At 63.4% G+C, this 53,886-nt stretch carries 67 protein-coding genes and 1 tRNA gene (1 of these 68 only partly in view); 57 read left to right on the forward strand and 11 right to left on the reverse strand.

The features are described 5' to 3' along the window. From ACXYMR_RS12530 to ACXYMR_RS12680, 31 genes are all read left to right on the forward strand, one after another. The coding region (locus ACXYMR_RS12530; protein WP_458943457.1) for an EF-Tu C-terminal domain-related protein at positions 1–122 on the forward strand (122 nt) is incomplete at its 5' end. Positions 123–206: 84 nt separating this feature from the next. Further along, complete coding sequence (gene rpsJ, locus ACXYMR_RS12535) at positions 207–521, forward strand: 30S ribosomal protein S10 (RefSeq protein WP_011643734.1); 315 nt, start codon at positions 207–209, stop codon at positions 519–521. 4 nt (positions 522–525) lie between these two features. Further along, the gene (gene rplC, locus ACXYMR_RS12540; RefSeq protein WP_458943224.1) at positions 526–1,290 is read left to right on the forward strand and encodes a 50S ribosomal protein L3; all 765 of its coding nucleotides are present in this window, start codon (positions 526–528) and stop codon (positions 1,288–1,290) included. Then, positions 1,287–1,922: a 50S ribosomal protein L4 gene (gene rplD, locus ACXYMR_RS12545; protein WP_458943225.1), complete on the forward strand. Its 636-nt coding sequence runs from the start codon at positions 1,287–1,289 to the stop codon at positions 1,920–1,922. Before rplC ends, rplD begins: the two co-directional genes overlap by 4 nt. 1 nt (position 1,923) lies before the next feature. Then, entirely contained in the window at positions 1,924–2,220 is a 297-nt protein-coding gene (locus tag ACXYMR_RS12550) for a 50S ribosomal protein L23 (RefSeq protein ID WP_458943226.1), read from the forward strand. Between the two features lies 1 nt (position 2,221). Further along, complete coding sequence (gene rplB / locus ACXYMR_RS12555) at positions 2,222–3,058, forward strand: 50S ribosomal protein L2 (protein WP_458943227.1); 837 nt, start codon at positions 2,222–2,224, stop codon at positions 3,056–3,058. Positions 3,059–3,068: 10 nt separating this feature from the next. Continuing rightward, a complete protein-coding gene (rpsS, locus tag ACXYMR_RS12560) occupies positions 3,069–3,347 on the forward strand; it encodes a 30S ribosomal protein S19 (protein ID WP_458943228.1) in 279 nt (92 codons plus the stop codon). 3 nt (positions 3,348–3,350) lie between these two features. Then, complete coding sequence (gene rplV, locus ACXYMR_RS12565) at positions 3,351–3,731, forward strand: 50S ribosomal protein L22 (RefSeq protein WP_458943229.1); 381 nt, start codon at positions 3,351–3,353, stop codon at positions 3,729–3,731. Beyond that, positions 3,731–4,435, forward strand: coding sequence for a 30S ribosomal protein S3 (gene rpsC / locus ACXYMR_RS12570; RefSeq protein ID WP_458943230.1), 705 nt, complete (start codon positions 3,731–3,733; stop codon positions 4,433–4,435). The genes rplV and rpsC overlap by 1 nt, the downstream gene beginning before the upstream one ends. Before the next feature lie 11 nt (positions 4,436–4,446). After that, complete coding sequence (gene rplP, locus ACXYMR_RS12575) at positions 4,447–4,860, forward strand: 50S ribosomal protein L16 (protein WP_458943231.1); 414 nt, start codon at positions 4,447–4,449, stop codon at positions 4,858–4,860. Between the two features lie 13 nt (positions 4,861–4,873). Then, positions 4,874–5,074 (forward strand): 50S ribosomal protein L29, encoded by a 201-nt coding sequence (rpmC, locus tag ACXYMR_RS12580; protein WP_458943232.1) that lies wholly within the window; start codon positions 4,874–4,876, stop codon positions 5,072–5,074. 2 nt (positions 5,075–5,076) lie between these two features. Then, on the forward strand, positions 5,077–5,313 hold the full coding sequence (gene rpsQ / locus ACXYMR_RS12585) for a 30S ribosomal protein S17 (protein WP_458943233.1): 237 nt from the start codon (positions 5,077–5,079) through the stop codon (positions 5,311–5,313). Between the two features lie 40 nt (positions 5,314–5,353). Further along, on the forward strand, positions 5,354–5,722 hold the full coding sequence (gene rplN / locus ACXYMR_RS12590) for a 50S ribosomal protein L14 (protein ID WP_458943234.1): 369 nt from the start codon (positions 5,354–5,356) through the stop codon (positions 5,720–5,722). 1 nt (position 5,723) lies between these two features. Next, entirely contained in the window at positions 5,724–6,041 is a 318-nt protein-coding gene (gene rplX, locus ACXYMR_RS12595) for a 50S ribosomal protein L24 (protein WP_458943235.1), read from the forward strand. Then, positions 6,034–6,594, forward strand: a complete 561-nt coding sequence (gene rplE, locus ACXYMR_RS12600) for a 50S ribosomal protein L5 (protein WP_458943236.1) — start codon at positions 6,034–6,036, stop codon at positions 6,592–6,594. The genes rplX and rplE overlap by 8 nt, the downstream gene beginning before the upstream one ends. Positions 6,595–6,643: 49 nt before the next feature. Continuing rightward, positions 6,644–6,949 carry a 30S ribosomal protein S14 gene (rpsN, locus tag ACXYMR_RS12605; RefSeq protein WP_458943237.1) on the forward strand — a complete coding sequence of 102 codons (306 nt, stop codon included), beginning with the start codon at positions 6,644–6,646 and terminating at the stop codon, positions 6,947–6,949. A gap of 16 nt (positions 6,950–6,965) precedes the next feature. Further along, positions 6,966–7,364 (forward strand): 30S ribosomal protein S8, encoded by a 399-nt coding sequence (gene rpsH / locus ACXYMR_RS12610; RefSeq protein ID WP_458943238.1) that lies wholly within the window; start codon positions 6,966–6,968, stop codon positions 7,362–7,364. A 12-nt stretch (positions 7,365–7,376) separates the two neighbouring features. Beyond that, a complete protein-coding gene (gene rplF / locus ACXYMR_RS12615) occupies positions 7,377–7,910 on the forward strand; it encodes a 50S ribosomal protein L6 (RefSeq protein ID WP_458943239.1) in 534 nt (177 codons plus the stop codon). A gap of 8 nt (positions 7,911–7,918) precedes the next feature. Further along, complete coding sequence (gene rplR, locus ACXYMR_RS12620) at positions 7,919–8,281, forward strand: 50S ribosomal protein L18 (RefSeq protein ID WP_458943240.1); 363 nt, start codon at positions 7,919–7,921, stop codon at positions 8,279–8,281. A 12-nt stretch (positions 8,282–8,293) separates the two neighbouring features. Next, the gene (gene rpsE, locus ACXYMR_RS12625) at positions 8,294–8,899 is read left to right on the forward strand and encodes a 30S ribosomal protein S5 (RefSeq protein WP_458943241.1); all 606 of its coding nucleotides are present in this window, start codon (positions 8,294–8,296) and stop codon (positions 8,897–8,899) included. 12 nt (positions 8,900–8,911) lie between these two features. Then, positions 8,912–9,097 (forward strand): 50S ribosomal protein L30, encoded by a 186-nt coding sequence (gene rpmD / locus ACXYMR_RS12630; protein ID WP_458943242.1) that lies wholly within the window; start codon positions 8,912–8,914, stop codon positions 9,095–9,097. 41 nt (positions 9,098–9,138) lie between these two features. Then, on the forward strand, positions 9,139–9,618 hold the full coding sequence (rplO, locus tag ACXYMR_RS12635; protein WP_458943243.1) for a 50S ribosomal protein L15: 480 nt from the start codon (positions 9,139–9,141) through the stop codon (positions 9,616–9,618). 33 nt (positions 9,619–9,651) lie between these two features. Beyond that, on the forward strand, positions 9,652–10,995 hold the full coding sequence (gene secY, locus ACXYMR_RS12640) for a preprotein translocase subunit SecY (protein WP_458943244.1): 1,344 nt from the start codon (positions 9,652–9,654) through the stop codon (positions 10,993–10,995). After that, entirely contained in the window at positions 10,992–11,558 is a 567-nt protein-coding gene (locus ACXYMR_RS12645) for an adenylate kinase (RefSeq protein WP_458943245.1), read from the forward strand. Before secY ends, ACXYMR_RS12645 begins: the two co-directional genes overlap by 4 nt. A 143-nt stretch (positions 11,559–11,701) precedes the next feature. Then, positions 11,702–12,070 carry a 30S ribosomal protein S13 gene (rpsM, locus tag ACXYMR_RS12650; RefSeq protein WP_458943246.1) on the forward strand — a complete coding sequence of 123 codons (369 nt, stop codon included), beginning with the start codon at positions 11,702–11,704 and terminating at the stop codon, positions 12,068–12,070. Between the two features lie 11 nt (positions 12,071–12,081). Then, complete coding sequence (gene rpsK, locus ACXYMR_RS12655) at positions 12,082–12,471, forward strand: 30S ribosomal protein S11 (protein WP_458943247.1); 390 nt, start codon at positions 12,082–12,084, stop codon at positions 12,469–12,471. A 77-nt stretch (positions 12,472–12,548) separates the two neighbouring features. Then, positions 12,549–13,568, forward strand: coding sequence for a DNA-directed RNA polymerase subunit alpha (locus tag ACXYMR_RS12660; protein WP_458943248.1), 1,020 nt, complete (start codon positions 12,549–12,551; stop codon positions 13,566–13,568). 45 nt (positions 13,569–13,613) lie between these two features. Beyond that, a complete protein-coding gene (gene rplQ / locus ACXYMR_RS12665; RefSeq protein WP_458943249.1) occupies positions 13,614–14,036 on the forward strand; it encodes a 50S ribosomal protein L17 in 423 nt (140 codons plus the stop codon). Positions 14,037–14,115: 79 nt separating this feature from the next. Beyond that, positions 14,116–15,570, forward strand: coding sequence for a Do family serine endopeptidase (locus tag ACXYMR_RS12670; RefSeq protein ID WP_458943250.1), 1,455 nt, complete (start codon positions 14,116–14,118; stop codon positions 15,568–15,570). Positions 15,571–15,740: 170 nt separating this feature from the next. Then, entirely contained in the window at positions 15,741–17,069 is a 1,329-nt protein-coding gene (locus ACXYMR_RS12675) for a replication-associated recombination protein A (protein WP_458943251.1), read from the forward strand. Positions 17,070–17,132: 63 nt separating this feature from the next. Continuing rightward, positions 17,133–17,504, forward strand: a complete 372-nt coding sequence (locus tag ACXYMR_RS12680; RefSeq protein WP_458943252.1) for a TonB-dependent receptor — start codon at positions 17,133–17,135, stop codon at positions 17,502–17,504. Here the strand turns inward: ACXYMR_RS12680 and ACXYMR_RS12685 are convergent, their stop codons facing one another. Continuing rightward, positions 17,505–18,227: a hypothetical protein gene (locus ACXYMR_RS12685; protein WP_458943253.1), complete on the reverse strand. Its 723-nt coding sequence runs from the start codon at positions 18,225–18,227 to the stop codon at positions 17,505–17,507. A gap of 537 nt (positions 18,228–18,764) precedes the next feature. Between ACXYMR_RS12685 and crcB the strand changes: the two genes are divergently transcribed. The 3 genes from crcB (at position 18,765) to ACXYMR_RS12700 (ending at position 20,984) form a co-directional block, all read left to right on the forward strand. After that, on the forward strand, positions 18,765–19,148 hold the full coding sequence (gene crcB / locus ACXYMR_RS12690; protein WP_458943254.1) for a fluoride efflux transporter CrcB: 384 nt from the start codon (positions 18,765–18,767) through the stop codon (positions 19,146–19,148). Continuing rightward, positions 19,145–20,137 (forward strand): RluA family pseudouridine synthase, encoded by a 993-nt coding sequence (locus ACXYMR_RS12695; protein ID WP_458943255.1) that lies wholly within the window; start codon positions 19,145–19,147, stop codon positions 20,135–20,137. The genes crcB and ACXYMR_RS12695 overlap by 4 nt, the downstream gene beginning before the upstream one ends. A gap of 103 nt (positions 20,138–20,240) precedes the next feature. After that, positions 20,241–20,984 carry a DUF3108 domain-containing protein gene (locus tag ACXYMR_RS12700; protein WP_458943256.1) on the forward strand — a complete coding sequence of 248 codons (744 nt, stop codon included), beginning with the start codon at positions 20,241–20,243 and terminating at the stop codon, positions 20,982–20,984. Here ACXYMR_RS12700 and ACXYMR_RS12705 read toward each other — a convergent pair. Beyond that, positions 20,981–21,310: a DUF1244 domain-containing protein gene (locus ACXYMR_RS12705; protein WP_458943257.1), complete on the reverse strand. Its 330-nt coding sequence runs from the start codon at positions 21,308–21,310 to the stop codon at positions 20,981–20,983. The two genes, ACXYMR_RS12700 and ACXYMR_RS12705, sit on opposite strands and share 4 nt — an antisense overlap. Positions 21,311–21,419: 109 nt before the next feature. Here ACXYMR_RS12705 and ACXYMR_RS12710 point away from each other — a divergent pair, with 109 nt between their 5' ends. The 5 genes from ACXYMR_RS12710 (at position 21,420) to ACXYMR_RS12730 (ending at position 26,296) form a co-directional block, all read left to right on the forward strand. After that, positions 21,420–22,139: an HAD-IA family hydrolase gene (locus ACXYMR_RS12710; protein ID WP_458943258.1), complete on the forward strand. Its 720-nt coding sequence runs from the start codon at positions 21,420–21,422 to the stop codon at positions 22,137–22,139. A 68-nt stretch (positions 22,140–22,207) separates the two neighbouring features. After that, entirely contained in the window at positions 22,208–23,533 is a 1,326-nt protein-coding gene (locus ACXYMR_RS12715; protein WP_458943260.1) for a hypothetical protein, read from the forward strand. A 14-nt stretch (positions 23,534–23,547) separates the two neighbouring features. After that, positions 23,548–24,312, forward strand: coding sequence for an ATP12 family chaperone protein (locus ACXYMR_RS12720; protein WP_458943261.1), 765 nt, complete (start codon positions 23,548–23,550; stop codon positions 24,310–24,312). Positions 24,313–24,364: 52 nt separating this feature from the next. Next, a complete protein-coding gene (locus ACXYMR_RS12725) occupies positions 24,365–25,033 on the forward strand; it encodes a 2OG-Fe(II) oxygenase (protein ID WP_458943262.1) in 669 nt (222 codons plus the stop codon). A gap of 27 nt (positions 25,034–25,060) precedes the next feature. Then, complete coding sequence (locus ACXYMR_RS12730; protein WP_458943263.1) at positions 25,061–26,296, forward strand: DUF445 domain-containing protein; 1,236 nt, start codon at positions 25,061–25,063, stop codon at positions 26,294–26,296. Positions 26,297–26,312: 16 nt separating this feature from the next. Here ACXYMR_RS12730 and ACXYMR_RS12735 read toward each other — a convergent pair whose 3' ends face one another. After that, the gene (locus tag ACXYMR_RS12735; protein WP_458943264.1) at positions 26,313–27,398 is read right to left on the reverse strand and encodes a GNAT family N-acetyltransferase; all 1,086 of its coding nucleotides are present in this window, start codon (positions 27,396–27,398) and stop codon (positions 26,313–26,315) included. 141 nt (positions 27,399–27,539) lie between these two features. On the opposite strand from ACXYMR_RS12735, the gene ACXYMR_RS12740 reads away from it, so the two are divergent. From ACXYMR_RS12740 to ACXYMR_RS12755, 4 genes are all read left to right on the forward strand, one after another. After that, positions 27,540–29,072 (forward strand): acyl-CoA carboxylase subunit beta, encoded by a 1,533-nt coding sequence (locus ACXYMR_RS12740; RefSeq protein WP_458943265.1) that lies wholly within the window; start codon positions 27,540–27,542, stop codon positions 29,070–29,072. 124 nt (positions 29,073–29,196) lie between these two features. Continuing rightward, positions 29,197–30,330, forward strand: a complete 1,134-nt coding sequence (locus tag ACXYMR_RS12745) for an efflux RND transporter periplasmic adaptor subunit (RefSeq protein ID WP_458943266.1) — start codon at positions 29,197–29,199, stop codon at positions 30,328–30,330. Further along, positions 30,327–33,449, forward strand: coding sequence for an efflux RND transporter permease subunit (locus tag ACXYMR_RS12750; protein WP_458943267.1), 3,123 nt, complete (start codon positions 30,327–30,329; stop codon positions 33,447–33,449). The genes ACXYMR_RS12745 and ACXYMR_RS12750 overlap by 4 nt, the downstream gene beginning before the upstream one ends. 57 nt (positions 33,450–33,506) lie before the next feature. After that, entirely contained in the window at positions 33,507–33,935 is a 429-nt protein-coding gene (locus ACXYMR_RS12755; protein ID WP_458943268.1) for a hypothetical protein, read from the forward strand. Between the two features lie 63 nt (positions 33,936–33,998). Here the strand turns inward: ACXYMR_RS12755 and ACXYMR_RS12760 are convergent, their stop codons facing one another. The 3 genes from ACXYMR_RS12760 to ACXYMR_RS12770 form a co-directional block, all read right to left on the reverse strand. Further along, positions 33,999–35,270: a mechanosensitive ion channel gene (locus ACXYMR_RS12760; RefSeq protein ID WP_458943269.1), complete on the reverse strand. Its 1,272-nt coding sequence runs from the start codon at positions 35,268–35,270 to the stop codon at positions 33,999–34,001. A gap of 218 nt (positions 35,271–35,488) precedes the next feature. Continuing rightward, positions 35,489–35,965, reverse strand: coding sequence for a DUF302 domain-containing protein (locus ACXYMR_RS12765; protein WP_458943270.1), 477 nt, complete (start codon positions 35,963–35,965; stop codon positions 35,489–35,491). A 113-nt stretch (positions 35,966–36,078) separates the two neighbouring features. Continuing rightward, positions 36,079–36,951, reverse strand: a complete 873-nt coding sequence (locus tag ACXYMR_RS12770) for a hypothetical protein (protein WP_458943271.1) — start codon at positions 36,949–36,951, stop codon at positions 36,079–36,081. Positions 36,952–37,015: 64 nt separating this feature from the next. Here ACXYMR_RS12770 and ACXYMR_RS12775 point away from each other — a divergent pair, with 64 nt between their 5' ends. From ACXYMR_RS12775 to ACXYMR_RS12790, 4 genes are all read left to right on the forward strand, one after another. After that, entirely contained in the window at positions 37,016–37,465 is a 450-nt protein-coding gene (locus ACXYMR_RS12775; RefSeq protein ID WP_458943272.1) for an ion channel, read from the forward strand. Between the two features lie 104 nt (positions 37,466–37,569). Continuing rightward, a complete protein-coding gene (locus tag ACXYMR_RS12780) occupies positions 37,570–39,579 on the forward strand; it encodes an acetyl-CoA carboxylase biotin carboxylase subunit (protein WP_458943273.1) in 2,010 nt (669 codons plus the stop codon). A gap of 30 nt (positions 39,580–39,609) precedes the next feature. Beyond that, on the forward strand, positions 39,610–40,143 hold the full coding sequence (locus tag ACXYMR_RS12785; RefSeq protein ID WP_458943274.1) for a DUF805 domain-containing protein: 534 nt from the start codon (positions 39,610–39,612) through the stop codon (positions 40,141–40,143). A 32-nt stretch (positions 40,144–40,175) separates the two neighbouring features. Further along, positions 40,176–40,646, forward strand: a complete 471-nt coding sequence (locus tag ACXYMR_RS12790) for a DUF805 domain-containing protein (RefSeq protein WP_458943275.1) — start codon at positions 40,176–40,178, stop codon at positions 40,644–40,646. Here ACXYMR_RS12790 and lipB read toward each other — a convergent pair. Continuing rightward, positions 40,643–41,323, reverse strand: coding sequence for a lipoyl(octanoyl) transferase LipB (gene lipB / locus ACXYMR_RS12795; RefSeq protein ID WP_458943276.1), 681 nt, complete (start codon positions 41,321–41,323; stop codon positions 40,643–40,645). The two genes, ACXYMR_RS12790 and lipB, sit on opposite strands and share 4 nt — an antisense overlap. Before the next feature lie 82 nt (positions 41,324–41,405). On the opposite strand from lipB, the gene ACXYMR_RS12800 reads away from it, so the two are divergent. From ACXYMR_RS12800 to ACXYMR_RS12825, 6 genes are all read left to right on the forward strand, one after another. After that, complete coding sequence (locus ACXYMR_RS12800) at positions 41,406–41,654, forward strand: FliM/FliN family flagellar motor switch protein (protein WP_458943277.1); 249 nt, start codon at positions 41,406–41,408, stop codon at positions 41,652–41,654. A 76-nt stretch (positions 41,655–41,730) separates the two neighbouring features. Beyond that, positions 41,731–41,817, forward strand: a tRNA-Leu gene (locus tag ACXYMR_RS12805). 163 nt (positions 41,818–41,980) lie between these two features. Continuing rightward, positions 41,981–43,372 carry a magnesium transporter gene (mgtE, locus tag ACXYMR_RS12810; protein ID WP_458943278.1) on the forward strand — a complete coding sequence of 464 codons (1,392 nt, stop codon included), beginning with the start codon at positions 41,981–41,983 and terminating at the stop codon, positions 43,370–43,372. 46 nt (positions 43,373–43,418) lie between these two features. After that, positions 43,419–44,399, forward strand: a complete 981-nt coding sequence (locus ACXYMR_RS12815; RefSeq protein ID WP_458943279.1) for a Kelch repeat-containing protein — start codon at positions 43,419–43,421, stop codon at positions 44,397–44,399. 77 nt (positions 44,400–44,476) lie between these two features. Further along, positions 44,477–46,108, forward strand: a complete 1,632-nt coding sequence (locus ACXYMR_RS12820; protein WP_458943280.1) for a lysozyme — start codon at positions 44,477–44,479, stop codon at positions 46,106–46,108. A gap of 72 nt (positions 46,109–46,180) precedes the next feature. Next, positions 46,181–47,353 carry an isovaleryl-CoA dehydrogenase gene (locus ACXYMR_RS12825; RefSeq protein WP_458943281.1) on the forward strand — a complete coding sequence of 391 codons (1,173 nt, stop codon included), beginning with the start codon at positions 46,181–46,183 and terminating at the stop codon, positions 47,351–47,353. Here the strand turns inward: ACXYMR_RS12825 and ACXYMR_RS12830 are convergent. Beyond that, entirely contained in the window at positions 47,350–47,739 is a 390-nt protein-coding gene (locus ACXYMR_RS12830; RefSeq protein WP_458943282.1) for a hypothetical protein, read from the reverse strand. The genes ACXYMR_RS12825 and ACXYMR_RS12830 overlap by 4 nt on opposite strands. 89 nt (positions 47,740–47,828) lie before the next feature. Between ACXYMR_RS12830 and ACXYMR_RS12835 the strand changes: the two genes are divergently transcribed. Genes ACXYMR_RS12835 through ACXYMR_RS12845 form a run of 3 tightly spaced genes read left to right on the forward strand, consistent with a single transcriptional unit; the run spans position 47,829 to position 49,508 of the window. Then, positions 47,829–48,290 carry a hypothetical protein gene (locus tag ACXYMR_RS12835; RefSeq protein WP_458943283.1) on the forward strand — a complete coding sequence of 154 codons (462 nt, stop codon included), beginning with the start codon at positions 47,829–47,831 and terminating at the stop codon, positions 48,288–48,290. Next, complete coding sequence (locus ACXYMR_RS12840; protein ID WP_458943284.1) at positions 48,287–48,991, forward strand: flavodoxin family protein; 705 nt, start codon at positions 48,287–48,289, stop codon at positions 48,989–48,991. Before ACXYMR_RS12835 ends, ACXYMR_RS12840 begins: the two co-directional genes overlap by 4 nt. 13 nt (positions 48,992–49,004) lie before the next feature. Continuing rightward, positions 49,005–49,508 carry a lysozyme inhibitor LprI family protein gene (locus ACXYMR_RS12845; protein WP_458943285.1) on the forward strand — a complete coding sequence of 168 codons (504 nt, stop codon included), beginning with the start codon at positions 49,005–49,007 and terminating at the stop codon, positions 49,506–49,508. Here the strand turns inward: ACXYMR_RS12845 and ACXYMR_RS12850 are convergent. From ACXYMR_RS12850 to ACXYMR_RS12860, 3 genes are all read right to left on the reverse strand, one after another. Next, positions 49,505–51,262, reverse strand: a complete 1,758-nt coding sequence (locus tag ACXYMR_RS12850) for a patatin-like phospholipase family protein (protein WP_458943286.1) — start codon at positions 51,260–51,262, stop codon at positions 49,505–49,507. The two genes, ACXYMR_RS12845 and ACXYMR_RS12850, sit on opposite strands and share 4 nt — an antisense overlap. A 123-nt stretch (positions 51,263–51,385) precedes the next feature. Continuing rightward, positions 51,386–51,856: a hypothetical protein gene (locus ACXYMR_RS12855; RefSeq protein ID WP_458943287.1), complete on the reverse strand. Its 471-nt coding sequence runs from the start codon at positions 51,854–51,856 to the stop codon at positions 51,386–51,388. Between the two features lie 430 nt (positions 51,857–52,286). Further along, a complete protein-coding gene (locus ACXYMR_RS12860) occupies positions 52,287–53,111 on the reverse strand; it encodes a DUF5694 domain-containing protein (RefSeq protein WP_458943288.1) in 825 nt (274 codons plus the stop codon). Positions 53,112–53,247: 136 nt separating this feature from the next. Here ACXYMR_RS12860 and ACXYMR_RS12865 point away from each other — a divergent pair, with 136 nt between their 5' ends. Beyond that, positions 53,248–53,886, forward strand: the start of a protein-coding gene (locus ACXYMR_RS12865; protein WP_458943289.1) for a carboxyl transferase domain-containing protein. 969 nt of this gene lie beyond the right edge of the window; 639 of the gene's 1,608 nt are visible here — the first part of the coding sequence; it begins with the start codon at positions 53,248–53,250; its stop codon lies beyond the right edge, outside the window.

A 53,886-nucleotide genomic window follows, 5' to 3' on the forward strand; every position in this document is an offset into this window, starting at 1 on the left:
ACAATGTGGAAATGAATGTCGAGCTGATCGTGCCGATCGCCATGGAAGAGAAGCTGCGCTTCGCTATCCGTGAAGGTGGCCGCACCGTCGGCGCCGGCGTCGTCTCCAAGATCGTCGAGTAAAAGTACAAACCAGGTCGGGGCGGCGCCTCATGGGTTGTCGCCCCGACCTTGCTCTTTTTGAAAGTTAAGAACGGGATCGGTTTGATGGAACGTCAAAACATCCGCATTCGCCTGAAGGCGTTCGATCACCGGGTTCTGGATAATTCCACCCGGGAGATTGTCTCCACGGCCAAGCGCACGGGCGCGAACGTTCGCGGTCCGATTCCGCTGCCGACGCGTATCGAGAAATTCACTGTGCTGCGTTCGCCGCACATCGACAAGAAGTCGCGCGAACAGTTCGAAATTCGGACTCACAAGCGTCTTCTCGACATTGTAGACCCCACCCCGCAGACGGTTGACGCGCTGATGAAGCTCGACCTGTCGGCCGGTGTGGACGTCGAGATCAAGCTGGGAGCGTAGGACTATGCGCCAGGAAGATCGTAGAACCGGCGTGATCGCCCGCAAGCTGGGCATGACGCGCGTGTTTGCCGAAGACGGTACCCACGTGCCGTGCACGGTGCTGCACATGGACAATGTCCAGGTGGTGGCTCACAAGACCGCTGACCGTGATGGTTATGTGGCGCTGCAGCTGGGTGCTGGCGAGGCGAAAGCCAAGCGTACGCCGAAAGCCATGCGCGGCCACTTCGCCAAGGCCAATGTGGCCCCGAAGCGCAAGCTGGTCGAATTCCGCGTCTCGGACGACGCCCTGATCGAGGTTGGCTCCGAGCTGACCGCCGATCACTTCGTCCCCGGCCAGAAGGTCGATGTGGCGGGTACGTCCATCGGTAAGGGTTTCGCCGGTGCCATGAAGCGGCACAATTTCGGCGGCCTGCGCGCCACGCACGGCGTGTCCATCTCGCACCGTTCGCACGGTTCGACCGGTCAGTGCCAGGACCCCGGCAAGGTGTTCAAGGGCAAGAAAATGGCCGGCCACATGGGCGCTGCCCGCGTGACCACGCAGAACATCGAAGTGGTCCGTGTCGACGCTGATCGCGGCCTCGTGCTGGTCAAGGGCGCCGTGCCCGGATCGGCCGGCGGCTGGGTTGAGCTGCGCGACGCGGTCAAGGGACACGGCGATGCTGATCTGCCGCGTCCGGGCAAGTTTCGTTCGCTCGACGAGCTGAACGCCCCGGCGACCGAGGCTGCGGCCCCGGAAGCGGCCGGCGGTGAAGAAGGAACGCAAGCATGAAGATCGAGGTCAAAACCCTCGCGGCGAAGGACGCCGGTGCCATCGATCTCGACGATGCCGTCTTCGGCATTGAAGAGGTGCGCTCCGACCTCCTGCAGCGCGTCGTGAAGTGGCAGCTGGCAGCCCGCCAGCAAGGCACTCACAAGACGCTCGGCCGTTCGGAAATCAATCTGACGAAGAAGAAGTTCGGTCGCCAGAAGGGCGGCGGTGGCGCTCGCCACGGCGCCCGTTCGGCTCCGATCTTCGTCGGCGGCGGCAAGGCCCACGGACCGCGCGTCCGCAGCCACGCCCACGACCTTCCCAAGAAGGTTCGCGCGCTTGGCCTGCGTCACGCCCTGTCGGCCAAGGCCGGGTCCAACTCGCTGATCATCCTGGATGATGCGGCCATGGATGCGCCGAAGACCAAGGAGCTTCGCAGCTCGTTCGAGGGTCTGGGCATTTCCAATGCCCTGGTCATCTCCGGCGAGGACGTGAACGAGAATTTCGCCAAGGCGGCTCGCAACCTGCCGGCCATCGACGTGCTGCCCGCCCAGGGCCTCAACGTCTATGACGTGCTGCGTCGCGACACCCTGGTGCTGACCAAATCCGCCGTGGACAAGATCCACGAGCGTCTCAGCGCGAAGGAGGCTTGAGATGTCAACTGCTGCGCGCCATTACGATACGATCCTGGGCCCGGTGATCACGGAAAAGTCCACCCTGCTGTCTGAAGACGGCAAGGTAGTCTTCTTCGTGCCCCTGACCGCCAACAAGAAGGACATCGCGCAAGCGGTCGAGTCCCTCTTCAAGGTCGAGGTCACCGCGGTGAACACCATCAAGGTGCACGGGAAAACGAAGCGCTTCCGCGGTATCGCGGGTCGGCGCAATGACCAGAAGAAAGCGGTCGTGACTCTCGCAGAGGGTCACTCGATCGACGTGACGACGGGTCTGTAAGATGGCTTTGAAAACATTCAAACCGACTTCTCCGGGCCGCCGTGCCCTGGTGCTCGTGGATCGCTCCGCGCTGCACAAGGGACGCCCCGAGAAGACGCTGGTCGAAGGCCTCACCAAGTCGGGTGGCCGCAACAATACCGGCCGGATCACCGCTCGTCGTCGTGGCGGCGGTGCCAAGCGCCTGTATCGCCTGATCGACTTCAAGCGTCGCAAGTGGGACGTGCCGGCGACCGTAGAGCGCCTGGAATACGACCCGAACCGGACGGCGTTCATCGCGCTCCTCAACTATGAGGATGGCGAGAAGGCCTACATCCTGGCCCCGCAGCGTCTCGCCGTTGGCGATACGGTGATCGCGTCGGCCAAGACCGATGTGAAGCCGGGCAATGCGATGCCGCTGAAGGGCGTCCCGGTCGGCACCATCCTCCACAATGTGGAGATGAAGCCGGAGAAGGGTGGCCAGATCGCGCGTTCCGCCGGTGCCTATGTCCAACTGGTTGGCCGTGATGCCGGCTACGCCCAGATCCGTCTGGCTTCGGGCGAGCTGCGCATGGTTCCCGATACCTGCATGGCCACGGTCGGTGCGGTATCGAACCCGGACCACCTCAACATCAATCTCGGCAAGGCCGGTCGCAATCGCCATCTCGGCAAGCGCCCGTCGGTCCGCGGTGTCGTCATGAACCCGGTTGATCACCCGCATGGTGGTGGTGAAGGCCGGACTTCGGGTGGTCGCCACCCGGTGACCCCGTGGGGCAAGCCGACCAAGGGTGCGAAGACCCGGAAGAACAAGTCGACCGACAAGTTCATCATCCGCTCGCGCCACGAGCGCAAGAAGCGATAGGGAGCCGGAGATGCCGCGTTCTGTATGGAAGGGTCCGTTCGTCGACGGTTATCTGCTGAAGAAGGCAGAAAAATCGCACGAGGGTGGCCGCAAGCAAGCGATCAAGACCTGGTCGCGCCGTTCAACCATCATGCCGCAATTCGTGGGCCTGACTTTCCAGGTGCACAACGGCAACAAGTTTGTGCCTGTGCTGATCAGTGAAGACATGGTCGGTCACAAGCTCGGTGAATTCTCTCCGTCCCGGACCTATTACGGTCACGCGGCGGACAAGAAATCCAAGCGGAGATAAGCGATGGGCCAGTCTGCCAATCCCCGTCGCGTCGCTGACAACGAAGCGCGCGCCAAGCTGCGGATGATCCGCACCAGCCCGCAGAAGCTCAATCTTGTGGCCGCGCTGATCCGCGGCAAGAAGGTCGAGCGGGCGCTGGCGGATCTCGAGTTTTCGCGCAAGCGCATCGCCAAAGAGGTCAAGAAGACCCTCGAGTCCGCGATCGCGAATGCCGAGAACAATCACGGCCTCGACATTGACAGCCTTGTCGTGTCGGAAGCCTTCGTCGGCAAAAATCTTGTGATGAAGCGCTTTCGGGCTCGTGCACGCGGTCGCGGCGCGAAGATCCTGAAGCCGTTTTCCGAGCTCACCATTGTGGTGCGTGAAGTCGAGGAGGCCGCCTGATGGGTCAGAAAGTCAATCCGATCGGTCTGCGCCTCGGCGTCAACCGCACCTGGGAGTCCCGCTGGTATGCCGGCGCTGGCGAGTACGCCAAGCTGCTCCACGAGGACATCAAGATCCGCAAGATGCTCAAAGAGCGTCTCAAGAATGCCAGCGTCTCGAAGATCGTCATCGAGCGTCCGCACAAGAAGTGCCGCGTCACCATCCACACGGCTCGTCCGGGTGTGGTGATCGGCAAGAAGGGTTCGGACATCGAGACGCTCCGCAAGGAGCTGTCGAAGATGGTCGACGGCGAAGTCTTCCTGAACCTGGTCGAAGTGCGCAAGCCGGAAGTCGACGCTACCCTGGTGGCGGAATCGATTGCCCAGCAGCTCGAGCGTCGTGTGGCTTTCCGCCGCGCCATGAAGCGCTCCCTGCAATCGGCCATGCGCATGGGTGCCAAGGGCTGCAAGATCCTTTGCGGCGGCCGCCTCGGCGGTGCCGAGATTGCCCGTAGCGAGCAGTACCAGGAGGGCTCCGTGCCGCTCCACACGCTGCGCGCCAACATCGATTATGGGACCGCCGAAGCCAAGACCGCGATGGGAATCATCGGTATCAAGGTCTGGATCTACAAAGGCGAGATCATGGAACACGACCCGACCGCCCAGGAGCGCACGCTCCAGGAGTCGGGTGAGCAGCGCGCCCGCTCGGGCCGCCAAGCCGCGTAAGGATATCAGCCATGCTGCAACCGAAACGCACGAAATTCCGCAAGGCGCACAAAGGCCGTATCAAGGGTGCTGCGAAGGGGGGCTTCACGCTCAACTTCGGGTCCTATGGTCTCAAGGCGCTTCAGCCGGAACGCGTGACGGCGCGTCAGATCGAAGCGACGCGTCGTGCCATTACCCGCCACATGAAGCGTGCGGGCCGTGTCTGGATCCGTATCTACCCGGACGTGCCGGTTTCCAAGAAGCCGACCGAAGTTCGTATGGGTAAGGGCAAGGGCTCGGTCGAGTACTGGGCCTGCAAGGTCAAGCCCGGCCGTATCATGTTCGAGATCGACGGTGTCCCGGAGAATGTTGCTCGCGAAGCTCTTGAGCTCGGCGCGGCAAAGCTTCCGGTGAAGACCAAGATCGTCGCCCGCCTCGGCGAATAGGGAGAACACAACGATGAAATCCGTTGACGTTCGCGCGATGACCGAAGACCAGCTGAAGGACGAGCTCCTGAAGCTGAAGAAAGAACAGTTTAATCTGCGCTTCCAGCAGGCTTCCGGCCAGCTGGAGAACACCGCCCGCTACACCCAGCTGCGCCGCGACATCGCGCGCATCAAGACGGTGCAGGGCGAGCGCAAGCAACAGCAAGGGAGCTGACGATGCCGAAGCGTATCCTGCAAGGCGTCGTGGTGAGTGACAAAGGTGCCAAGACCGTCGTGGTGCGTGTGGAACGGACTTTCCTCCACCCGCTGCTGCGCAAGACCGTCCGTCGCACCAAGCGTTATCACGCGCATGACGAACAAGAGACGTTCAAAGTCGGTGAACAGGTCCAGATCCAGGAATGTGCACCCAAGTCGAAACTGAAGCGGTGGGAGGTTGTTCGCGCCGAGGCCTAGGCCTGGTGAGAGCAAGCCTTTCTCTTAAGGAGGATCTGCGATGATCCAGATGCAAACCAATCTGGACGTGGCCGACAATTCTGGCGCCCGCCGTGTGCAGTGCATCAAGGTGCTCGGCGGTGCCAAGCGTCGCTACGCCCACGTCGGAGACATCATTGTCGTCTCCGTCAAGGAAGCCATTCCGCGCGGTCGCGTGAAGAAGGGTGACGTCCGCAAGGCCGTCGTCGTTCGTGTCGCCAAGGACATCAAGCGCAAGGACGGTTCCGTCATTCGCTTTGACGGAAATGCCGCCGTCATCATCAACAACAACAACGAGCCGCTCGGCACGCGTATCTTCGGCCCGGTTCCGCGCGAACTGCGCAACAAGAACCACATGAAGATCGTCTCGCTGGCTCCGGAGGTGCTGTAAAATGGCCGCCAAGATCAAGAAGGGCGACAAAGTCGTCGTTCTCGCCGGCCGTGACAAGGGCAAGACCGGCGAAGTCATGCAGGTGATCCCGACCGAGGACCGCGTCATCGTGGCCGGCGTGAATGTGGTCAAGCGCCACACCCGCGCCACCCAGACCGACCAGGGCGGAATCAAGGAAAAGGAAGCCTCGCTGCACATTTCGAATGTGGCGCTGGCGGACCCCAAAACCGGCGAGGCAACCCGTGTTGGCTTCAAGACGCTTGAAGACGGCAAGAAGGTTCGCATCGCCAAGAGCTCGGGCGAGGTTATCGATGTCTGATACCGCCACCTATACCCCGCGCCTCCGTGCGAAGTATCACGCTGAGATTCGTGATCGCATGAAGGAAAAGTTCGGTTATACGAACCCCATGCAGATCCCGCGTCTGGACAAGATCGTGATCAACATGGGTGTCGGCGAGGCTTCCCAGGATTCCAAGAAGATCAAGGGTGCCCTGGCTGACCTCGAAGCCATTGCCGGCCAGAAGCCGGTACAGACTGTCGCCAAGAAGTCCATCGCGGGCTTCAAGCTCCGCGAGGAGCAGGTGATCGGTGCGAAAGTGACGCTGCGCCAGGATCGTATGTACGAATTCCTGGACCGCCTCATCACGGTCGCCCTGCCGCGTGTGCGTGACTTCCGCGGGCTCAACGGAAAGAGCTTCGACGGTCGTGGCAATTACGCGATGGGTCTGAAAGAACATATCGTTTTCCCGGAAATCGACTATGACAAGGTCGAGAAGATCCGGGGCATGGATATCGTTGTCTGCACCACCGCGGACAATGATGAAGAAGCGAAGGCCCTGTTGGCCGAGTTCGATTTTCCGTTTTCGAACTGACGCAACAGGAGAGCGGGTCCATTCGGGGCTCGCACGCAGGAGAACTTAAATGGCGAAAACATCCGCAGTTGAACGCAATCGCAAACGCGAGCGTATGGCCAAGCGTTATGCTGCCAAACGTGCCTCGCTGAAAGCGACCGCGCGTGACCAGGAGCTGCCGGTCGAGGAGCGTTTTGCTGCTCAGCTGAAGCTCGCGGCTCTGCCGCGCAATTCCGCACCGTCGCGTGTGCGTAACCGGTGCGAGATCACCGGTCGTCCGCGCGCTTTCTACCGCAAGCTTCGCATGTCGCGTATCGCGCTGCGTGATCTGGCCAGCCAGGGTTTGGTCCCGGGCATGGTCAAGTCGAGCTGGTAAGAGAGGGAGACGAAACATGTCTGTGAATGATCCTCTCGGCGATATGCTGACCCGCATCCGCAACGCGCTGATGCGCAACAAGCGGACGGTGTCCACGCCGGCCTCGGCGCTGCGTCGCCGTGTTCTCGAAGTGCTGAAGAGCGAAGGCTACATCCGCGATTTCGCGGAAGTCGAGCATGGCTCCGGCATGAAGGAGCTCGAGATCGAGCTCAAGTATTTCGAAGGTGACTCGGTCATTTCGGAGATCAAGCGTATCTCCAAGCCCGGTCGCCGCGTCTATTCCGGCGTCAAGGATCTTCCGCTCGTCCAGAACGGCCTCGGCATCGCAATCCTCTCCACGCCGCGCGGCGTGATGTCGGATTCGACTGCTCGTGAAGCCAATGTGGGCGGCGAGATCCTCTGCCACGTCAGCTAAGGGAGCGAACCCATGTCACGTATCGGTAAACTCCCGGTCGCCCTTCCGTCTGGCGTCACTGCCAATCTCGGCGACTCTTCACTCACCGTGAAGGGCCCGAAAGGCGAGCTGTCGATGGCGATCGTCGACGATGTCACCATCACCCAGGGCGAAGACGGTCTGACCGTCAAGCCGACCAACGAGACCAAGCGGGCTCGGGCCATGTGGGGCATGCAACGTGCCATCCTGGCCAATCTGGTCCAGGGTGTTTCGGCCGGCTTCGAGAAAGACCTCGAACTGGTCGGCGTTGGTTACCGCGCACAGATGCAGGGTTCCGCCCTGAAACTGTCGCTGGGCCTGTCGCACGACGTCGTCTATGACGCGCCGCAGGGCATCACCATTGCTGTTGCCAAGCCGACCGAGGTGAAAATCTCGGGCGCTGACAAGCAGCAGGTCGGCCAGGTCGCCGCGGAAATCCGCCGCTTCCGTCCGCCGGAGCCCTACAAGGGCAAGGGCATCAAATATGCGGGCGAGTACATTCGCCGCAAAGAAGGCAAGAAGAAGTAGGGCGAGCGATGAAGACTCAACGCGAAAAATCCGTCCGCCGCGCTCAGCGCACGCGGATCCGCCTGCGGAAACTGGCCAATGGCCGTCCGCGGCTCTCGGTCTACCGTTCTTCGAAGAACATCTACGCCCAGATCATCGACGATGTGGCGGGCAAGACGCTGGTGGCTGCTTCCTCGCTCGAGGAAGCCGCGACCAAGCAACACGCCAAGGGCACGGACGTGAAAGCGGCCGAAGTCGTTGGCAAGTTGCTGGCCGAGCGCGCCGTCAAGGAAGGCGTCAAGGAAGTCGTCTTCGATCGTGGCGGTTACATCTATCACGGGCGCGTCAAAGCGCTCGCAGAGGCGGCCCGCGAGGGCGGTCTGAGCTTTTAAGGGAGCGGACGTATGGCTCATGAGCAACAGCGCGACCGGGGTGACCGGGGCGGACGTGGCCGCGGCCGCGGACGGGACCGTGACCAGGAGCGTGACGACGAGCTCGTAGACAAGCTCGTCCACATCAACCGCGTCGCCAAGACGGTGAAGGGTGGCCGGAACTTCCAGTTCGCCGCACTCGTCGTGGTCGGCGACCAGAAGGGCCGTGTCGGCTTTGGCCAGGGCAAGGCACGTGAAGTGCCGGAAGCCATTCGCAAGGCCACCGACGAAGCCAAGAAGACCATGGTTCGCGTGCCGCTGCGCGAAGGCCGGACCCTGCATCACGACGGCAAGGGCCGTCACGGTGCCGGCAAGGTCGTGCTGCGGGCAGCGCCTCCGGGTACCGGTGTTATCGCCGGTGGTCCGATGCGTGCCGTGCTGGAGACCCTCGGTGTCCAGGACGTCGTCGCCAAGTCGGTCGGCACTTCGAACCCGTACAACATGATCCGCGCCACCATCGACGCGCTGAAGTCCCAGTCGAGCCCGCGCTCGGTTGCGGCGAAGCGCGGCCTGAAGGTTGGCGATGTGGTGAACCGTCGTGCCGATGGCGCGTCGTCGCCGGAAGCGATCGAAGCGTAAGGACGCCGGATAATGGCCAAGAAAACTCTTCGTGTGCGCCAGACGGGTAGCCCCATCCGCCGCCCCAAGGACCAGCACCAGACGCTCGTGGGCCTCGGCCTCGGCCGCATCGGCCGCGTGCGTGAACTTGAAGACACCCCGTCTGTCCGCGGCATGATTGCCAAGGTCAGCCATATGGTGGAAATCGTCGAGGAGTAGGTCCCGTTTTCGGGAAACCGCTCCATCGAATGGAGAACGACATGCGTCTCAATGAATTGCGCGACAAAGAGGGTGCCACCAAAGAGCGCACCCGCGTCGGCCGTGGTATCGGCTCGGGCAAGGGCAAGACCGGTGGCCGGGGTGTCAAAGGTCAGAAATCCCGCTCGGGTGTGGCCATCAAGGGCTTTGAGGGCGGCCAGATGCCGCTCCACATGCGTCTGCCCAAGCGCGGCTTCAACAAGCCGAACCGGAAGCAGTGGGCCGAGGTCAATCTCGGGCGCCTGGAAAAGGCCATTGCGGCCGGCACGATCGACGCCAAGAAGCCGATCGACGGTGACGTGCTCGTCGCGGCGGGCCTGGTCCGTCGTCAGCTTGACGGTGTGCGCCTCCTTGCGAAGGGCGAACTGAAGTCCAAAGTGGAAGTGACCGTTGCCGGTGCCTCCAAGGCGGCCATCGAGGCTGTCGAGAAGGCCGGTGGCAAGGTGACCCTGACCGCTGCGTCGAACGACGCGTCGGAATAAGCGACTTACCTCGACCTTCCAAAGGACGTTTAGATGGCTTCAGCTGCTGAACAGCTCGCTGCGAACATGAACTTCAGCTCCTTCGCCAAGGCGAAGGAGCTGCAGCAACGAATCCTGTTCACGATCGGTGTTCTGATCGTGTACCGGATTGGTACCTTCGTTCCGGTCCCGGGTATCGACCCGGAACAGTATGCCCGTGTTTTCGAACAGAATTCCGGCGGCATCCTGCAGATGTTCAACGTGCTGGGCGGCGGCGCCGTCGAACGCATGGCGATCTTTGCCCTGAACGTCATGCCGTACATTTCCGCCTCGATCATCATGCAGTTGATGTCGGCCACCGTTCCCAGCCTTGAAAAGCTGAAGAAGGAAGGTGGCGAGCAGGGGCGGCAGCAGATCAACCAGTATTCGCGGTATCTGACTGTGCTGCTGGCGACTGGCCAGGCGCTGGCCATCGCGATTGGCATGAACACGCCGAATGCGGACGGCCTGACCATGGCCGTCAACCCGGGCCCGTTCTTCATAGCCTCGACCGTCATCACCCTGGTCGGCGGAACCATGTTCCTGCTGTGGCTGGGTGAGCAGATCACTGCCCGCGGCGTCGGCAACGGTGTCTCGCTGATCATTTTCGCCGGTATCATCGCGGCCGTTCCCGGCCTGCTTGGCGGCGCCCTTGCCGCCAGTGCCGCAGGCAGTCTGAGCCCGGCCACCTTCTTCGGTGGGGCCCTGCTCATCCTGGCCGGCCTGGTGCTGGTGGTCTTCGTCGAGCGCTCGCAGCGTCGGCTTCTGGTCCAGTATCCCAAGCGCCAGCAGGGCAACCGGATGGTTGGGGGCGATACCTCCTTCCTTCCGCTCAAGCTCAACACGGCCGGTGTCATCCCGCCGATCTTCGCCTCGGCTCTGCTCCTGCTTCCGGCCACCGCCGCCGGTTTCCAGTCGCAATCCGGCCCGCAGTGGCTGCAAACCATGGTCGCCTATCTGGGCGCCGGTTCGCCGCTCTTCCTGGTGCTGTACTCGGCGATGATCATCTTCTTCTGCTTCTTCTACACCTCCGTGGTGTTCAACCCGGAAGATACCGCTGACAATCTGCGCAAGTATGGTGGCTTCCTGCCGGGCATCCGCCCGGGCAAGCGGACCGCCGAGTACATCGACTATGTGCTCTCGCGTCTGACCCTGATCGGGGCCATCTACCTGACCATCATCTGCGTCACGCCGATGATCCTGAGTGGCGGCGCCGGTGGTATCGCTCTTGGTGGCACGTCCATCCTCATCGTTGTCTCTGTGACCATGGACACGATTTCGCAGATCCAGTCGCACTTGCTGGCCCATCAGTACGAGGGGTTGATCAAGAAGTCGAAGCTGCGGGGGCGGAAGCGATGAATGTAATTTTGTTCGGGCCTCCGGGCTGCGGCAAGGGAACCCAAGCGAAGCGGCTTGTTGCCGATCGCGGCTGGGTTCAGTTGTCGACCGGAGACATGCTGCGCGAGGCGAAAGCTGCCGGCACCGAGCTTGGCCAACGTGTGGCCGCAATCATGGATGCCGGTAACCTGGTGTCCGACGAGATCGTCATCGAGCTGATCGAAGAACGTCTGCCGGAGGCGGAAGCCGCCGGTGGCGCCATCTTTGACGGCTTTCCGCGGACCGTCGCCCAGGCCGAGGCGCTCGATGCTGCCCTGGCCAAGCGCGGGTCGAAGGTCGATGCCGTCGTCCAGCTGATGGTCGACGAAGACGAATTGGTGGCGCGCATGGAAAAGCGCGCTGCCGAAGAAGGACGCGCCGATGACAATATCGAAGCGTTCAAAGTGCGTTTGAAAGCCTACCAGGACCAGACCGCTCCGCTCATCCCGTTCTATGCCCAGCAGGGCAAGTTGCGGGAGGTCGAGGGCATGGGGTCCATGGACAAGGTCTCGGCGGAAATCGCTGCGGCCCTGGACAAGAAGTGACTTGCACCTGTTGCAACCCCATTGACGGGGTGGCAACGCTGACTGTAGATAGCGCCCTTCGCGAAACGGGCGAGCTCACGCGGCGACCGAAAGGTTGTCCGTTGGGTCGTCCGCGAACGGCGTTCTGAATTGGGAGATGGATTGTGGCCCGTATTGCCGGCGTCAATATTCCGACGAACAAGCGCGTAGAGATCGCGCTGAGTTACATCCACGGCATTGGCCCGGCCAAGGCGAAGGAGATCTGCGAGCAGGTTTCCATCTCGCCCGAGCGCCGCGTCAGCGACCTCAACGATGCAGAGATCCTGCAGATCCGCGAAGTGATCGATCGTGATCACATCGTGGAAGGCGATCTGCGCCGTGAGGTGGCCGTCAACATCAAGCGTCTCATGGACCTCGGTAACTATCGTGGCCTACGGCATCGCCGTGGTCTGCCGGTCCGTGGGCAGCGCACTCACACCAATGCGCGCACGCGCAAAGGTCCGGCCAAACCGATCGCCGGTAAGAAGAAGTAGGGGCCAGAATCATGGCTAAGGATACCGGCCGCGTTAAGCGGCGTGAGCGTAAGAACATCACGGCGGGCGTTGCCCACGTGAATGCCAGCTTCAACAACACCATGGTGACCATCACCGACGCTCAGGGCAACGCGATTTCCTGGTCGTCTTCCGGTCACATGGGCTTCAAGGGTTCGCGCAAATCGACCCCTTACGCAGCCCAGATGGCGGCAGAGGATGCCGGCAAGAAAGCCATGGAACACGGAATGAAGACCATTGAAGTCAAGGTCTCCGGTCCGGGTTCGGGACGTGAAAGTGCCCTGCGGGCGCTTCAGTCGGTGGGTTTCACCATCACCACCATCCAGGACGTCACGCCGATTCCGCATAACGGTTGTCGTCCGCCGAAGCGCCGCCGCGTTTAATCCAACGCAGCAGCGGATTTCGCCTGTTGAACGCGCCGCCGGCATGGCCGTGCGGCTGATGAAGGGGCAGTAAGAACGTGATCGAAAAGAACTGGCAAGAACTCATCCGCCCGATGAAGCCGGAAATCGAGCCGGGGCACAGCCCCGAGCGCCAGGCGAAGATCGTCGCCGAACCGCTGGAGCGTGGCTTCGGCATGACTCTCGGCAATGCGCTTCGCCGTGTGCTGCTGTCCTCTCTGCAGGGCGCTGCGGTGACCAATGTGCACATTGATGGCGTCGTCCACGAGTTCTCGTCGATCGACGGCGTTCGTGAAGACGTCACCGACATCGTGCTCAACATCAAGCAGATCGCCCTGCGCATGCATGGCGAGGGGCCCAAGCGCGTCGTCCTCAAGAAAACCGGTCCGGGTGTTGTCACCGCCGGCGATATTGAAGAGTCTGCCGACGTCGAGATCGTCAACAAGGATCTGGTCCTGTGCACCCTCGATGAGGGCGCCGAGATCCGGATGGAGTTCACGATCAACACCGGCAAGGGCTATGTGCCGTCCGAGCGTAACCGCCCGGAAGATGCCCCGATCGGCCTGATCGGCGTTGATGCACTGTACAGCCCGGTCAAGCGTGTGTCCTACCGCGTCGAGAATACGCGCGAAGGTCAGGTGCTGGACTATGACAAGCTGATCCTCGAGATCGAGACCGACGGGACCGTGACCCCGGAAGATTCCGTGGCCTATGCCGCGCGCATCCTCCAGGACCAGTTCCAGATCTTCATCAACTTCGAGGAAGCCGTCGAGGCCCGTCCGGCCGAGGACGACAAGCCCGAGCTCGATTTCAACCCGGCGCTGCTGCGCAAGGTCGACGAGCTGGAGCTGTCCGTGCGTTCGGCGAACTGCCTGAAGAACGACAACATCGTCTACATCGGCGACCTGATCCAGAAGTCCGAGGCGGAGATGCTCCGTACCCCGAACTTCGGCCGCAAGTCGCTCAATGAGATCAAGGAAGTTCTCGCCCAGATGGGTCTCCATCTCGGCATGGAAGCGCCGAACTGGCCGCCGGAGAACATCGAAGATCTCGCCAAACGTTTCGAGGATCACGTCTAGGCAGCTGCCGGGAGGCACCTGAACCGGACTTGAGGAGATAAAGCCATGCGCCACGGCATCGCACACCGCAAGCTCAACCGTACCCACTCGCACCGCAAGGCGATGCTGGCCAACATGGCCGCCTCGCTGATCGAGCACGAGCAGATCGTCACCACCTTGCCGAAAGCCAAGGAACTGGCGCCTTTCATGGACAAGCTCATCACGCTGGCCAAGCGCGGTGACGTGCATGGCCGCCGTCTGGCCATGTCCAAGGTCCGCAATGAGGGCCAGGTGAAGAAGCTGTTCGACACGCTCGGCGGCCGCTACTCCGAGCGCGACGGTGGTTACACCCGCGTGCTCAAGGCCGGGTTCCGTCATGGCGACAACGCCCCGATGGCGGTCATCGAGCTGGTCGATCGCGACCCGGCTGCCAAGGGCGCTGCCGACCGCGCCCGGCTGGAAGCCGAAGAGGGCATGACCGAGGAGTAAGCCTCGCGTCATGACAGGTTCAGGAAAAGGCGGCTTTGCTTCAGCAAGCCGCCTTTTTCGTGCCCGGGAGTCCGACTATATGAGCCTCATGATGAAGCCAGTTCTTATTGCCAGCCTCCTGTTTGCCGCCGCCTGCAGCCAGGCCGCGGATGTCGATGCCCAGCCGGACGATCTCCAGGTCCCGCCTGCGAACCCGAGCCCGCCGGTCAGTGATCTCACGCAAGCCGATGATCGCGTGCTGCCCGAAAGCCGGGCGGACATGCAGATGTCATTTGCGCCGATTGTACGGGAAGCCGCGCCGGCGGTGGTCAATGTCTATACCCGCCGACAAGTGCAGGCCGTTGATCCGTTCTTCTCGCGCTTTTTCGGCAATCAGCCGCGTCAGCAAAATTCCCTCGGCTCCGGAGTCATCGTCGACCCGTCCGGGGTCATCGTGACCAATAATCATGTCGTGGCCGGGGCGACCGAATTGCGTGTCGTGCTGGCGGACCGGCGCGAGTACGAGGCGGAGATCCTGCTGACCGACGAAGCGTCGGACCTGGCAGTGCTGCGTGTCGCTACGGATGAGCCGCTGCCCGTGATGAATTTCGACATGTCCGGCGATATCGAGGTCGGTGATCTGGTGCTCGCCATCGGCAATCCCTTTGGCGTCGGTCAGACGGTGACTTCGGGAATAGTCTCGGCCTTGGCCCGCACCGATGTCGGACGGTCGGACTATGCATCCTTCATCCAGACCGATGCGGCCATCAATCCGGGCAATTCCGGTGGAGCGCTGGTCGACATGCAGGGCGAGCTGGTCGGGGTCAACACCATGATCTTCTCGCGCTCGGGCGGCTCGAACGGCATCGGTTTCGCCATCCCGGCCGAACTGGTGCGGCGGGTCGTCGACACCGCGCTGTCGGAAGGCGAGCTGATCCGGCCCTGGCTGGGCGCCCGCCTGCAGACAGTCAGCAATGACATCGCCCAGAGCCTGGGGCTGGACCGACCGCAGGGCGCGCTGATCGGCGAGGTCTATCCCGACAGTGCGGCGGACCGGGCCGGGCTGGAGCAAGGCGATATCATTCTCGCCATTGACGGGCGTGAGGTGAACAATGACGCCGGTGCCCGCTTCCGGCTGGCCACCCGCGCTGCCGGCGAGGAAGCGGTATTCACCGTGCTCCGGGACGGCCAGGAAGCCAGGCTGGGTGTTGTGGTCGAGGCTGCGCCGGGTCTTCCCGAACCCGCCCCTCTGGTGGTCAACGGACGTAATCCGCTGAGCGGGGCCTCGGTGGTGGAAATGAGCCCGGCCTTCAATGAACGCGTCGGATTGGACCCGTTCGAGGGCGGGGTGATCGTCACGGGCATCGCAAGACGCTCGATCGCGCAGGGGTTCGGAATCCGGCCCGGCGACCGGTTGCTCGCGGTTGCGAATGAGCGCATCCGCACGCTGGATCAGCTTGAGGACGTGCTGGAGCGGCGCGACGGCGATCAGCTATGGCCAGTGGTCATTGAGCGTCGTGGACGCCGTCACGAGGCCACCTTGCGGCTTTATTGAGGTTTGCTGGCCTGTAGTCGTCTAGAGAGGGGCGCGGCGACGGCCCGAGGGCTGGTCCGCTATCTCCAGATCGACTTTCACGCGGTTGCCGGCGGGCAATCTGCACGCCTCGCAACCGAAAATCTGTGCCCCGGTCTTTCCTCGCTGTGGCTGTCAGGCAGACTAGCGTCATGAGCAATCTCTTCGAAGCCGCCGGTCTGGAAACCGGCACGCCCCGGCCAATGGCCGACCGGCTGCGACCCAAGTCCCTGGATGAGGTGGTGGGCCAGGATCACTTGTTGGCGGGATCGGGTCCGATAGCGCGCATGCGAAGTCAGAACCGGCTCGCCTCGATGATCCTGTGGGGGCCCCCCGGGGTTGGCAAGACGACCATTGCCCGCTTGCTGGCCGAGGACAGCGCGCTGGAGTTCGAACCGCTGTCCGCCGTGTTCTCCGGCGTTGCCGACCTGAAGAAGGCCTTCGAACGGGCGCGGGCACGGCGACAGGCCGGGCGTGGCACACTGCTTTTCGTCGACGAGATACACCGTTTCAACAGGGCCCAGCAGGACGGTTTCTTGCCGGTGGTCGAAGAGGGCGTCATTACCCTAGTGGGAGCGACGACCGAGAATCCCTCCTTCGAGCTCAACGCGGCGCTGCTGTCGCGGTGCCAGGTGCTGGTGCTCAAGCGCCTTGATGATGACGGGCTGGAGCAACTGATCGCGCGGGCGGAAGCGGAGATGGGGCGGACCCTGCCGCTGGATGCGGAGGCGCGCCGCCTGCTGCGCAACATGGCCGATGGCGATGGGCGCTATCTCCTGAACCTCGTTGAGGAGACCTTCACGCTGGAGACCGAGGCGCCAATCGGGCCGGACCGGCTGGGTGAGCTCCTGAACAAGCGGGCGACGGCCTACGACAAGGACCGGGAGGAGCATTACAATCTCATCTCGGCTTTGCACAAGGCGGTGCGAGGTTCCGATCCGGATGCCGCGCTATACTGGTTTGCTCGCATGCTGGAAGGCGGCGAAGACCCGCTTTTTCTGGCCCGGCGGCTGGTGCGGATGGCGTCGGAAGAAATCGCCATTGCCGACCCGACGGCGCTCATGGTCACCGCCGAGGCGGCCCGGACCTATGAACGCCTTGGCTCGCCGGAAGGGGAACTGGCGCTGGCCCATGCCGTTGTGCACCTGGCCACGGCACCCAAATCGAACGCCGTTTATATCGCCTACAAACGGGCCCGCCGCATGGCCAAGGAGACCGGGTCGCTGATGCCGCCGGCGCATATCCTCAATGCCCCGACCAAGCTGATGAAGTCGCAGGGCTATGGCGCCGGCTACGAGTACGACCACGATGCCGAGGACGGGTTTTCCGGGCAGGATTACTTCCCCGAGGGCCTGTCGGAGCGGCCGGTATTCTACCAACCCAAGCCGGTTGGACGCGAGGCGGTTCTGGTCGAGCGACTGGCCGAATGGCGTCGCCGCCGAGACGCGCGCCGCACGACCGGTTCCGACGACGACGCATAAAATCGCACTTGTCGACTCGTCCCTGAAACGAGAGTCTCCCTCCGTTCAACCATGGGGGGAAACATGCAGAAACTTTCCGTAGTGCTGGGTCTGGCCTGGCTGCTGATCGGCATGACGCTGGGTCAGGTCATGGGCGCCAGCGGGGACCATTCGCAAATGCCGACACACGCCCACATCATGCTAGTCGGCGGCGCCTTGTCGATATTCTGGGGCATCCTGTTCCGATTGTTCGCGCCGGAGGCGGGACTGCTGGGGTGGATCCAGCTGATCCTGCACCAGGCCGGGACGGTGGTCCTCGTCGGCTTTCTCTACATGCTCTACGGCGGACAGATGCCGGAAGCGGAGGCCGGGCCGATCCTGGGCATTGCCGGCTTTGGCATCATGCTGGCGGCAGCGCTGATGCTCTGGGTAGTGGCCCGCAGCCGCACCAGCTGATCAATCCTCGGCCGGGTCCGGACAGGGGCCGGCCGCGGCAATTACCTGATCGACGTCGAAGGGTAGGAGGCCGAGCGCCTCGCGACGCGTATCGAGAGCATCCGGCGCTTCGACCTGCCAGATCTGTGCCGTTCCGTCGCTGCAATCGGTGGCGGTTCCATAAGGCTGTGGCCGGTTTTCCTGCCTGGCTAGGGCATCGGCCCGTTCAGCGTAGGCCTGGCCGTCAATCAACCCGGCACGGGCCACGGGGCCGAGGGCCGTGACCACAGCGCCAGCGTTGTCCTGGTCCCGCTCGGCCAGCGAGATGAGCTGCGAGCCGGCGCGGGCATCGACGGTCCAGAGTCCGACCAGGTCGATTTCTGTCAATTGCTCGACGGCCCAGCCGGTATTGCTGGTCTCGACGCGCTCGATCAGGGGATGCAGGGCGGACAGAACCTCGCTGCGGCTTTCGGCGTCAATAGCGGGGCTGGAAATGGCGGGCAGGGTAAGCTCGGCGAGATAGCGTTCCTGGGCGCGCCGGGCCGCGAGCTGGGCGATCACCACGTGCCAGTCCTGCCAGTTTCGACGGGCTTCGGCGATCAGGTCAGCGGCGGTGACTGGCGTCTCGACCGGCTCCGCGTTCTCGACCCGGGTTTCGACGCCGGTATTCTGGACGGGGGTCTGGTCGCGCCTCAGGTCGGCCTCCTGCAGGAAGAGGGCGGCGGACAGCAAGACGATGGACATGAAACACGCTCCGACTGGTGACGCGGCCAGTCTAGCGGTTCTGCGGCCCGGTAAAAGCCGGAGTGTGGGGTGTGACGGGGTTTACGTCACATCTGGCGGCGCGCAAACAAAAACGGGACCGGCTGGGCCGCGTCCCGTTTCTGGTATCGGTCGAGGTGTCCGGGCGGGGCCGGGATGCCGGATCAGAGTGTGCTTCCGAGCGCAATCATCACGCCACCGGCGACGCCGGCCATGAAGAGCACATTAATCAGGGTGGTCAGGGTCGAGGAGAAACGAGTCATTGAAGTGTCCATTCATTGTTGTTTTCCGGGCTGATCCCGGTTTGTGGCTTGGTAAATAGGGAGTTAGCGTCCTGGCGACCACGTCCTTTACCGGCCGGCCGCTATGCAAAAACAGATGGCTAAACATAAATTAGTTGCAATGTTGAGGGGGTGTGCCGGACAGGCCCACGCCACAGCGCAATTCGTGCGGCCGCCGGCCGGGCCGACCAAGAGTCGCGGCCTTGCCAGCCGCCTCCTGCCAGCCTATCGAGCGGGGATGTTGAATTATCTGCTGATTGCGGCCGGCGGTGCGCTGGGTGCCATGGCGCGCTATGCCGTCAGCCGGACGGCCGAGCGAGCCTGGGGCCCGGACCAGGTCTGGGGAACCCTCGCGATCAATATCGTCGGCGGCATTCTGATGGGTTTTCTGGTTGGCTGGCTGGTCAGTCAGGGCCGGGATGGAAGTCAGGCGGTTCGGCTGTTTGCCGCGGTGGGCGTGCTGGGTGGTTTCACGACCTTCTCTGCCTTCTCGCTTGAACTGGTTCAATTACTCCAGCGCAAGCTTTATCTGGGTGCGTTCGGTTATGGAGCCGGATCAGTTGTGCTGGCGGCGGGTGGACTGATGATCGGCCTGGTGATCATGCGAAAGGTGAGTTCATGAGCGGCGTTCAGACAATTACCGTGGAGGCTAGCGAAGACGGTTCGCGCGTCGACCGTTGGTTCAAGCGGCGCTTCCCGCATGTTTCCCAGGGCATGGTCCAGAAACTGTGTCGCAAGGGGCAGGTGCGTGTGGACGGCGGCCGGGTCAAGGCCGACAGCCGGGTCAGCGAGGGCCAGCAGGTGCGGGTGCCGCCGTTGCCGGAGCCCGGCGAAAAGCCACCGGGCAACCGCCTGTCCCGGGAGGATGAAGATTTCATCCGCTCCCTGGTCATCTATGAGGACAAGGAGCTCATCGCCTTCAACAAGCCGGCGGGGCTGGCCGTACAGGGCGGTTCCAAGACAACCCGGCACATTGACGGCATGCTCGACGCCTTCGGCGAGGGGCTTGAGCGACCGCGCCTGGTGCACCGGCTCGACAAGGACACCTCGGGTATCCTGATCGTCGGCAAGGGCCCGAAGGCGACGGCGCGTCTGGCCAAGGCCTTCCAGTCGCATCGCACGAAGAAGACCTACTGGGCCATCGCCATCGGCGTGCCCAAGCCTAAGAAGGGCGAAATCAAGGGCTTCATACGCAAGGACGCGATCGCCGGCACCGATAGCGAGCGTGAGGTCATGGTGGCAGCATCGCACGGTGATGCCGGGGCCCAGCACGCGCTGACGCGCTATGTCGTGGTGGGCGAGGCGGGCCAGAAGGCCAGCTGGGTAGCGCTGCGACCGGTGACCGGGCGAACGCACCAGTTGCGGGTGCACCTGGCAGCCATGGGCACGGCCATCCTCGGCGACAAGAAATACACTTGCCACCGACCGGCGCCGGAGGACCTGGGGCGGCGACTCTGCCTGCACGCCCGCCGCCTGGAAATCCCGCGCGATGGCCAGAAGCCGCTGGTTCTGACAGCCGAACTGCCCAAGCCGCTGAAGAAAATCTACGACACGCTGGGCTTCGTGGAGAACGAGATCGACGAGGCGATGGTCGAGGAGGACCTGGCTTAAGCTCCCTGCAGCGCTCACACGGAGTCACGTTCGCGTCACTTGCGCGCGAGCCCGTCGACACCGCCCCGACGGGGTGGTTTCGTGGGGTTTTCGGAGGGGACACATGATCAAGTCGCTTGTCCAATTGTCGATAGCCGGACTGCTCGGCTTCGGCACGGCCTGGGCCCAGTCAGAGGATTGGATTGATAACGTCAATCGCGAGGCGTTGGAATCCGGCGGATTTCACCTTGGCCTGTTCGTTGACGGGGAACCGGACGGGTTCATGCGGTTCGGCTGGTACAGTGATGACGAAGGTGTGCATCTCTGGGATCGGTCGATGATTCATTCGCGCGGCGATTACGAGGTGTTCGAGGCGCTGCTGGACGCCGCAACCCTGTCACCGATCTCGATCGACCTGCGCTACCATTCCGGCATTCGTTACGCGGTCGTGGACAGCGATCTGGTGGCTGGCAAGACGACAGGCTCGGTGGATATCCACGCTCCCCAGCAAGAGGTCATCCGGTCGCCCATCGACCGACAGCTCGAGCCGGGCACGCTCGTGCGAGCCACCTTCTTCATGCTTGCGTCCGTGCTCGAGCTTGAGCCCGGGGATGTTGTTGAATTCGACTGGTGGGTTCCGATGCGCGACGCAGTCGAGACAGTGACCCTGACGGCCAGGGCTTACGAGCAGGTCGACACGCCGGCCGGGCAGTTTGACGCGCTGCGGATCGAGCAGCGGGGCGGCACCCCGCCCAACGACATCTTTGTTGACAGGGCGAGCGGGCAAGTTGTTAGGCTCGACGTGCCGGAGGCTCCCTTCCGATATCTCGCCATGCCACTCGAGACCGCCGGTGGCGACCCGTCCTAGGCCTCGGCCTTGGCGGCCTGCCGTGCCTTGAATGCAGCCAGCTTTTCTGGTGCCGTTTCGGTCTGGTAGCGCTCTTTCCAGAGGGATGGCGACATGCCGTAGATCCGCGCGCGGGCTTCGTCGCGGCTGACGTTTATGCCCCGGTCCTCGGCGGCTTCCTGCCACCAGTCGCCCAGGCAGTTGCGGCAGAAGTCGGCGAGCAACATCAGGTCGATGTTCTGGACCTCGTGGTGCTCCTGCAAATGGCTGATCAGGCGACGAAAGGCCGCTGCATCTAGCGCTTCGCGGTCGCGGTCGGTCAGCGGGGCGTTAGGGGGCTGGGCCATCGGGCTGCTCCTGAAAAGGTTATGGCGCGAGTTAGGCACGGCGCGCGCGCCTTGTCACCCGGCGCTGTGGTGCCTATGTCCGCCGCTCAGCGGAACAGGCCGGATTTCGATGGATACTCCTCTCAAGCTTGCCATCTGGGACATTGATGGAACGCTGGTCGACAGTCGGCAGGTGATCCAGGCGGCGATGGATGCAGCGTTCCGACGGGCCGGCCTCGGCGGCATCGAGTACGAACGCACGCGCACCATTGTCGGACTCGAGCTGGGCGAAGCGGTGCGCCGGCTGGCGCCGCCGGACTATCCTTCCGCGCGGTTGGCCGAGCTGACCGGCTGGTACAAGCAGGCCTTTGTCGAGCAGCGCGCCGAGAAGGGCTTCTCCGAACCGCTCTATGCGGGGGCAAGGGAGACGCTCGAACGCCTTGTTGACGACGGGTGGCTTATGGGCGTGGCCACAGGCAAGGCGCGGCGCGGGCTCGATATCGTGTTCGAGCATCACGACCTGCATCGCTATTTCGATACCTTCCAGACGGTCGATCACGGTCCCGGCAAGCCGCATCCGCGCATGGTGCTGGATGCTCTCAGAGAAACCGGAACACGGCCGGGCCAGGCGCTCATGATCGGTGATACCCGGTTCGATATGGAGATGGGACGCAATGCGGGGGTGCGAACACTTGGCGTGAGCTGGGGGTTTCACACCCAAAGCGAAATCGAGGCGGGCGGTGCGGACGAGATGCACCATGATTTCGATAGCCTGAACGCGGCCTTCGACCGTTTCGAACCGGTGCTGCCCAACCCTTCCCAACCTGCTGCCGGGGCAGTTAGACCCTAAAAGTCTTTCAGGTTTTCGGTTGCCGCGGGTTATAGTGCACGCTGTCCAGGCGATGGCGGAGACGGTGCGTGAACGACAAGGCTCAGCCCGACAATTCCCGGTTTCGGGAGTTCCAGAGCCAGCTGCGCCAGGCCGCCGATGCCCGGCGGGACGGGTATTGGGAAACCCGACAGCTGGAATCCTCCGTGGAACCGGATTGCCTGACCGTGTCGTGGACCGGAAGCCAGGAATACTGGATCGCGTGCGAATTCGCCGCCTGCCTCAAGGCCGCTGAAAGGCCGTCCGATGACCGGGACACCGTCGGTCGACTGCCGCAGCGGCGCTTGCACCCGCGCGAGCGCCTGCGACTGGCAGAGCAGGTGAGGCGCGGCTACGACCGTCGCAACCGGCATCTCGGTTTCGGTGAGGCCTTTGTATTCTACAAGGCGTCGAGCCGGCTGCCGGCCAGTCTGGAAGACCTGGCGCCGGAAGCGGCCCATGTCTATCGCCAGGCGCCATTGCATCATTGGGTCATCCTGACCCGGTCCTGCCGGCCGGCGGCCGGGAAAGAGCGCAACTACACAGCCTATGAAGCCCCTTTCGAACCGCAACGCGACAGTGGCGAGGCGATCGAAAGATTGCTGGACCACGTGTTTCCCGCGCGCTGCCCGGCGGCCTATGGGAGAGGCTGGGCGCGCGGCGATGACGGGGCGGACCCGAGCCGCCAAGACGAAGGCCCGGAAGCACGCACGGCGTTGGCGCTGATGGTGATCGTGGTGGTTCTGACCAGCGTGATCGCCTTGTTCCTGTTCGCGCCCACACGGCAGTTGATCCGCGCCGGCTGGCACCAGATCGTCGAGGTCCTGCAACCCGATCCGCTGGTGTTGGCCCAGCGGCGTTATGAGCGGCTGGAGCGCCGTCGGGACGCGGTGCTGGCAGCGCTCCCGGTAGACAGGGTGGCGCTGCAGGAAATCGAGCAGGAGATGCGCTGGCTGGCGACAGAGATCCGCCAGCTTGGCGGTTGGGTGGAGACGCCGTGGGATCGCGTCGGTCCGCCGCCGCAAACCGGACTGCAGCCGGCCGCCTGCCTGCCGACGCGCTGGACCGCCGCCGGCCAGGCTGAGGGTTATGTCTACGAGATCCACCTGCGAAGTGAGGGATTGTCCGTGACCGCCCCAGATAATCCTGTAGTCATCCAGGATCCGCGCTTCGAGGGCTTTCGGGCGGTCAGCCGCGGCGGCATGGACGTGGCTGCCTTCGAACGTCATGTCCGACCGGTAGTGGAGCAGGCTTACCGGGCGGGGTGCCGCCACCACGTACTGCTGACAGCGGATGAGTGGATCGACCCGGCGCTTTATAGGATGCAGCTCGAAGCGGTGCACCGGAACTTTCACGTGCTGACACCGCGGCAATAGGGACGGAGCCTAGCGTGAGCTACGAAACCAAGCCGGGCGTGCGCCTGCCCGAGGCCGAGGATGCCCGGCCGAAACGCTTCTACGAGACGGTCGAGATTTCCGGCAGTGATGACGATGGCTGGTCGGTCCTGCTGGACGGGCGCAAGGTCAAGACGCCGGCGCGGCAAGCGCTCAATGTACCGAGCGAGGCGCTGGCGGACCATGTCGCCCGGGAATGGCGCGAGCAGGGGGAGCGTATAGATGCGGCAGGCATGCCGGTCACGCGCCTCGTTTTCGTGGCGCTGGACCGAATGGGCGAGGCGCGTGAGGCCACCGAGGCAGAGATCACTCGCTATGCGTCGACCGACCTGCTGTGTTTCCGCGCGCCGGAACCCACCGAGCTCGTGAGCGCGCAGGCGGCCGCTTGGGATCCGATGCTGGCCTGGATCGACGAGGCGCTCGGCTGTCACCTGGTTCCGGCCACCGGGCTGTTGCCGGTCGACCAGGACCCGATCGCCCTGCAGCGCGTGCATGAGCGGGTGGGCCAGCTCAGCGACCTGGCGCTGACCGCCACGGCCCATGCGACTGCGGTCTGTGGTTCCGCCGTGCTCGGTCTGGCCTTGCTCGAAGGCCGTATCGATGGTGCGCAGGCGTTCGCGCTGTCCACCGTGGACGAGCACTTCCAGATGTCTCACTGGGGCGAGGATGCCGAGGCCGCCGAGCGTCTCGCCGGGCTCAAGGCCGAGCTGATTGCCTGCGAGCAGGTGCTGCGGGCCCTTGGCGACGGATTGTCGGCTTGAAGCGCCCGGTCGTCCCGGTAGATTGAGTGTGCGGATACAGGAGAGCGTGGCCATGGCCGACACAGCGCAGACGAGCAGTGGCAAGACCGGGCCGGGCGGCCTGCTCGACTTCGGCGCCCTGCGCGAGGCGCCCGTCAAGCGAGAGCCGTACAGCTATTTCGTGGCGGGCGGCGCCCTGAGCACGGACGAAGCGGCGCAGGTGAGGGCGGATTATCCGGAGATCAACAAGCCGGGTTACCTGCCGCTGTCCAAGCTGGCGGCCGAGGGCGCGTTCGCGCGGCTGATGCAGGACCTCAATTCTGCAGAACTGGCGCAGGTGCTGACGGACAAGTTCGGCCTCGACCTGACCGACAAGCCGCGCATGATCACGGTGCGACGCCTGTCACAGCTTTCCGACGGCCCCATCCACAATGACTCCAAATCCAAGATCCTGACCATGCTGACCTATCTCAACGCTGAATGGGACGGCTCGGGGGCTGGCTGTATCCGCGTGCTCAATGGGCCGAAGGACTTCGACGATTTCACCGAGGAGGTTCCGCCGCTGGCAGGCTATGTTTTCGCCTTCCTGCGGTCGGACAATTCCTGGCACGGGCACCTGCCGTTTGAAGGCGAGCGTTTTGTCGTGCAGACCACATTCCTGACCTCGCAGGAGGAGCTCGACCGCAAGGAAAACCGCGGCGGGCTGCAGTATATCCTCAAGAAGTTGAACCCGTTCCAGTAGGCAGCCGTCTGGAGGACCGACACCGGCATGCTCAGCTCGATGTCTGCGACGATGCGCATGCGGGTGGCCGCCACGGCGTCGCTGGTGGTGATGGCGCTGGTTTTCCTGTCGACCCATGTCTGGGGCGAGGACCGGGGGCTGTGGGGTTATGTGCGGGCGTTCGCTGAAGCCGGGCTGGTGGGCGGACTGGCCGACTGGTTTGCCGTGACGGCGATCTTCCGTCGCCCCCTTGGACTGCCGATTCCGCATACCGCCGTTATCCCCAACAACAAACAGCGGATTGCCGATGCCGTGGGGCGTTTCATCGGTGACAATTTCCTTGACCCTGAACTGGTGGAGGCGCGCCTCGCCGGGTCTGACATGGGCCTTCAGATCGGCCGTCTCATGGCCGATCCGGTGCAGGCGAGACAGACGGCAAGCGGGTTGGTTGCCGCGCTGCCGGACCTGATGGCGTTCCTGGATGACGAGGCGGTGGCCCGCTTCTGGCGCGAACGGCTCGAGGAACAGGGCCGCGGGACCCGCCTGGCACCGGCCTTTGGATCCGTGATCGAGGCCCTGACGGCCCAGGGCAAGCACCAGGTCCTGCTCGATGCCGCCCTCGGCGAGGCGTTCTCGGCTTTGGAGCAGAACGAGGAGCGAATCCGCGACGCCGTCCGCGCTCAGGCGCCCAGGCTGGTGCGCTTTGCCCGTATGGACCGACGAATCGCGGACGGGGTCATCCGCGCCGTCGAAGAATTGTTGCACGAAATGGTGCGGGAGCCAGAGCATCCGCTCCGCGTGCGCCTGGGTGAGCTGGTCAGCGAGTTCGCCGGCGCTCTGCAGGACGACCCGGTCATGCAGGCGCGCATCGAGCGCATCGTCGCCGAGACCCTGCGGCATCCGGCAGTCGCCGAATTCGCCGAGGCGGGCTGGCGCGATCTCAAGGCCGCCCTGCTGGACGATGCTGCACTGGGGGAAGGGTCGCGTCTGACCGGCTATGTGAGCGAAGCCCTGGTCACGCTGGGGCGGGCCATCGTCGATGATGCAGAAGCCCGAGCGGCCTTCAACGCCCGGCTGACCCCGGTCCTGGTACACCTGGCCGAGCGGCACGGACCTGACGTGGCCCGCATCGTGTCGGATACCATTGCCTCCTGGGACGCTCAGACTGTCGTGGAGAAGCTGGAGGCCAATGTCGGACGCGACCTGCAGTACATCCGCCTCAACGGGACCCTGATCGGCGGCCTGATCGGCATAAGCCTGCACGCTCTCACGGGTTGGATGTGATGCCCCGTCGGCAGTGTCAGAACGCGTGCAGGGCCGACCAGGTGTCGATCCGCCGCCACGCCTTGCCCGGCCAATCAGACAATCGTCCGAGGGGCAGCGAGCGGGCCAGCTGATCGGCTGCTTGCAGACCGAGAACGCCCGCGCCGACGAGAGACGGCCGTGCGAACTGACCGCGTACGACGTCGAACCGGTCATTGGCGAGATTGCGCTTGTAATCGAAATCGCCGGGCCCGAAGTGGATGGCCTCGATACCAAGCGCCTGGGCGTTCTCGGCAATCCGGAGAATGAGCTGGAGCCCGGGGCCGTAGCGTGAGAACTCCGGATTGTAGACGGGAAACCAGTAGTGCAGGTCGGTCTGGGACTTGATCCCGAAGTGGGCAGCAACCAGCTTGTCGTCGATCTCGAGGGTCGACAATACACCCCGCAAGCTCCCCTCGGTCTGGGCGTGCAGGTTCTCGAGCAGACGGTTGGACCAATCCACGCGGAACACGTCATTGGCACCGGTCGCCGCATATTGCTCACGTTTCATGCGGATCAGGCGGTGCAGCATGTCGGGGCGCCGGTCATTGGCCCGGAACCGGACCCGCTCACCCAGCGCCTCCAGCCGGCGTTCCCGGCTGGCGAGGCTGCGGGCCTGGTTGGCGTGGTTCTTTCGGATCTGGGCCCTGTACGCCGTGTAGCCAACGCTCAAGTCGACCACCCACGAAGGTTCTCTGGCGCCCGTGACGAGGCTCGTGAATGCGCTCTGGCTGGCCAAAGCGCCGTGGAACTTGAATACCGAAACGGGGCTGGGCAGGAGGGATGCAAGGTCGATATCGACGTCATCGCAGATCAGGCCGTGATGGTCCCCCATTGGTCCGCCGAGCGGACGAGCCAACCCGGAAGCGGGCAAGTGCAGCGGCAGGAAGCCCCGTGTCGTACCGTTGCGGGACAGCACGACAACCGCTGTATCGGACCGCACACGGCTCATGTGCTGGGCGAAATCGAGGGTGAAATACGGCGAGGAGAGCGTGCGGTCTTGCGCCTGCAGGGCCCGCCACAGGCCCTGCTGCGCGGCAGTCAGCTCATCTATCCTGATTATCTGGCTGTTCCAGCCTGACATGGCCGATCACCTCTGCTTGCCTGCTGCCACCGTTTGGTGCAATCGACGGGCCGGAATCCACTTCTCCGCTTGATTGCGCACACCGGCAGGGGTCTGCTATCCCCGCGCAACGGAATCTGACTGCTTGAAGGGCTGGATGCGATGAAAGACGTGATCGAACAACTCGATGCCAAGCGGGCCGCGGCACGGCTCGGCGGCGGTGAAAAGCGCATCGAGGCCCAGCACGGCAAGGGCAAGCTGTCGGCTCGGGAGCGTATCGAACTCCTGCTCGACCCCGGCTCCTTTGAGGAGTGGGACATGTTCGTCGAGCATCGCTGCAATGATTTCGGCATGGCGGAGAAGAAGATCCAGGGCGATGGCGTGGTCACCGGCCATGGCACCATCAATGGCCGTCTGGTCTATCTGTTCTCCAAGGATTTCACGGTGTTCGGCGGATCGTTGTCCGAGACCCACGCCCAGAAGATCGTCAAGGTACAGAAGGCGGCGGTGCAGAATGGCGCGCCGGTGATCGGGATTTTCGACGCCGGGGGGGCGCGCATCCAGGAAGGCGTTGCATCGCTGGCCGGGTATGCCGATATCTTCCTCCAGAACACGCTGGCTTCCGGTGTAATTCCCCAGATCTCGATGATCATGGGCCCGTGCGCCGGCGGTGATGTCTATTCGCCGGCCATCACCGACTTCATCTTCATGGTCAAGGACACGTCCTACATGTACGTGACCGGACCTGACGTGGTGAAAACGGTGACCAATGAAGAGGTCACCCATGAAGAGCTCGGCGGGGCATCGATCCACGCCAGGAAATCCGGTGTCGCCGACGGCGCCTTCGAGAATGATATCGAGGCTCTGGTGCAGCTGCGGCGGCTGATCGATTTCCTGCCCCTGTCCAATCGCGAGAACGCGCCCAAACGCCCGACCTATGACACGCCGGACCGTCAGGAGGACAGCCTCGACACGCTGGTCCCCGGCAATCCGAACAAGCCCTATGACATGAAGGAACTGATCGAGAAGGTCGCCGATGAGGGGGATTTCTTCGAGATCGCACCGGATTTCGGGGCCAATATCGTCACCGGCTTCGGCCGTCTGGACGGTGCGCCGGTGGGCTTTGTTGCCAACCAGCCGATGAGCCTGGCCGGAGTGCTCGACATCGACGCCTCGCGCAAGGCGGCGCGCTTCGTGCGCTTCTGCGACGCCTTCAACATCCCGCTGGTCACCTTCGTCGACGTGCCGGGCTTCCTGCCGGGCACGAAGCAGGAGTATGGCGGGCTGATCAAGCACGGCGCCAAATTGCTGTTTGCCTATGCAGAGGCAACCGTACCCAAGCTGACCGTGATCACCCGTAAGGCTTATGGCGGTGCCTATGACGTGATGAGCTCCAAGCATCTGCGCGGCGACGTCAACTATGCCTGGCCGACCGCCGAGATCGCGGTCATGGGCGCCAAGGGCGCGGCGGAGATCATCCACCGCAAGGATTTGGGAGATGCCGAAAAGATGGCGGCCCACGCCAAGGAGTACGAAGACCGGTTCGCCAACCCCTTCGTGGCGGCCGCACGGGGCTATATCGATGACGTGATCATGCCGCACGGCACCCGAAAGCGACTGATTTCCGCGCTGCGCACGTTGAAAAACAAGAAAGCCGAAAACCCCTGGAAGAAACACGACAACATCCCGCTGTGACCGGTCAGTCATCCAAAGTGTCGCAGGTGACGTAGAGGACAGGAAGGCCTTCGGGTCTTCCAGACCAACCCATGCAAGTCCCGCTGCGCGGCTGAGCCGGTCCCGGGGCGCTAGGAGCTCACTGATGCGCCGTGCCGGTTTCCTGATTGCCGCACTGACGGTCCTGGTCGCCATGACCGTGATCGTCACTTACCGTACTCTCTCCACGCCGGAAGCCGACGGACGCGGCTGGGGCGGCGGTGCCACGCCGATCGCGGCCTACACGGTCGACACTCTGGAATTCGCCGACATTGTCGAAGCACTGGGGACGGCCCGGGCCAACGAGACCGTGACCATCACGGCGCGCGTGTCCGACACAATTTCCCGCATCAATTTCGAGTCCGGTCAGCAGGTCGAGACCGGGGATATCCTGGTCGAGCTGACCGATAATGAAGAGGCGGCCGGCCTTGCCGAGGCCCGGGCCACTCTGAGGGAGGCGGACCGGGAGCTAAGCCGGACCAGCGACCTGATCGCGCGCGGCGTGGTGCCTCAACAGCGCCTCGACGAAGCGCGCTCGGTCCGGGATCGGGCCCGTGCCCGGGTTACCTCCATCGAGGCCCAACTGGCCGACCGTATCGTGCGGGCGCCGTTTGCCGGGGTGGTCGGCTTGCGTGAAGTGAGTTCCGGCGGCCTGGTCCGCCCGGGTGATGCCATCGCCACCCTTGATGATACGTCCGTCATCAAGCTGGATTTCACGATCCCGGAGCGCTTTCTGTCCAACCTGGAGCCGGGATTGCGGGTGGACGCACAGACATCGGCTTGGCCGGGCGAAGTGTTTAGCGGTGAAATCGCGCAAATCGACAGCCGCATCGACCGGGTTACCCGCGCCGTCACGGTGCGGGCCGAGATAGATAATTCGGACGGCCGATTGCGACCCGGTCAGCTTATGACGGTAGAGGTCAGGCGCGATATTCGCGATAATCCGGCAATCCCGGGCTCGGCCATCACCCGCTACCTCGAGCAAAGCTTCGTTTATGTGGTCGAAGACGGTGAATCCGGCCACGTTGTGCGCCAGCAAGTGGTTGAGCTGGGGCGGCGCCAGGGAAGCCTGGTTGAAGTGACTCGCGGACTGGAGGCCGGTCAGCAGATTGTCGGGCAAGGCGTTCACCGTGTCCGCGACGGCGCGCCGGTCACAATTGCCGAAGACATGTCCCGGCCCGCCAGCGATGGCGGCGGCAGTGGCGCCCCGGCCGGTATCGCCGCCTCGAGGCAGCCATGACGCTCTCTGACATTGCCGTCCGCAGACCGGTCCTGGCTTTTGTGGCCAGCGCCCTGATCGTGGTCTTCGGGGTTCTGGGGCTGCGGGGATTGCCGCTCCGCGAGCTGCCAGATGTCGACCAACCGGTGGTGTCCGTGTCGGCCGGTTATCCGGGAGCCAATGCGGAAGTCGTCGAGAACCGCGTCACCCAGATCATCGAGGACCAGTTGTCCGGCATTGATGGCGTCGAGACGATCACCTCGTCCTCGCGCGACGGCAATGCGCGCATCTCCATCACCTTCTCGCTGAGCCGCAACATCGAAGCCGCGGCCAATGATGTGCGTGACAGCGTCTCTCGCATCATCGACCGCCTGCCGCCGGACGTGGAAAATGTCGAAGTCCGCAAGCAGGACAGCGATGCGCGCCCGTTCATGTGGTACTCGCTGATGTCCGACCGCATGACGTCGGAGGAGCTGTCGGACTATGCCGAGCGGGCTTTGCTTGACCGGTTCTCGGTCATTGACGGGGTGGCACAGGTCCGGATCGGTGGCCAGCGCCGTTATGCGATGCGGATCTGGCTCGACCCGCAGGCCATGGCGGCACGCGGCATCACGGTGAGCGATATTGACCAGGCCCTGCGGCGCCAAAATGTCGAAGTGCCGGGTGGGTCGGTGGAGACCCAGGACACCCAGATTGTGGTCCGGGTCGAGCGTCTGTTTTCCGATCCGGAAAGCTTCGCGCGCCTGCCGGTAACCAGCGGCGCGCTGGGACACGTGGCCCGGCTTGGCGAGGTGGCGGATGTGGTGCTGGAGGCTGAGCAACCACGTACCCTGTTCCGGGGCAATGGCCAAAACATGATCGGACTGGGCTTCGTACGCCAGAGCCAGGCCAATTCGGTTGCCGTGGCGGATGCCATTGCCGCCCAGGCGGACCGCATCCGGCCGGGCCTGCCGGAAGGCATGCAGCTGATCGTGGCCTCGGACGATACTGTGTTCATCGAGGAATCCATTCGCGAAGTCTGGCGCACCCTGCTGGTCGCCGCCACCCTGGTCGTGCTGGTCATCTATCTGTTTCTCGGTTCCTTGCGTGCGGCGATCATCCCCGCGGCGGTCGTACCGGTATGCCTGATCGGCGTCTTCGCGGCGCTGTCGCTGGCTGGGTTCTCCATCAATATCCTGACCCTTTTGGCTCTGGTCCTGGCCATCGGCCTCGTGGTCGATGACTCGATCGTGGTGCTCGAGAACATCCAGCGCCGGATTGACCTCGGTGAAGGCCCGGCCCTGGCCGCGTTGCGCGGTGGGCGCCAGGTGTTCTTTGCGGTGATCGCCACGACGGCAGTACTGGTTGCGGTGTTTGTGCCACTGGTCTTCCTGCCGGGCTTCATCGGCCGGATATTCACCGAGCTCGCCCTGACCATTGCCGCCGCGGTGATCCTTTCCAGTTTCGTGGCGCTGACCCTGTCGCCGATGATGGCCTCAAAGCTTCTGAAGCCGTCCTCCGAGGCACGAGGCGTGGCGAAATGGGTCGACACGGGTGTTCGCTACCTGCGGGATCGTTACCGCGACAGCCTGGAGATTGCCCTGCGCTGGCCGCTCGGGCTGGTGCCGGTGATCGCATTGGCATTCGGCGGTTCACTGTTCATGCTCGACCGTCTGCCTTCGGAACTTACGCCGCCGGAAGATCGCGGGTCGTTCTTCGGCTTCTTCTCGGGACCGGAAGGCGCCAGCTTCGACTACATGTCGGAGCAGGCCGATGAGGTCGAGGCCGTACTGCTCGATTATCTGGAAGCCGGCGAGCTGCGTCGGACCTTGGTGATTTCCCCGGGCTGGGGCGGCTCCGGGTACAATTCCGGCATCGTTATCGGCACCATGGTGCCGTGGGACGAACGTCGCTCGGGCGAGGCAATCGTCGGTGAGATCAATGGCCGCTTCGGTCAGCTCACGGGTGTGCGCGCCTTTGCCTCCATGCGGTCCTCGCTCGGTGGTGGCGGCGGGGGTGACGACATCCAGTTTGTGCTCCAGGGCCCGGACTATGACGTCATTGACGCGGAAGCCGAGCGTTTGCTGGCGGCGATCCAGGCGGACAATCGGAATCTGGTGCGGGCACGCAAGAATTACGAGCCGACCAGTCCCCGCCTGGTGGTCGACATCGACCGAGAGCGGGCGGCGGCACTGAATGTCTCGGTCGCCGATATCGGTCAGACCCTGCAGACCCACTTGGGGTCGCGTCGCGTCGGCCAATTCATCGACCGCGGCGAGGCCTACAATGTCGTGATGGAAAACCGACGCGAGGATCGGGCCAGCGCTCAGGACCTGGAAAGCCTGTATGTGACCGGTCGCGACGGGCAGTTGATCCCGCTTTCCAACCTCGTCAGCGTGCGCGAGGTCGGCGAAGCGTCATCGCGCAACCGGGTCGATCGGCAGCGAGCCATCACGATCTCGGCCACCCTGGCCGAAGGTTACACCCTGGGTGAAGCGGTCAGCTGGCTTGACGACTGGGCCGTGCGAGAGCTGGCTCCCGGCATGACAACCACCTATCTCGGCGGTGCCAAGGAATTCCTTGAAGCCAACACGGCCCTGCTGTTTGCCTTCGGCATGGCCCTGCTGATCGTTTTCCTGGTGCTGGCGGCCCAGTTTGAGAGCCTGATCCAACCCCTCGTCATCATGCTGACCGTGCCGCTGGCCATTGCCGGTGGGCTGTTCGGCCTCGAGCTCGCCGGTTCCAGCCTCAATATCTACTCACAGATCGGTCTGGTGATCCTGATCGGCCTGGCGGCCAAGAACGGTATCCTCATCGTCGAGTTCGCCAACCAGTTGCGCGAAGACGGGCGCGACCTCGCCGCAGCGACCATCGAAGCGTCTGTCACGCGCTTCCGGCCCATTCTGATGACTGGTCTGTCGACCGCCATCGGGGCGTTTCCGCTGGTCATCGCCTCCGGGCCGGGCGCGGAGAGCCGGATCACTATCGGTGTAGTCATCTTTGCCGGCGTGACCGTCGCCACCCTGTTCACCCTGTTTGTGATCCCGGTCACCTATTCGGTGCTCGGTCGCTTCACCAAGACACCGAACTGGATGTCCAGAAAGCTTGAGCAGGAGGCCGCGGAAGCCGGTGGGCAAGCGGTCGAGACGGCGGCGGAGTAAAGCTGGAAGCCCCGCCCTCGCCATGCCATCCTTATCCCGTCAACCGGGGAGGGGATGATGAGCGAATATGAAGCAGCGGCGCTGTTCGTGATGTTTGCCGAGGCGGCTCAGACCGCATTCGCCAATTACCTGGCGATCATGTCCGCCATGGTGGCGATCAGCTGGTTCTTTGCCCACAAGCTCAATCGTGCCCAGTCAGCGATCGTGCTGACCATATTCAGCCTGTTTGCCGGCGGCTTCATCAACGAACTGGTGTCGGTATACTCGGATTTCGCCCGGCTCGGCGCCCATTTGCATGCCATGGGACAGATAGAAGCCAGCCAGTTGGGCTGGCTCGGGCCGGTGCGGGCCGACAGGCCGGACAGCATGGCGATGATCCCGCGTGCGGTGCTGGTCATGACGGTGATGTGCTATCTGGCGGCCGTTTGGTTCTTCTTCCTGGTCAGGCGTCAGAAGCGAATACCTGAAAACGAGAAGCCGGCCTGAATCGCGTCCGGCCCGCCTCTCCGGTGTGGGGAGACGGGCCGGATCGCGTGTGGCCGGAGGGATTTAGCCCTGGGGGGCGTCCGGCGGGGGGGACTTTTTGGCGCGGGAAGCGCGTGGTTTTGCTGAAGGCTTTACCGGCTTCTCCGCTTGGGTGTCGGGAGCGAAACGCTCCAGCTGGCGGGCCGCCCAGTGGCGACCGCCCCAGCCGAATGCGATAGCGCCGGCCACCGAGGCGCCCAAGAGCAGGATGCGCGCCGCGTCGAGGACGAAGCTGCCATCGTCGGACGGGTCGAGCCCCATGCGGGAAATGCCGAGAATGACGGCGAGGATGGATATGATCCATTTCACCGCCGTGGCGGCGACATCGCTGCTGCCGGAGCCGGTTGCCGCCATCGCTTTGGCGACCAGCTTGGCTATGACCAGGCCGACCAGGATGATGAAGGCCCCGAAGATGATCTGGGCGCCCATCTTGAGCACTGTCGCCATGGCGTTGGTCAGCTCCGGGATGCCCAGTGCGCTCAGGGCGGTCACCAGGCCGAGCAGGACGATGAAGAACTGCGCGACCTTGGCAACGGCGTTACTGGCAGTGGTGTTGCCCGGTGTCCCGTCGAGGATGCCGACTTCGCGCGCCGCACTATCGAGGCTTGTGCCTGAAAGCACGTCCTTAAGCAGATCCGCAACGAATTTGGCAATCAGGACGAAGATGGCGAGGATGATGATCGCGGCGATCAGGTTGGGGATGATGGCGACGATTTCCCACAACAGCGCATTGGCCGGTCCGGAAATGGCTTCGATGTCGAGGATGTCGAAGGCCGTGATGGCCCCCAGGATCAGCACAACGCTATAGGCCAGAACAGCAGATGTATGGGCAACCGGTACCGGTTTCTGGGCAAGCCCGAAGCGCTGCGGCAGGCCGTCCGTGAAAGTGAGGATGGCTTGCAGGGCCGACTTCACAACATTGGCGACAATGATGAAAATGGCGAAGACGATGACGGCGCCGAAGATGTTCGGAAGGTACTCCATGATCGGGCCGATCACCGTATCGAGGGCGCGCGATATACGGGTCAGGCCGGCGATGGCCAAGGCCTGCACAAGTCCGATCAGGATAATGAGCCAGAAAACCGCTGCGCCGATACTGCGTCCGACGCCTTTGGTATGCTCCGGATCCTTTTCTGACGCCTTCTTGATCATGCCAGTGCGGGCAAGCGCCGTGACGACCAGCCAGCGGACCAGGAAAGCGGCCAGAATGAAGCCGGCCAGCACCAGGAGGGCGGTCAGCAGGTTGGGTCCGTAGACTTCCACCTGACGGACGAAGTTGTTCCAGAACTCTTCCACGGGCGTCTCCCTCTCCCGAAATCCAGATGCAAGCTCAACGCATCCAATCGAGAGCGGTTCCGCAAACATGGCAAGAAACCGGCGGAAGTATGGCCGCGGGACGATCTGCGCGTGGCCTGTTACAAAGATCGGCACGCGCGTCTCGTCGCAGAGACCGTCGTACGGCGACGGCGCACGCCTTTCTGGTCCTTGATATCACGGAGCGTAGCTTGGGCCGACTAGTCCCGATCGTCCTCAGCGAGCACCGAATTGGCCATGGAATTGAGGGTGGAAACCATACGGGCGACGGCGCTGTCCTCACGATCAATGCCGTGGCGGCGAGCGATGTGCTCCGGGTCAGTATAGGCAAGCCAGACATCGTTGTCCTCGTCCTGCCAGACCAGGACGCGGACCGGCAGGTCCAGGCCGGCGGTTGGCGAGCGTTCGATCAGCGGTGTGCCCATCGCCGGATTGCCGAAAATCACCACCATAGACGGTCGCATCTGCGTCCCGGTACCGGCCGCGTTGGCGGCATGATCGACGCGGGCCACAACATTGGCGCCGAGGGAATTGGCCAGGGCCTCAAGGCGGTCCACGGTTTCGGCCACCGAGTGCGGGCTTTCACGCACGATAACGCCATCGGCCTTCGGCACGCGCTGGCAGGCAGTGAGAGCTAGGGCAGGGATCAGGACAAGAATCAGGGCGGTCAGGCGCATGGGGGTCTCCCGGTCGGCAGGTCGTGAGCTCAAGGAAGTCTGCCCGAATACGCGCGCCAATAGAAGTCGCCAAATTGATCGGCTCATCGTCACAGGCCCAAACCGCTGAAGCGCTACGGGGTCCTGTCTGATCTGGCTGGGCCTGCGTGGATCAACCGCATGACCATGACGCCTATCAACACGCACCAGAGCGGCAGTGCGGCGAGCAGGGCGGCACTGCCAAGCAGACTCCCGGTGGCCATAGGGCTGCCCAGAACGGCGAGCCAGAGCACAAGCAAGGCGGCTCGGATGCGCATGCGCTCGAGCGGTGCCTCTACGGCGTCACAGCGTGAAGTCGGGGTCGGACAGGTCAGAACAAGGATCAGTCCGCCCAGCAGGGTCAGGGCCCACACCGCCTGTTCGGCAATCGACAGGCTGGCTGGTCCCAGGCGAACAGCGGCGGGGTCACCCAGGACAATGCTTAAAACGATGCCGACAAGCGCCAGCAACCAGTAGGCGGGCGCCCGGTTGCCCAAGCGGATTTCGATGGCAATGGCCACGGCGGCCACGACGCCAAGCAGGACATAGCCATCACGCCAGATCGCCAATGCCGCAAGAGCCAGGACGAGGGCGAAATCGACGGGCTTGGCTGGTGGCCCTACTGTCCGATTGACCAGGCGGGTAGCCATCAGTGTGAAAGCAAGCGTCCAGACGGCCGGCTCGATTCCTAGCGCCAGCAAGAGGGTCACCACACCCAAGGCAAAAAAGGCACTGGCATTGCGGTCCGGATCCACTTCGCGTCCGAGGGCCCAGACCAGAAAGGCGGCAAGCGCGCCGGTGAGGCCGCTGACCAGAGCGTTCACCGGTTCTGCGTCCCGCAGCTGCCAGTCCAGGCCGGCGAGGGCCAGGGCGATGACCGGTAGCAGGATGAGTACGGCACGGTTGCTGGCATAGTCAGCTTCCAACGGTCGGGCCAGCGTGGTGTACTTGTATACGGAGTGGCTCACAGAAATCCCCTTTTCCGGTTTAATCTTAAGCGGGTTTGGCGGCATTTCCAGCCGGGAGGACAAAATGCTTGATGCCCTCATGCTTTCTGCGGGACTCGCGCTGGCCACGGTATTGGTGCACTTGGCCGGCCTCGAAGCGCTGATCGCACTGCTCCGGCGCATCCGCCTGCCGGCGCGCCGCCGCGGGCCGCTTGGCTGGCTTCGGCAGGGCCTGGCGATTCTCGGCGTTCTGATCGGGTTGTTCCTGCTGCATGGCGTTGAGATGTGGATATATGCTTGGGCCTATTACGGGCTGGGCGAATTTCCCGACATGGAAACCGCGCTGTACTACTCGGTGTCGACCTTCACCACGCTGGGGCAGGGCGATGTGGTTCTGCAGCCGCCCTGGCGCCTTGTGGGAGCCCTCGAGGCTTTCGTCGGCTTTCTCATGCTGGGCTGGTCGACTGCCTTCCTGGTCGCCCTGATCGGGCGCATGCGGGCGCTGGAAGTCGAGATCGAGGGCGGCGTGGAGTGATGGCGGTGAGATCGGATCAGTGTGGACGCTTGCCGCCGGACCGGATGCCACGCTAAACCCGTGCCCTCCCGGGCCATCGCCCGCTCCAAGTCTGTCGGGGTCGCATGTTCAAGAAAATCCTGATCGCCAATCGCGGCGAAATCGCTGTTCGCGTCATCAAGACCTGCAAGCGCATGGGGATCGCTACGGTCGCCGTATATTCGGAAGCCGATGCCGACAGTCTGGCCGTGGAAATGGCTGATGAGGCCGTTTTCATCGGGCCGCCGGCGCCGGGTGAAAGCTATCTCCAGCTGGAGAAGATTCTCGATGCGGTAAAGCAGACCGGGGCCGAGGCAGTGCATCCGGGTTTCGGCTTCCTGTCGGAGAATGCGGCTTTTCCCAAGGCACTGGAAGAGGCCGGGGTCGCGTGGATCGGCCCCAACGTCAACGCCATCGAGGCGATGGGGGACAAGATCCGCTCGAAGCAGCTGGCCGCCAAGGCCGGTGTCTCAACGATTCCCGGTGCCGACGGCGAGATCGGGGATGCGGACACCGCCCTTGCGGCTGCGAAGGCGATCGGCTTTCCGGTCATGCTCAAGGCCTCGGCCGGCGGCGGTGGCAAGGGCATGCGCATCGCCCGCACCGAGGAAGAGGTCAAGGAGGGGTTCAAGGCCGCACGCAACGAGGCCAAAACCTCGTTTGGCGATGATCGCATCCTGATCGAAAAGTTCATAGAGGAGCCGCGCCATATCGAGATCCAGGTGCTCGGCGACAAGCACGGCCATGTGATCCATCTCAATGAGCGCGAATGCTCCGTCCAGCGGCGCAATCAGAAAGTTCTGGAAGAGGCGCCGTCGCCCTTCCTCGACAAGAAGACCCGCGAAGCGATGGGCAAGGAAGCCGTCGCGCTGGCTGCCGCGGTCGATTACGACAGCGCCGGAACGGTCGAGTTCATTGTCGACAAGGACAAGAATTTCTACTTCCTTGAAATGAATACACGATTGCAGGTCGAGCACCCGGTCACCGAGCTGACGGTCGATCTGGACCTGGTGGAGCAGATGATCCGGGTCGCTGATGGCGAAGAGCTGTCGCTGACCCAGCGCGAAGTTCCGCTCAAGGGCTGGGCTGTCGAAGCCAGGCTCTACGCTGAGGATCCGTATCGCGGTTTCCTGCCGTCGATCGGGCGCCTCAAGCGTTTCCAAATGCCAGAAGAGGGCAAGCTGGGCAAAGGCGAGCTGCGTATCGACAGCGGCGTGCGTGAGGGTGACGAGATCTCCCTTTTCTACGATCCGATGATCGCCAAGGTGATCGGTTACGGAAAGACACGCGAAATCGCTATCGACACGCTTGCCCAGGCCCTCGATCGGCTGCATGTCGAGGGGCTGCAGTCCAATGCGCCCTTCCTGTCGGCGGTCCTGGACGAGGCGGATTTCCGCGCCGGGCGAATAAACACCGGCTATATCGCCGAACATTTCCCGGAAGGTTTCAACGGCACGCGTCCGCGTGATAGCCAGCTCATAGCCATGAGCTGTGCCGCTGCCTTTGTGCACGAGACATTTGTAAGACGTGCGGCACTGATCGAGGGGCGCATCCGGCCGGCACCGGCTGAGGGGCCGCGGACCTGGGTTGTGCTGCTCGACGGTCGCAAGATCGCAGTCGAGATCGAGCTGGGTGGGGACGGTGAGGCCGATATCTGGGTCCCGTCGCTGGTGTCTGACCGCATCAGTCTGAAGACGGAGTGGCGGCCGGGTCAGCACTTGTTCGAGGCCGAGATTGACGGAGACCCGGTCGCCCTGGAGTTCGCGGACCGCACCGAAGGTTACGCGATGCGTCATCGCGGATTCTCGGCCACGGCCATCGTTTGCACGCCGCGCGCTGCCGAACTGCATGCCATCCTGCCGGAGAAGGAAAAGCCGGACCTGGCCAAGCTGGTCGTGTCTCCCATGCCCGGTCTGGTCGTCACACTCGAGGTCGAGGAAGGCCAGGAGGTGAAGACCGGCGAGCCGCTGATCATCGTCGAGGCGATGAAAATGGAGAATGTGCTGCGGGCCGAAACCGACGGGGTGATCAAGTCGATCAAGGTCGAAGCCGGTGCATCGGTAGCCGCTGACGAATTGCTGATCGAGTTCGAGTAGACCACGGTCCGGCGAGGCAAGGGGGAGGCCATGCAGGAAATCGACTGGAAATATGTGTTGTTTGATCCGCGGGGGCGGATCGGGGCACAGGATTACTGGATTGGTGTGGCGGTCATCATCGTCGGCAACGTGCTGGCGGGGGTTCTGCCGTTACTGGGGCCTCTGCTCTGGCTCGGGCTGATCTATGTCGGCGTGTGCGTGTACGGCAAGCGACTGCACGATACGGGCCGGACGGCATTTTGGCACGTGGTGCCCTGGCTGGTCTCGATGGGCCTGGTTCTGTTCGGTCTTTTCGTAGTCAGCGCGGCGGCCATTATTGCCGCTCTTTCGCAGGGCGATATCAACCCGGTCTCCCTCATCCAGGCGGGCGGGAGTTTTCTTTTTCTCCTGATTTTGAGCGAGTTGGTCTGGTTGATCTACACGATCTGGCTGGGCCTCGCGTCTGCTGACCCTGATGCCAATGCGCACGGCCCGGCGCCGGCCGTCGAGGGCCTGACCCAAGCCGCTGAAACTGGTCGGGACCGGGCTGGCGAGGGGACTGGCAGGCCTGACGATTCGGCGTAGGGTGCCCACATCACCAGTCGGAGTTTGCCGCCATGACCGCCCAGGATTTCATCATCGACCGCCAGCAAGCCACCCGCATTCTGTTCGGGTCTGACGGCCGGTTGGCACCGCAGGAGTTCGCCCAGGGTCTGGTGGCCATCCTCGCGGCCTGGGTGTTGATCCAGCTGTTCAGCCTGCTGCCGCTGATCGGTGGCCTGATCGCGGTTGTCGGCTTCTTTGCCTACCTCGTACTGGCCTATGCGTGGGTGTGCACCTTTTCGAAGCGCTTCCATGATGCCGGACGATCAGGCTGGCTGACGGTTCCGATGGTGCTGGCCTATTTCGTGATTGCTGCGCTGGTCGCCTTCGTGATCTCGCCGCTGGTCGGCGGGCCGGACCTGTTGCATCCGGGCTATTCAGCGATGCGGACCGGCATCGTGCTGCAAAGCATCCTGGTCGGCCTGATCGTCAATGGCGGCCTTGGCTATTACATGTACACGCTGCCGCGCAAGCCGATCGACTAGGCCGCGTCGAGGCGCGGTGCCTCGACCTGTCGGGCGGCGCCAAAGACCTGGCTGAAAGCGAGGTGCAGGGCGGCGTCGAAGTCGGCCATCGACACGTCCAGACCCAGATCGGCGAGGCTGGTCACGCCGTATCGCGGATCGGCAATGCCGCACGGCGTGATGCCACCAAAATGACCGAGGTCAGGGTCCACGTTGAAGGCGATGCCGTGGAAGCTGACCCAGCGACGGACGCGTACGCCGATGGCGGCAATCTTGTCCTCGCGGTCGCCGGTCCTGTCGACCCAGACGCCGACCCGGCCTTCGCGCACCCCGGCCGTGACGCCGAAGCTGGCGGCGGTCAGCGAAAGCCAGCGCTCCATGTCGGAGACGAGTTTGCGGATATCACGGCCTCGGGCATTCAGGTCGAGCATGACATAGGCCACGCGCTGTCCTGGCCCGTGATAGGTATACTCTCCGCCACGCCCGGTCTCGTATACCGGGAAGCGGTCCGGCATCAGCAGATCGGCCGGCTTGGCGCTCGTGCCGGCCGTGTAGAGGGGCGGATGCTCGAGCAGCCAGACCTGTTCACCGGCCTCACCGGCCGCGATGGAGGCCGCACGCTTTTCCATGTATGTGACGGCGGCGGGGTAGGGCACAAGGCCCGACGAGGTCGCCCATTCGACCGGCGGTAATGCCATATGTGAAAATCTTAACGCTGCGGAAACCGTATCGGCCAAACATCGGTCCTGTGGTGAGTTCCCGCAAGTCCCGGAGAGTGACGTGAGTCAGATCAGCGCGGTCGAAATTGAAATTGCTGTCCTTCTGGGCCGCTCCAAGATGCCAATCGCGCAGTTTCTGCGCATGGGCCGCGGCGCGGTGATCCCGCTCGATTCGGGCGAGGACGACCAGGTCTGGATCCTCGCCAACAACCATCCCATCGCGCGCGGTGACGTGGTGATCCAGGGTGATCGTATCGCGGTTTCGATCACTGGCCCGGCCGACGCCAACGAATTCTTCGCTGCCGCCTGAGCGGACTGCAGCGCCAGCCGCTTTTGCCCCTTCACAAGCCCCGGGTATGTTGCTATCTCCCGCGCCTCCATGACGTGCGGTCGTGGCGGAATTGGTAGACGCGCAGCGTTGAGGTCGCTGTGGGGTAAAACCCGTGGAAGTTCGAGTCTTCTCGACCGCACCATTTATCCAGAAGCATCTGATGCAAACACGCTGACCGGGCCGATCGCCCGTGCTGCGTCCTGCTGTGTCTGTCTGCCGTTCTCGCAATTGAGGTCCGGGGCAGGCACGGTTTAGACTGGGCCGACGCGTGGCCGGGCCGGCCACACAGCTTCCTGGAGATGGCGATGAGTGAGACCGCTTTCGACGACGAGCTCCCGGGCGACTCCGCCTCCGGAGTGGATACGGATCCAGAATTCGTCGCCGAGCTGCGCGAAGCGCTGACCCACAACGATGCCGGCTCCATTCGTCGCATGCTCGAGCCCCTGCACGAGGCCGACATCGCGGACGTGCTCGAGCAGTTGTCGTCGGGCCAGCAAGAGGCCTTGGCGACGCTGGTCCCTGACATCTTCACAGGCGACGTGCTGGCCGAGATCGAGCCGGATACGCGCGAGTTCGTGATGTCGCACCTGGAAACGTCGCATCTTGCTGCGGCCATCCAGTCACTCGACAGTGACGACGCGACCGAAGTGGTCGAAGAGCTGGACGACGAGACGCGCGCCGCGGTGCTGTCGGAAATCTCCGATTACGACCGTGAGATGGTCGAGAGCTCGCTCGCCTTTGACGACGAGACCGCCGGTCGACTGATGCAGCGCGAGTTTGTTGCAGCGCCGGATTTCTGGACGGTGGGGCATGCGCTCGACCACATGCGCGAGAATGGCGACGACTTGCCGGACAAGTTTCACGATCTGTTTGTAGTCGATGCCGGTTTCAGGCCGGTCGGAGAAATACCCGTCTGCCGCCTGCTCAGTGCTCGCAGGAGCCTGCCGCTGCTGGAACTGATGGAAACGCCGCGCACCCTGGTCGATCCGGAAATGGACCAGGAGGAGGTGGCCTACCTGTTCGAGAAATACCATCTGGTCTCGGCGCCCGTGGTTGACAGTGCCGGGCGCCTGACCGGCATGTTGACACTGGACGACATGGTCCACGTCATCCAGGACGAGAACAAGGAAGACCTCCTGGCCCTGGCCGGCGTGAACGAGGCAGGTCTGTCCGACACGGTCACCCGCTCGGTGCGATCGCGCGCGCCCTGGCTCCTCGTCAATCTGGGCACTGCCATCCTGGCCTCCGGCGTAATTGCGTTGTTCGAGGGCTCGATTGAGCAGATCGTTGCCTTGGCCGTACTGATGCCAATCGTCGCGTCCATGGGCGGAAATGCCGGCACCCAGTCGCTGGCGGTGGCGGTGCGCTCGATAGCGTCCCGCGACCTCACTGCGGCCAATGCCATTCGCGTGGTCTGGCGGGAGCTCGCCACGGGCATGGTCAACGGCCTGATCTTTGCCGTGATCATGGCCGTGGTAACCTTGGTCTGGTTCCAGGATTTCCAGCTCGCCGGGGTGATTGCAATCGCCATGGTGCTGAACCTGGCCTGCGCCGGCCTGTCGGGCATCGCGGTACCGCTTGGCCTGATGAGGGCCGGGGCTGACCCGGCCGTGGCTTCGGCTGTGTTTGTGACCACGGTGACCGATATTGTAGGCTTCCTGGCGTTCCTGGGACTGGCGACGCTGGTCCTGTTATGATCTTAATAGTGGACTGGCCTGCGGGGGCGGAGTGGAAGGTGAGACAGTGCGTGCCTGGCTTTTAGTAATGGGAATCGTCGGTGGACTGGCTGGCAATCTGGTAGTGCCGGAAGCCGAAGCCCAGACCGAGAATGCTGTGGCCGGTCGCTGGGAGAGCGCCGCGCGACTGGACGCGCCACGCTCGGGTCTGGGCGTCGTGGTTCACGAGGGCAAGCTTTATGCGGCCGGCGGGTCCGGCCTGACCGTTCCGCACGCAGATTTCGAGAGTTATGATGCCGGTCTCGACCGCTGGCTGCCGGAGACGCCGCTGCCGCGCGGGCTGGAACAATTTGGCATGGCGGCTCTGGGCGGACGGATTTACGTCGCTGGTGGATATGCCCCCGACGGCGAAGGGCAGGTCGGTCCGAGTGCCGGCGTGTGGTCCTGGTCGCCGATGGGACATGTATGGCAGAGCGAGGCGGCGATGCCGTCGGCCAAGGCCGACGTGTCATTGGTTGCGCTCGACGGCCGGCTCTACGCGGTCGGCGGGCTCACGGATGATGGCCAGATGCATGTATTTGACGCCGAGGCGCGTAGCTGGGACAGCATCGATATCCCGGCCGGCGTGACCCGGCGCGCTGCCGCCGTGGCGGCGCTCGATGGTCGGCTCTACGTTCTTGGCGGCCGCGATGATGCCGGTACCAGTGACCGGGTCGACGTCTATGATCCTGTGACTGACAGCTGGGAGAGCGGACCGGTGTTGCCGGAGGCGCGTTCCGGCTCGGCCGTGGCAGTCCATGCCGGGCGGCTGCATGTCCTGGGTGGCCGGAGTGCCGACGCCCGGACCACATTGCAGACGCACCTGTCCTGGACCCCGGGCGAAGCCAGCTGGCACCGGGAAGCCGACCTGCCATCGCCGCGCACCGGGGCTGAGGCGGCCGTGCTGGAAGGCGGGATTTATCTTGTCGGTGGAGGAACCGGCGGGGGCTTCCTGGCGCCATTTACTGCCATCGACAGTACTGACGTGTTCGTCAAAGAGGCCAGCTGAACGGACGGCGCCAGCCTTGCAGGGGAAGAAATCATGACCCGAGCGCCGTACCGAAACGGAACACGATGAAACCGCGATTGAAATCCTCACCTGCTGCCCGCGAGCTGATCAAGCGGCATGAAACATTCCGTCCGCGCGCAGAGCAGGCGCCTGACGGCCGATGGGTTGTGGGTTTCGGGCACCGCGCGGCGGCGAGGGCCGGGGTCGAGGTGAGCCGCGACGAAGCCGAGCTGCTCCTCATCTACGACGTTATGCAGGCCGAGGAAGCGCTCGATGATATCTGCCGCGAACCTCTGGCGCGGGGCCAGCGTGATGCGCTGATCTCCTATGTCCACGATATAGGGCCCAAGGCGTTTCGTGAAACCGATGTGGCCCGTTATCTCTATGAGGGCCGGGTGGCTGCCGCCGGTGAAGCTCTTGCGGCTGATGGTGACGTCGCCAATCCGCGCCGCGAGGCTGAGAGCGCACATTTCTTTTCCGCCAGTGCGCCGCGCCGGCTGGACAAAGCGAGCCAGCCGGTCGAGTTGGTCATAAAGGTCGAACACCCGGCCGAGGAAAGACAGCTGGAAAGCGCGGCCGCCGGTGGGACAGCGCGCCCGGCGCCTCCGCCGCCGCCCCCATCCGCCCGTCACCTTGCCAGCCGCCGCGAGGCGGAAGCCGAGATCGCCCGTATTCTGGCCGCCGTCGAGGCCATGCCTCCGGAAGCCAAGGCGGAGTTGGTCGCCGACGATGATGAGGCAGTGCCGGCGGTTCAGGCGAACGTCGTGGACCAGGTCACGGCGCGGATGGATACCGAAATCGCGGACGCCGAGCCGATGGCTGAAGCCGGGCCGCTGGTCGAGGCTGGAGACACTGAAACCGTCGGTGCCGGGGACCCGGAGATCCCGCCTTTCGAAACGCCGGAGGTCGAGCCGCAACCGATTCCGGAGATTGACCCTGACCCGGCGCCCGGACCGGAGATCGATCCCAACCGCGAGCCGCTACCGGATACCGATCCGATTCCGGAAATTGAGCCCGACCCGACCCCGGACATCGAACCCGGACCGGGAACGCCCACTGATGTTGCGCCCGTGGCGGAACTGCCGGCTGGTCTGCGCCTCGGGCATGCCCTGACCCACATCGACCTGCCGCAGGTGGATCCGATTCCGGCGGATATCGCCGTCGAGGACCAAGCCCACATCCCGGGCCGGGCGGCCGAACCGCGCCCGGCGGAGGCCGCAGTAACCGAGATCGTCGAACAGGCCATGGCGGAAGCCGGACAAGCCGAGCTGCCGCATCCTGCCGAGCTGCCTGCTGCCAGTTCTGGTGCGGTTGGTGAAGTGGCTGGGGAGCCCGGCCAACGAAAAGGCTCGGCCGGGCTTGCCAGCCATCATGATCCGCTGGTTGCCGGCGATGACCCGCTGATCGAGAGCGATGATTTCACGCCGCGCGATCTGGCTGCGGATGTGCATGAGCACATGGAGAAGCCGCTGCCGCGTCACGACGAAGAGGTCTGGCCGTTCGCAGTGGCCCTGGTGTCTGGCGTTGTGGTCAGTGCAATCGGCGCGATGGGTGTGTGGGGCGATCTGACGCGGATATGGGCCGAGCGCGACCTGACCCGCGAGGCAATCTTCCTTCTCGGTGGAGGTTTTCTCAGTATTGCAGCGGCTTGGCAGCTGGTCGCGATCTGGCTGGGGCGTTCGGCGAAAATGGGCAAGAGCGGGGCCTGAGCCGCAACCGAGCCGTCGCCCCGCGACGGTTGGCGGCTTGACCGCTTCACCCCGCGTGATACATCGCGCGTCATGATAGCGAACCAATACCCGACCCTCGATTTCAATCTCGGCGACACTGCGGACATGATCCGCGATACCGTCCGGTCCTTTGCTTCTGACGAGATCGCGCCGCGTGCGGCGGAAATCGATCAGAGCGACGTCTTCCCGCATGATCTGTGGAAGAAGATGGGCGATCTCGGCCTGCTGGGCATCACCGTGTCCGAAGAGGATGGCGGCAGCGGGCTGGGCTATCTGGAACATGTTGTGGCGATGGAGGAAATTTCCCGCGCCTCGGCATCCGTCGGCCTGTCCTACGGGGCCCATTCAAATCTGTGCGTCAATCAGCTGCGGCGTTGGGGCGATGACAGCCAGAAGGCTCGCTACCTGCCCAAGCTGATCTCGGGCGAACATGTCGGTTCGCTGGCCATGTCGGAACCGGGAGCCGGTTCGGACGTCGTGTCCATGCGTCTCAAGGCCGTGAAGAACGGTGATCACTACGTCCTGAATGGTTCGAAGATGTGGATCACCAATGCACCGTCGGCCGACACGCTGATCGTGTATGCGAAGACCGATCCGGATGCCGGTTCGCGCGGTATTTCCGCCTTCATCATCGAGCGCGGCATGAAGGGTTTCTCGGTGGCCCAGAAGCTGGACAAGCTGGGCATGCGCGGCTCTGAGACGGGTGAGCTTGTGTTCGAGGACTGCGAAGTGCCCGAAGACAATGTGATGGGACCGCTCAATGGTGGTGTCGAAGTCTTGATGTCGGGTCTTGATTACGAGCGCGCCGTGCTGGCGTCAGGGCCGGTCGGCATCATGCAGGCCTGCATGGACGTCGTGATGCCTTACATCCGCGAGCGCAAGCAGTTCGGCCGGTCTATCGGCGAATTCCAACTCGTCCAGGGCAAGCTGGCTGACATGTACGTCAAGATGAATGCCACGCGGTCCTACGTGTACGCGGTTGCCCAGGCATGTGACCGGGGTCAGACGACGCGCAAGGACGCCGCAGGTGCCATCCTGTATGCGGCGGAGAACGCCACCCAGATGGCCCTTGACGCGATCCAGCTGCTCGGTGGAAACGGTTATATCAACGAATACCCGACCGGCCGGCTCCTGCGCGACGCCAAACTCTACGAGATCGGTGCCGGTACATCCGAGATCCGGCGCTGGCTGATCGGGCGGGAATTGTTCGGCGAAACGGCCTAGGCCTTTTCGTCCACAGGCTTGTCGGCGCTGTAGGCATCCTTGAGGAAATCGCGGTCGACCTCCGGTTCGCGGGCTATGTCGGCTGACTTCTGGCCGATATCGTCGCCCGCCATGTCCGGCAGGTTGGGGTGTCGCTCATCCTCGGGCGACAGAACCGGCTGGCGTTCCGTGGTGTCGAGATGGTCGACGCCGCCCCCGGCAGGGCGTTTCTGCCCGTCATCACGCAGAAACCCGTGTGCTTCGGTGTCGGCCTGACCGGCTTGGCCAGTCGGGCGACGACGGCGGGCTTCCTGGTCTTTCAGCGGCTTGTCACCCTGGTCGACCTCGCCGTAGGCGTGCTGGCGCCCGGCTTCGGCGCGGGCCTGCGGATCTGTGGAACGGGTCATGGGCATTCTCCATTACTAAAGGCAGATACCCATGCAACGCATCGCCCGGCGGGATCGATCCGGCTGGCGGCTGAAATCCCGGAGTTATCATGCTGCGTGCCGCTCTATCCTCGGCCTTGTTCCGGTCTGGCCTCTGGGGGCTGGCAGCCATCCTTGCCGGATGTGCACCGTCACAATCGCGTGATGCCGACCGCCCCGAGGGGACAGCAGGCAACCAGGAGTTGGCGAGTTCGGTCGAGCGCGTCATCAACGGGCGCTGGGCCACCGATCCCTCGGTCTGTGATGCAGGCGGGGCTATGCAGGCCGGTGTGATGAGCGTGCTGCCACAGGAGATTCAGGTCGACCTTCTTCGTTGCCACATTGCCGAGAGCGCACGGCCCGGTTCGTTGTCCTGGCGGTTCTATGGCCAATGTACAGATGCCGATGGGACGGCCGTGGTGCGTGATTTCGAACTGGAGCTGGTGGACCCGGATCAACTGCGCTGGAACAATCCAGGTGAAGGCCGCGTTCAGCTCTACAATCGATGCACCGGAGGGACCCCGATAGAATGACCGATTACTCCGATCTCAAGGCGGTCTATATCAACTGCACGCTGAAAAAATCCCCGCAGAAATCCCATACGGACGGTCTCATGGCCGTGTCGAGAGCGATCATGAAGAAGCAGGGGGTCGGGGTCGAAACAATCCGATTGGTCGATCATGACATCGCCCATGGCGTCTACCCCGACATGACCAAGCATGGTTGGGACAGGGACGTGTGGCCGCAGATTTGGGCACATGTGAAGGCGGCCGACATTCTGGTCATCGGCACGCCGATCTGGCTGGGTGAGGAAAGCTCGGTATGCCGACTGCTTATTGAACGCCTGTACGCCCAGTCCGGCCAGACAAATGAACGGGGCCAGTACACATATTACGGCAAAGCTGGAGGCTGCATTGTCACTGGCAATGAGGACGGTATCAAACACGTCTCGATGAGCGTGCTTTATGCGTTGCAGCATATTGGCTACGCCATCCCGCCTCAGGCCGATGCTGGCTGGATAGGAGAGGCGGGTCCGGGGCCATCCTATCTGGACGAGGGGTCCGGCGGGCCGAGCAATACCTTTACCCAGCGCAATACCACTTTCATGACATGGAATCTGATTCACATGGCGCGCATGTTGAAGGATGCAGGGGGTTACCCGGCGCATGGAAACTCCGTCGAAGACTGGGCTGACGGCGCCGATTTCGATCATCCCAACCCGGAATATCGCTAGGGTCGAGACGGCAATGTATCAGACCTTAATCGCGGCCTTCGGTGCTGTATCACTGCTCGGTTCTGCCGCCAGCGCGCAGACGCCGCCGCCTTACGTCTACCCGGTCGGCATGCCGGCGCTGAGCCCCGCGGAAATGATCGATAACTGCCTTCAGCGCGAACAGGCGCGCGGGCAGCAAGCCAACTGTATCGGCGAATATTCCAGCTTGTGCATGGACCAGCCCGAAAACCAGACGACAGCCGGCATGATCGAGTGCACGGTGGCCGAGTTCGAGGTTTGGGATGCCAAGTTGAACACGGCTTACACCGAGCTGCATGCCTCGCTTCCGCCTAGCCGGGCGAATAGCCTGCGCGACGCGCAACGCGCCTGGATCCGATTGCGCGACGCCGATTGTGATTACGTGACATCGGTTTACCAGGGCGGCAGCCTGCAGCCCTGGGTGCGGTCCAGTTGCTGGCTTGATTACGCAGCCGCTCGGACACTCACGCTGACCCGCTGGATTGAAGAGCCCTACTAAGGACGGCCGGGTTCCTTGAGATCAAGCATGCCGAGCTCGGCCTTGCGCGTGTCGCTGAGGCCGGCAAGCATCGAATCGGCCGCTTCGTAGCCAGCCTCCAGACTTTCATCGAAACGGCCCCATTCGCGGATGTCGACGGTGGTCTCGGGCAGGATGAGAAGGTCGGCCGCATCCCGACCGATGTCCTCGTGATCGGCGACACCGATGGTGGCCGCGCGCATCAGCAGCGACGCGATTGGCGGCGGGGCGTGGAAACCGTGGCGCCTGACCCAACCGAAAAAGCTCGGTGGGTCGATGAAATCATCCGGATTGAGCCCCTGCATCCGGGTCACATCAATTCCAACCACCTTGCCGCGATGGAAGGAGCGCATCTCGCGGGCCGGGAAATTGGTGAAGACGGCACCATCGACAAGGATCTGTCCGTCCTTGACAACAGGCGGTAGCAGGCCCGGGATTGCGATCGAGGCACGCAGGGCATGGCGCAGCAGGCCCGAGCGGTGCACTTCGGGCCGACCGGAAGCGAGGTTGGAGGACAGGCAGAAGAAGGGGCGCCCCATCTCCTCAATGGCGACCTCACCGAAATGCTCAAGCAGGCGGGCGTCGACTTTATGGCCCCGGGTCAGCGAGATCACCGGCAATTGCCAGTCATCCAGCGGGTTCGATGTCACGAACGCCTTGCGAATGCGCGCTTCCAGCTCGTCGTCATCCCAGCCGAGGGCGATGCCGGCAGCGATGATGGCACCCATCGAGGCACCGCCGAGAAAATCGAACGGCATGCCGGCTTCGCGCAGCCGCCGGATGGCCCCGAGGTGGGCGTAGGCGCGGGCACCGCCACCGGACACGACCAGACCGACCGACTTGCCGGTCAGAGTGCGAGCGAGGCGGGCGCAGTCCTCGCGATGCATGTTCTGGCGCCAGTGCAGGACACGCGCCGCATCCGAGGCGGTGGCCCATTCCTGCGGTCGCGAGGCGGGCGACACGCCGCCCGGGTGCAGGAGGACCACATCGAGCAGCTTGAGCCGTGCCGCTGGCGAGGGGTCGTCGGGCAGGAGAGGGGTAGAGGGGCGGGCATCGGCGCGAGCGAGGAGCCACATGCGGTCACAACGTCCCATGGCACGCCTGGCCCAGGCCGGATCGGACATCTTCGCCGTCAGCAGAACGATGTCGTGCGCTTCTTCGAGCGCATCCATTCGCGGACCGGACCAACCCGAACAGGTTTCGTCGCAAATGGCGCAAGTCATGCCGATGGCTTCGATGGCCACCTTGAGTTCCTCTGCGCGATAGTCGGTGTCGATGGTTGGCGAGGTCGCGATGAGCGCAAAGACGTGCGGTTCCGAGCCGGTATTGCGGCTGTGGCCGCGCAGTCGGGCGAGCATCATGCGGGCCAGTTCACGCATCAGGCCGCCATGCCGTTCGGTTAGCCGGTCAAAACTGGCCTTCGGCAATCGAATCAATTCGCTGTCGCGCAGGGCATAGACGCTTGCGCTATGCGGCGTTTCATCGAGCAGGGACATTTCGCCAACCGGCTCTCCAGCACGGATATAGCCAATCAGGTCCGGGCGACCGAGTGCCCCGTCGCGGAAGGCCGCGAGCGCGCCGGTGCGGACAAGGTAGAAGGAATCGGCCTTGTCGCCTTCGCGGAACAGCATTTGTCCTGCTGGCAAACAGAACCATTCGACCTCATGTTCGACGGCGCTGAGAACGTCCTTCTCGACGCGATTGAGGAAGGGCAGGAAGGATAGGTTGAGGGGCATGGGGTTCCGCGTGCAGACAGTCGTCGCACGATAGCCGCGGGCGATAAAATACTAAAGGCCTGGAAAGACTAAAGCCTGATGCCGGGATGCGGCATGACGCCGGCGGAAATGGCTTGGAACGGCCTAGAAGCGACGTCGCAGAACCAGATGCGCCACCGGGCGCACCGAACGCGCGTGACGTTCACCGATGGCCTCATTGCCGACCTTGTCGAGGTCTTCGAGCAGCGGCATGGCTTCGCCGGTTTCCGGATCATACATCATCATCCGGTCTTCCGACCCATCTCCGAAATAGGCGCCGCCTTCCATGGTGACGGCCCAATTGTCGATGGTCTGGATAGTAAAACCCGCACCGAAGTAGCGGGTCAGCTGCTCCAAGCCGCTCTCGCCGCGAATGTCCTCGGTCAGCTCGGCGTGGGGGAAATCGGACCATGCCGGGGTGTCGTTGCGCCGGGACCAGTCGATCAGTGCCGCATTGTCCAGCGGTGCGACGGTGGCGGCGGAAACGTAGAATTCCTGGCCAAACGGATAGAAGTCGACCTGGTTGGCGACGGCAGAAATATCGCGGTCGCGGAGGCGGGAATCGGGGGTCAGCACCGGAATTGCGCCCGATGATTCGGTCGTCAGGCGCCAGCGAACGGCCGAGGTGGTCTCTGCAAGGGCCGGATCGGTGGGGGGAATGATCCAAGCTTGCGAATCGGAAACGGTCTGAGCCGGGGCCGCTGCGGCACCTGCCGCAAAAACAACTGCTGTTACAAACGCCTGCCTAAGCAAGTTCGCCTCCCAAAGCAGGACCGAATCTCCCCCAACCCGGTCGATGTTACACAAGCCTGCGCTCGGGACCTGAATCCGCTGTTAACAACCATCAGGTTCTAGCCCAGATGCAACATTCGCTTGCAAGGAGTAGAGACTGCGCCCCGGGTTCCGGCAAGAGAATTTGCACAGATCAGAAACGAAATGAGGCGGAAATTGGTTCCGCCCGCCGACCACCGGGATCGACAGGCGGGGGACCGGGGCGTGGTGTCGGCTAGCCGTCCGCAAGCACCGTCATCGCATCGACCCAGGCCAGGTTCGGGGCCCGATCGATGAACTGGTCGAGAAGGTATTTGTGGCCGCCGCCATAGATGACGAGAAGGCGTTCGTCTGGTTCGGCGTGGCGCGAGATGTTGGCGAAAATGTGCAGGTTGCGGCCCCACCACGCGACCATCTGTTCGGCCCCGACCGGATTGTCTGCAGATCCCATCTGGGCCGTCAGAAGGTAGATGTCGTGCAGGTCGCGCTCATAGGCTGAGTTGGCATTCAGCAAGCGCTCCAGCACGGTCCGTTCCGGAGCCGATTCGGCTTCAAAATGCGGCTGGACCTCAGCCATGAAAGTCTGGAAATGATCGAGCAGAGCGGTTTGACCTGCGGCTTCTGCAGCACTGAGCATGGCCTGGAAATCCATGCCGTTCTGATAGTCCACGGCGTACAGGCGGTCGTGGCCGAGGCGCGCTGCCAGTGCCATGCCAAGCTGTTGGCGTTCGTTGACGGTGAGAGCGTGGTCGCCGGCCAGATAGGCTTGGTAGAGCGCGTTGAATTCGGCCTCGTGCTCCGGCGTAAGTTCGACCAGTATGCGGGTGGGCGCAAAGCTTTCCAGCCGGTCGAGGACGACGGCGATCTCGGCCTGGCGACGGTCGCTGAGAAAATCGTCAACCTGGGGATTGATCATGTCCTGGCCGCCGCCGGTGAAGTGAAAGGTCCCGAGGACCATGACCTCGGGGTGAGTGCTGGCTGTCTGCGTACCGTCCGCCTGGCTACAGGCGGGGCTTGCCAGGAGAGCAATGGAAGCGAGGGCAGCGGCGAGTTTCATCATGGGTAGGCATCCTGTTTGGCCGGGTAATTCCACCTCTTCGGGATGCCTGCAAACGGTGAATCGGATGCACCGGCAATTGCGCAGGTGCAGCGCTCCGGGTTAAGCAGCGCACTCAAGACCGGATCAAGGGATGTCCATGACCCAGCTCAAATCTGCACTCGATACGCAATCGGACAGCTTCCGCGAGAATGCTGCGGCGATGGACCAGCTGGTCGAGGAGCTGAGAAACAAGACCGGCGAAGCCGCGAGGGGCGGGTCGGATCGATCGCGTGACCGCCATGTTTCACGCGGCAAGCTGCTGCCGCGCGACCGGGTGGAGCGCCTCCTGGATCCCGGATCCCCCTTCCTCGAGATCGGCGCCCTGGCCGCAAATGGCATGTATGAGGGTAATGTCCATGGGGCCGGCATGATCACCGGGATCGGCCGGGTGTCTGGCCGCGAAGTCATGATCGTGTGCAATGACCCAACCATCAAGGGCGGCGCCTATTATCCGATGACGGTAAAAAAGCATCTTCGCGCCCAGGAGATTGCCCAGCAGAACCGGCTGCCTTGCGTCTATCTTGTCGATAGTGGCGGCGCCAATCTCCCGCACCAGGCCGAGGTTTTTCCGGATCGCGATCATTTCGGGCGGATTTTCTACAATCAGGCCAATCTGTCCGCGCAGGGCATTCCGCAGATCGCTGCCGTGATGGGCTCGTGCACCGCTGGCGGCGCCTATGTGCCTGCGATGTCCGACGAAACCGTGATCGTGCGCAAACAGGGCACGATTTTCCTG

It is taken from the genome of Maricaulis sp. CAU 1757 (assembly GCF_054482675.1).

Coding starts and splice junctions, on each gene's coding strand:
- ACXYMR_RS12785 (WP_458943274.1), top strand. CDS start 39,610: ATGCAGGAAATCGACTGGAAATATGTGTTGTTTGATCCGCGGGGGCGG.
- ACXYMR_RS12745 (WP_458943266.1), top strand. CDS start 29,197: ATGCGCCGTGCCGGTTTCCTGATTGCCGCACTGACGGTCCTGGTCGCC.
- rpmD (WP_458943242.1), top strand. CDS start 8,912: ATGGCCAAGAAAACTCTTCGTGTGCGCCAGACGGGTAGCCCCATCCGC.
- lipB (WP_458943276.1), bottom strand. CDS start 41,323: ATGGCATTACCGCCGGTCGAATGGGCGACCTCGTCGGGCCTTGTGCCC.
- rplX (WP_458943235.1), top strand. CDS start 5,724: ATGGCCGCCAAGATCAAGAAGGGCGACAAAGTCGTCGTTCTCGCCGGC.
- rplV (WP_458943229.1), top strand. CDS start 3,351: ATGGGCCAGTCTGCCAATCCCCGTCGCGTCGCTGACAACGAAGCGCGC.
- ACXYMR_RS12705 (WP_458943257.1), bottom strand. CDS start 21,310: ATGGCCCAGCCCCCTAACGCCCCGCTGACCGACCGCGACCGCGAAGCG.
- ACXYMR_RS12670 (WP_458943250.1), top strand. CDS start 14,116: ATGAGCCTCATGATGAAGCCAGTTCTTATTGCCAGCCTCCTGTTTGCC.
- ACXYMR_RS12765 (WP_458943270.1), bottom strand. CDS start 35,965: ATGCGCCTGACCGCCCTGATTCTTGTCCTGATCCCTGCCCTAGCTCTC.
- mgtE (WP_458943278.1), top strand. CDS start 41,981: ATGAGTGAGACCGCTTTCGACGACGAGCTCCCGGGCGACTCCGCCTCC.
- rplQ (WP_458943249.1), top strand. CDS start 13,614: ATGCGCCACGGCATCGCACACCGCAAGCTCAACCGTACCCACTCGCAC.
- ACXYMR_RS12680 (WP_458943252.1), top strand. CDS start 17,133: ATGCAGAAACTTTCCGTAGTGCTGGGTCTGGCCTGGCTGCTGATCGGC.
- ACXYMR_RS12735 (WP_458943264.1), bottom strand. CDS start 27,398: ATGTCAGGCTGGAACAGCCAGATAATCAGGATAGATGAGCTGACTGCC.
- ACXYMR_RS12695 (WP_458943255.1), top strand. CDS start 19,145: ATGAGCGGCGTTCAGACAATTACCGTGGAGGCTAGCGAAGACGGTTCG.
- ACXYMR_RS12645 (WP_458943245.1), top strand. CDS start 10,992: ATGAATGTAATTTTGTTCGGGCCTCCGGGCTGCGGCAAGGGAACCCAA.
- ACXYMR_RS12740 (WP_458943265.1), top strand. CDS start 27,540: ATGAAAGACGTGATCGAACAACTCGATGCCAAGCGGGCCGCGGCACGG.
- rpsJ (WP_011643734.1), top strand. CDS start 207: ATGGAACGTCAAAACATCCGCATTCGCCTGAAGGCGTTCGATCACCGG.
- rplD (WP_458943225.1), top strand. CDS start 1,287: ATGAAGATCGAGGTCAAAACCCTCGCGGCGAAGGACGCCGGTGCCATC.
- ACXYMR_RS12780 (WP_458943273.1), top strand. CDS start 37,570: ATGTTCAAGAAAATCCTGATCGCCAATCGCGGCGAAATCGCTGTTCGC.
- rpmC (WP_458943232.1), top strand. CDS start 4,874: ATGAAATCCGTTGACGTTCGCGCGATGACCGAAGACCAGCTGAAGGAC.
- ACXYMR_RS12755 (WP_458943268.1), top strand. CDS start 33,507: ATGAGCGAATATGAAGCAGCGGCGCTGTTCGTGATGTTTGCCGAGGCG.
- ACXYMR_RS12710 (WP_458943258.1), top strand. CDS start 21,420: ATGGATACTCCTCTCAAGCTTGCCATCTGGGACATTGATGGAACGCTG.
- rpsS (WP_458943228.1), top strand. CDS start 3,069: ATGCCGCGTTCTGTATGGAAGGGTCCGTTCGTCGACGGTTATCTGCTG.
- ACXYMR_RS12775 (WP_458943272.1), top strand. CDS start 37,016: ATGCTTGATGCCCTCATGCTTTCTGCGGGACTCGCGCTGGCCACGGTA.
- rplO (WP_458943243.1), top strand. CDS start 9,139: ATGCGTCTCAATGAATTGCGCGACAAAGAGGGTGCCACCAAAGAGCGC.
- ACXYMR_RS12830 (WP_458943282.1), bottom strand. CDS start 47,739: ATGACCCGTTCCACAGATCCGCAGGCCCGCGCCGAAGCCGGGCGCCAG.
- rpsQ (WP_458943233.1), top strand. CDS start 5,077: ATGCCGAAGCGTATCCTGCAAGGCGTCGTGGTGAGTGACAAAGGTGCC.
- ACXYMR_RS12835 (WP_458943283.1), top strand. CDS start 47,829: ATGCTGCGTGCCGCTCTATCCTCGGCCTTGTTCCGGTCTGGCCTCTGG.
- rpsH (WP_458943238.1), top strand. CDS start 6,966: ATGTCTGTGAATGATCCTCTCGGCGATATGCTGACCCGCATCCGCAAC.
- ACXYMR_RS12840 (WP_458943284.1), top strand. CDS start 48,287: ATGACCGATTACTCCGATCTCAAGGCGGTCTATATCAACTGCACGCTG.
- rplP (WP_458943231.1), top strand. CDS start 4,447: ATGCTGCAACCGAAACGCACGAAATTCCGCAAGGCGCACAAAGGCCGT.
- ACXYMR_RS12845 (WP_458943285.1), top strand. CDS start 49,005: ATGTATCAGACCTTAATCGCGGCCTTCGGTGCTGTATCACTGCTCGGT.
- ACXYMR_RS12730 (WP_458943263.1), top strand. CDS start 25,061: ATGCTCAGCTCGATGTCTGCGACGATGCGCATGCGGGTGGCCGCCACG.
- crcB (WP_458943254.1), top strand. CDS start 18,765: ATGTTGAATTATCTGCTGATTGCGGCCGGCGGTGCGCTGGGTGCCATG.
- ACXYMR_RS12685 (WP_458943253.1), bottom strand. CDS start 18,227: ATGTCCATCGTCTTGCTGTCCGCCGCCCTCTTCCTGCAGGAGGCCGAC.
- rplC (WP_458943224.1), top strand. CDS start 526: ATGCGCCAGGAAGATCGTAGAACCGGCGTGATCGCCCGCAAGCTGGGC.
- rpsC (WP_458943230.1), top strand. CDS start 3,731: ATGGGTCAGAAAGTCAATCCGATCGGTCTGCGCCTCGGCGTCAACCGC.
- rpsE (WP_458943241.1), top strand. CDS start 8,294: ATGGCTCATGAGCAACAGCGCGACCGGGGTGACCGGGGCGGACGTGGC.
- ACXYMR_RS12750 (WP_458943267.1), top strand. CDS start 30,327: ATGACGCTCTCTGACATTGCCGTCCGCAGACCGGTCCTGGCTTTTGTG.
- ACXYMR_RS12850 (WP_458943286.1), bottom strand. CDS start 51,262: ATGCCCCTCAACCTATCCTTCCTGCCCTTCCTCAATCGCGTCGAGAAG.
- ACXYMR_RS12675 (WP_458943251.1), top strand. CDS start 15,741: ATGAGCAATCTCTTCGAAGCCGCCGGTCTGGAAACCGGCACGCCCCGG.
- ACXYMR_RS12790 (WP_458943275.1), top strand. CDS start 40,176: ATGACCGCCCAGGATTTCATCATCGACCGCCAGCAAGCCACCCGCATT.
- ACXYMR_RS12825 (WP_458943281.1), top strand. CDS start 46,181: ATGATAGCGAACCAATACCCGACCCTCGATTTCAATCTCGGCGACACT.
- ACXYMR_RS12550 (WP_458943226.1), top strand. CDS start 1,924: ATGTCAACTGCTGCGCGCCATTACGATACGATCCTGGGCCCGGTGATC.
- ACXYMR_RS12725 (WP_458943262.1), top strand. CDS start 24,365: ATGGCCGACACAGCGCAGACGAGCAGTGGCAAGACCGGGCCGGGCGGC.
- rplR (WP_458943240.1), top strand. CDS start 7,919: ATGAAGACTCAACGCGAAAAATCCGTCCGCCGCGCTCAGCGCACGCGG.
- rplB (WP_458943227.1), top strand. CDS start 2,222: ATGGCTTTGAAAACATTCAAACCGACTTCTCCGGGCCGCCGTGCCCTG.
- rpsK (WP_458943247.1), top strand. CDS start 12,082: ATGGCTAAGGATACCGGCCGCGTTAAGCGGCGTGAGCGTAAGAACATC.
- rplF (WP_458943239.1), top strand. CDS start 7,377: ATGTCACGTATCGGTAAACTCCCGGTCGCCCTTCCGTCTGGCGTCACT.
- ACXYMR_RS12700 (WP_458943256.1), top strand. CDS start 20,241: ATGATCAAGTCGCTTGTCCAATTGTCGATAGCCGGACTGCTCGGCTTC.
- ACXYMR_RS12860 (WP_458943288.1), bottom strand. CDS start 53,111: ATGATGAAACTCGCCGCTGCCCTCGCTTCCATTGCTCTCCTGGCAAGC.
- rplE (WP_458943236.1), top strand. CDS start 6,034: ATGTCTGATACCGCCACCTATACCCCGCGCCTCCGTGCGAAGTATCAC.
- rplN (WP_458943234.1), top strand. CDS start 5,354: ATGATCCAGATGCAAACCAATCTGGACGTGGCCGACAATTCTGGCGCC.
- secY (WP_458943244.1), top strand. CDS start 9,652: ATGGCTTCAGCTGCTGAACAGCTCGCTGCGAACATGAACTTCAGCTCC.
- rpsN (WP_458943237.1), top strand. CDS start 6,644: ATGGCGAAAACATCCGCAGTTGAACGCAATCGCAAACGCGAGCGTATG.